This window comes from Halomonas sp. LMYGS-3, assembly GCF_059509875.1.
Genome location: NZ_JCAKFQ010000012.1, coordinates 1 through 57147 on the forward strand (window position 1 = coordinate 1; position 57147 = coordinate 57147).

At 67.4% G+C, this 57147-nt stretch carries 48 protein-coding genes (1 of these 48 only partly in view); 21 read left to right on the plus strand and 27 right to left on the minus strand.

The genetic code is table 11. From position 1 onward, the window contains the following. Together AC5W54_RS12690 and tal are read right to left on the minus strand one after the other, a co-directional pair. A partial coding sequence (locus AC5W54_RS12690; RefSeq protein ID WP_495962560.1) for a thiamine pyrophosphate-binding protein occupies nt 1-141 on the minus strand: 141 nt, incomplete at its 3' end. Between the two features lie 47 nt (nt 142-188). After that, the gene (gene tal, locus AC5W54_RS12695) at nt 189-1148 is read right to left on the minus strand and encodes a transaldolase (protein WP_495962462.1); all 960 of its coding nucleotides are present in this window, start codon (nt 1146-1148) and stop codon (nt 189-191) included. Between the two features lie 344 nt (nt 1149-1492). Here tal and rpiB point away from each other — a divergent pair, with 344 nt between their 5' ends. Beyond that, on the plus strand, nt 1493-1972 hold the full coding sequence (gene rpiB, locus AC5W54_RS12700; RefSeq protein ID WP_495962463.1) for a ribose 5-phosphate isomerase B: 480 nt from the start codon (nt 1493-1495) through the stop codon (nt 1970-1972). 68 nt (nt 1973-2040) lie between these two features. Next, nucleotides 2041-3018, plus strand: a complete 978-nt coding sequence (locus AC5W54_RS12705) for a sugar-binding transcriptional regulator (protein ID WP_495962464.1) — start codon at nt 2041-2043, stop codon at nt 3016-3018. A 93-nt stretch (nt 3019-3111) separates the two neighbouring features. Here the strand turns inward: AC5W54_RS12705 and ugpC are convergent, their stop codons facing one another. From ugpC to malT, 3 genes are all read right to left on the minus strand, one after another. Beyond that, the gene (gene ugpC / locus AC5W54_RS12710; protein WP_495962465.1) at nt 3112-4227 is read right to left on the minus strand and encodes a sn-glycerol-3-phosphate ABC transporter ATP-binding protein UgpC; all 1116 of its coding nucleotides are present in this window, start codon (nt 4225-4227) and stop codon (nt 3112-3114) included. Continuing rightward, nucleotides 4215-5885 (minus strand): alpha-amylase family glycosyl hydrolase, encoded by a 1671-nt coding sequence (locus AC5W54_RS12715; RefSeq protein ID WP_495962466.1) that lies wholly within the window; start codon nt 5883-5885, stop codon nt 4215-4217. The genes ugpC and AC5W54_RS12715 overlap by 13 nt, the downstream gene beginning before the upstream one ends. 139 nt (nt 5886-6024) lie before the next feature. Next, nucleotides 6025-8748, minus strand: coding sequence for an HTH-type transcriptional regulator MalT (gene malT / locus AC5W54_RS12720; protein ID WP_495962467.1), 2724 nt, complete (start codon nt 8746-8748; stop codon nt 6025-6027). A gap of 144 nt (nt 8749-8892) precedes the next feature. On the opposite strand from malT, the gene AC5W54_RS12725 reads away from it, so the two are divergent. Together AC5W54_RS12725 and AC5W54_RS12730 are read left to right on the plus strand one after the other, a co-directional pair. After that, nucleotides 8893-9639, plus strand: a complete 747-nt coding sequence (locus tag AC5W54_RS12725) for a trimeric intracellular cation channel family protein (RefSeq protein WP_495962468.1) — start codon at nt 8893-8895, stop codon at nt 9637-9639. 2 nt (nt 9640-9641) lie between these two features. After that, nucleotides 9642-10715 (plus strand): DUF3541 domain-containing protein, encoded by a 1074-nt coding sequence (locus tag AC5W54_RS12730; RefSeq protein WP_495962469.1) that lies wholly within the window; start codon nt 9642-9644, stop codon nt 10713-10715. Here AC5W54_RS12730 and AC5W54_RS12735 read toward each other — a convergent pair. The 6 genes from AC5W54_RS12735 to AC5W54_RS12760 all read right to left on the minus strand — a co-directional run bounded on the left by AC5W54_RS12735 (nt 10710) and on the right by AC5W54_RS12760 (nt 21596). Further along, nucleotides 10710-11516, minus strand: a complete 807-nt coding sequence (locus AC5W54_RS12735; RefSeq protein ID WP_495962470.1) for a PEP-CTERM/exosortase system-associated acyltransferase — start codon at nt 11514-11516, stop codon at nt 10710-10712. The two genes, AC5W54_RS12730 and AC5W54_RS12735, sit on opposite strands and share 6 nt — an antisense overlap. Nucleotides 11517-11573: 57 nt before the next feature. Then, on the minus strand, nt 11574-14408 hold the full coding sequence (locus AC5W54_RS12740; protein ID WP_495962471.1) for a bifunctional diguanylate cyclase/phosphodiesterase: 2835 nt from the start codon (nt 14406-14408) through the stop codon (nt 11574-11576). Between the two features lie 50 nt (nt 14409-14458). Then, nucleotides 14459-15676 carry a hypothetical protein gene (locus AC5W54_RS12745; RefSeq protein ID WP_495962472.1) on the minus strand — a complete coding sequence of 406 codons (1218 nt, stop codon included), beginning with the start codon at nt 15674-15676 and terminating at the stop codon, nt 14459-14461. Further along, nucleotides 15645-16079: a hypothetical protein gene (locus tag AC5W54_RS12750; protein ID WP_495962473.1), complete on the minus strand. Its 435-nt coding sequence runs from the start codon at nt 16077-16079 to the stop codon at nt 15645-15647. The genes AC5W54_RS12745 and AC5W54_RS12750 overlap by 32 nt, the downstream gene beginning before the upstream one ends. Before the next feature lie 381 nt (nt 16080-16460). Continuing rightward, a complete protein-coding gene (nhaD, locus tag AC5W54_RS12755) occupies nt 16461-17942 on the minus strand; it encodes a sodium:proton antiporter NhaD (protein WP_495962474.1) in 1482 nt (493 codons plus the stop codon). Nucleotides 17943-18092: 150 nt separating this feature from the next. Next, complete coding sequence (locus AC5W54_RS12760; RefSeq protein WP_495962475.1) at nt 18093-21596, minus strand: translocation/assembly module TamB domain-containing protein; 3504 nt, start codon at nt 21594-21596, stop codon at nt 18093-18095. Nucleotides 21597-21736: 140 nt separating this feature from the next. On the opposite strand from AC5W54_RS12760, the gene AC5W54_RS12765 reads away from it, so the two are divergent. Both AC5W54_RS12765 and AC5W54_RS12770 read left to right on the plus strand, forming a co-directional pair. Continuing rightward, entirely contained in the window at nt 21737-22450 is a 714-nt protein-coding gene (locus tag AC5W54_RS12765; RefSeq protein WP_495962476.1) for a DUF3581 domain-containing protein, read from the plus strand. Nucleotides 22451-22496: 46 nt separating this feature from the next. Further along, nucleotides 22497-24212, plus strand: a complete 1716-nt coding sequence (locus AC5W54_RS12770; RefSeq protein ID WP_495962477.1) for a formate--tetrahydrofolate ligase — start codon at nt 22497-22499, stop codon at nt 24210-24212. A gap of 35 nt (nt 24213-24247) precedes the next feature. On the opposite strand, the gene AC5W54_RS12775 is transcribed toward AC5W54_RS12770, so the two are convergent. Then, nucleotides 24248-25144 (minus strand): universal stress protein, encoded by an 897-nt coding sequence (locus AC5W54_RS12775; RefSeq protein WP_495962478.1) that lies wholly within the window; start codon nt 25142-25144, stop codon nt 24248-24250. Nucleotides 25145-25326: 182 nt separating this feature from the next. Here AC5W54_RS12775 and AC5W54_RS12780 point away from each other — a divergent pair, with 182 nt between their 5' ends. Both AC5W54_RS12780 and AC5W54_RS12785 read left to right on the plus strand, forming a co-directional pair. After that, entirely contained in the window at nt 25327-26295 is a 969-nt protein-coding gene (locus tag AC5W54_RS12780) for a magnesium transporter CorA family protein (RefSeq protein WP_495962479.1), read from the plus strand. Between the two features lie 107 nt (nt 26296-26402). Beyond that, nucleotides 26403-27638 (plus strand): DUF3422 domain-containing protein, encoded by a 1236-nt coding sequence (locus AC5W54_RS12785; protein WP_495962480.1) that lies wholly within the window; start codon nt 26403-26405, stop codon nt 27636-27638. 107 nt (nt 27639-27745) lie between these two features. On the opposite strand, the gene AC5W54_RS12790 is transcribed toward AC5W54_RS12785, so the two are convergent. The 5 genes from AC5W54_RS12790 to AC5W54_RS12810 form a co-directional block, all read right to left on the minus strand. Further along, nucleotides 27746-31285, minus strand: a complete 3540-nt coding sequence (locus AC5W54_RS12790; protein ID WP_495962481.1) for a S41 family peptidase — start codon at nt 31283-31285, stop codon at nt 27746-27748. A gap of 148 nt (nt 31286-31433) precedes the next feature. After that, nucleotides 31434-32306: a DUF6999 family protein gene (locus tag AC5W54_RS12795; protein WP_495962482.1), complete on the minus strand. Its 873-nt coding sequence runs from the start codon at nt 32304-32306 to the stop codon at nt 31434-31436. Beyond that, nucleotides 32299-32994 (minus strand): hypothetical protein, encoded by a 696-nt coding sequence (locus AC5W54_RS12800; RefSeq protein WP_495962483.1) that lies wholly within the window; start codon nt 32992-32994, stop codon nt 32299-32301. The genes AC5W54_RS12795 and AC5W54_RS12800 overlap by 8 nt, the downstream gene beginning before the upstream one ends. Next, the gene (locus tag AC5W54_RS12805) at nt 32991-34097 is read right to left on the minus strand and encodes a beta-ketoacyl-ACP synthase III (protein WP_495962484.1); all 1107 of its coding nucleotides are present in this window, start codon (nt 34095-34097) and stop codon (nt 32991-32993) included. The genes AC5W54_RS12800 and AC5W54_RS12805 overlap by 4 nt, the downstream gene beginning before the upstream one ends. Beyond that, nucleotides 34094-34663, minus strand: coding sequence for a diguanylate cyclase (locus tag AC5W54_RS12810; protein WP_495962485.1), 570 nt, complete (start codon nt 34661-34663; stop codon nt 34094-34096). The genes AC5W54_RS12805 and AC5W54_RS12810 overlap by 4 nt, the downstream gene beginning before the upstream one ends. A 351-nt stretch (nt 34664-35014) precedes the next feature. On the opposite strand from AC5W54_RS12810, the gene AC5W54_RS12815 reads away from it, so the two are divergent. Together AC5W54_RS12815 and AC5W54_RS12820 are read left to right on the plus strand one after the other, a co-directional pair. After that, on the plus strand, nt 35015-36151 hold the full coding sequence (locus tag AC5W54_RS12815) for a zinc-binding dehydrogenase (protein ID WP_495962561.1): 1137 nt from the start codon (nt 35015-35017) through the stop codon (nt 36149-36151). Beyond that, nucleotides 36148-37197, plus strand: a complete 1050-nt coding sequence (locus tag AC5W54_RS12820; RefSeq protein WP_495962486.1) for a proline racemase family protein — start codon at nt 36148-36150, stop codon at nt 37195-37197. The genes AC5W54_RS12815 and AC5W54_RS12820 overlap by 4 nt, the downstream gene beginning before the upstream one ends. Before the next feature lie 53 nt (nt 37198-37250). On the opposite strand, the gene AC5W54_RS12825 is transcribed toward AC5W54_RS12820, so the two are convergent. The 3 genes from AC5W54_RS12825 to AC5W54_RS12835 all read right to left on the minus strand — a co-directional run bounded on the left by AC5W54_RS12825 (nt 37251) and on the right by AC5W54_RS12835 (nt 40827). Further along, nucleotides 37251-38258, minus strand: coding sequence for an ion transporter (locus AC5W54_RS12825; RefSeq protein ID WP_495962487.1), 1008 nt, complete (start codon nt 38256-38258; stop codon nt 37251-37253). Next, entirely contained in the window at nt 38255-38668 is a 414-nt protein-coding gene (arfB, locus tag AC5W54_RS12830) for an alternative ribosome rescue aminoacyl-tRNA hydrolase ArfB (RefSeq protein ID WP_495962488.1), read from the minus strand. Before arfB ends, AC5W54_RS12825 begins: the two co-directional genes overlap by 4 nt. Nucleotides 38669-38775: 107 nt before the next feature. Beyond that, nucleotides 38776-40827 carry a BTAD domain-containing putative transcriptional regulator gene (locus AC5W54_RS12835; protein WP_495962489.1) on the minus strand — a complete coding sequence of 684 codons (2052 nt, stop codon included), beginning with the start codon at nt 40825-40827 and terminating at the stop codon, nt 38776-38778. A gap of 148 nt (nt 40828-40975) precedes the next feature. Between AC5W54_RS12835 and AC5W54_RS12840 the strand changes: the two genes are divergently transcribed. Next, nucleotides 40976-42394, plus strand: coding sequence for an FAD-binding oxidoreductase (locus tag AC5W54_RS12840; RefSeq protein WP_495962490.1), 1419 nt, complete (start codon nt 40976-40978; stop codon nt 42392-42394). A gap of 35 nt (nt 42395-42429) precedes the next feature. On the opposite strand, the gene AC5W54_RS12845 is transcribed toward AC5W54_RS12840, so the two are convergent. Both AC5W54_RS12845 and AC5W54_RS12850 read right to left on the minus strand, forming a co-directional pair. Beyond that, nucleotides 42430-43584, minus strand: coding sequence for a ZIP family metal transporter (locus AC5W54_RS12845; RefSeq protein WP_495962491.1), 1155 nt, complete (start codon nt 43582-43584; stop codon nt 42430-42432). A gap of 31 nt (nt 43585-43615) precedes the next feature. Continuing rightward, complete coding sequence (locus AC5W54_RS12850; RefSeq protein WP_495962492.1) at nt 43616-44548, minus strand: multicopper oxidase domain-containing protein; 933 nt, start codon at nt 44546-44548, stop codon at nt 43616-43618. Nucleotides 44549-44909: 361 nt separating this feature from the next. Between AC5W54_RS12850 and mntR the strand changes: the two genes are divergently transcribed. Then, nucleotides 44910-45362, plus strand: a complete 453-nt coding sequence (gene mntR / locus AC5W54_RS12855; RefSeq protein ID WP_495962493.1) for a manganese-binding transcriptional regulator MntR — start codon at nt 44910-44912, stop codon at nt 45360-45362. Nucleotides 45363-45381: 19 nt separating this feature from the next. On the opposite strand, the gene AC5W54_RS12860 is transcribed toward mntR, so the two are convergent. Then, nucleotides 45382-46254 carry a diacylglycerol/lipid kinase family protein gene (locus AC5W54_RS12860; RefSeq protein ID WP_495962494.1) on the minus strand — a complete coding sequence of 291 codons (873 nt, stop codon included), beginning with the start codon at nt 46252-46254 and terminating at the stop codon, nt 45382-45384. Nucleotides 46255-46349: 95 nt separating this feature from the next. Beyond that, nucleotides 46350-47117, minus strand: coding sequence for a DUF1499 domain-containing protein (locus tag AC5W54_RS12865; RefSeq protein WP_495962495.1), 768 nt, complete (start codon nt 47115-47117; stop codon nt 46350-46352). Between the two features lie 99 nt (nt 47118-47216). Between AC5W54_RS12865 and AC5W54_RS12870 the strand changes: the two genes are divergently transcribed. Further along, on the plus strand, nt 47217-47567 hold the full coding sequence (locus AC5W54_RS12870; RefSeq protein ID WP_495962496.1) for a hypothetical protein: 351 nt from the start codon (nt 47217-47219) through the stop codon (nt 47565-47567). A gap of 6 nt (nt 47568-47573) precedes the next feature. On the opposite strand, the gene AC5W54_RS12875 is transcribed toward AC5W54_RS12870, so the two are convergent. Continuing rightward, nucleotides 47574-47795: a DUF3820 family protein gene (locus tag AC5W54_RS12875; protein WP_495962497.1), complete on the minus strand. Its 222-nt coding sequence runs from the start codon at nt 47793-47795 to the stop codon at nt 47574-47576. Between the two features lie 146 nt (nt 47796-47941). Next, nucleotides 47942-48559, minus strand: coding sequence for a LysE family translocator (locus AC5W54_RS12880; RefSeq protein WP_495962498.1), 618 nt, complete (start codon nt 48557-48559; stop codon nt 47942-47944). Between the two features lie 184 nt (nt 48560-48743). Between AC5W54_RS12880 and nfsA the strand changes: the two genes are divergently transcribed. The 7 genes from nfsA to AC5W54_RS12915 all read left to right on the plus strand — a co-directional run bounded on the left by nfsA (nt 48744) and on the right by AC5W54_RS12915 (nt 55553). Continuing rightward, on the plus strand, nt 48744-49475 hold the full coding sequence (gene nfsA / locus AC5W54_RS12885) for an oxygen-insensitive NADPH nitroreductase (RefSeq protein ID WP_495962499.1): 732 nt from the start codon (nt 48744-48746) through the stop codon (nt 49473-49475). 96 nt (nt 49476-49571) lie between these two features. Then, the gene (locus AC5W54_RS12890) at nt 49572-51200 is read left to right on the plus strand and encodes a BCCT family transporter (RefSeq protein ID WP_495962500.1); all 1629 of its coding nucleotides are present in this window, start codon (nt 49572-49574) and stop codon (nt 51198-51200) included. A 98-nt stretch (nt 51201-51298) separates the two neighbouring features. Next, entirely contained in the window at nt 51299-52210 is a 912-nt protein-coding gene (locus tag AC5W54_RS12895) for a DUF6920 family protein (protein ID WP_495962562.1), read from the plus strand. Then, on the plus strand, nt 52207-53238 hold the full coding sequence (locus tag AC5W54_RS12900; protein WP_495962501.1) for an Acg family FMN-binding oxidoreductase: 1032 nt from the start codon (nt 52207-52209) through the stop codon (nt 53236-53238). The genes AC5W54_RS12895 and AC5W54_RS12900 overlap by 4 nt, the downstream gene beginning before the upstream one ends. Nucleotides 53239-53295: 57 nt before the next feature. After that, a complete protein-coding gene (locus AC5W54_RS12905; RefSeq protein WP_495962502.1) occupies nt 53296-53871 on the plus strand; it encodes a nucleoside deaminase in 576 nt (191 codons plus the stop codon). A 162-nt stretch (nt 53872-54033) separates the two neighbouring features. Continuing rightward, complete coding sequence (locus AC5W54_RS12910) at nt 54034-55008, plus strand: methyltransferase (RefSeq protein WP_495962503.1); 975 nt, start codon at nt 54034-54036, stop codon at nt 55006-55008. 47 nt (nt 55009-55055) lie between these two features. Further along, entirely contained in the window at nt 55056-55553 is a 498-nt protein-coding gene (locus AC5W54_RS12915) for a metallophosphoesterase family protein (protein ID WP_495962504.1), read from the plus strand. 195 nt (nt 55554-55748) lie between these two features. On the opposite strand, the gene AC5W54_RS12920 is transcribed toward AC5W54_RS12915, so the two are convergent. Beyond that, the gene (locus AC5W54_RS12920; protein ID WP_495962505.1) at nt 55749-55919 is read right to left on the minus strand and encodes a hypothetical protein; all 171 of its coding nucleotides are present in this window, start codon (nt 55917-55919) and stop codon (nt 55749-55751) included. A 627-nt stretch (nt 55920-56546) separates the two neighbouring features. Here AC5W54_RS12920 and AC5W54_RS12925 point away from each other — a divergent pair. Further along, a protein-coding gene (locus AC5W54_RS12925; RefSeq protein ID WP_495962506.1) for an OmpA family protein crosses the window boundary here: on the plus strand, nt 56547-57147 show its 5' end (the start). The gene runs 1610 nt beyond the window's last position; the window shows 601 of its 2211 coding nt (coding positions 1-601); it begins with the start codon at nt 56547-56549; its stop codon lies off the right edge, out of view.

A 57147-nucleotide genomic window follows, 5' to 3' on the forward strand; every position in this document is an offset into this window, starting at 1 on the left:
GTGCTTGAGGTGATCATTCCACAGCACCTCGGCGATATCGGCCATGCCCATGGGCGCACCGGGATGGCCGGAGTTGGCCTTCTGGACGGCGTCCATGGAGAGGGCGCGGATGGCATTGGCCAGTTGAAAGCGAGTCGGCATGGGATTTCCCCATCGGTTGGTTGTTGTCGGGTCTGGTGAGTATCGGATCAGGGGGTCGCCAGACGCTCGGCGATCAGAGCCTCGAGGCGGGCCTGGTCCTCGGCGAAGCGGCGAATGCCCTCGGCCAGCTTGTCGTTGGCCATGGCGTCCTGGTTGTGGCCCCAGCGGAACGCGGGCTCGCTGAGCGGTGCTGGCCGTGAGCCGCTGGCGTCTTCCATCACCACCCGGCGCTCCACCTCGCCGTCGCTGGCGGCGAGCTCCTCGAGCAGCGCCGGCGAGATGGTCAGTCGCGGGCAACCGGCGAGCGCCAGCACCTGGCCGGTGGTGCGGAAGCTCGCGCCCATCACCACGGTGTCGTAGCCGCCCCGGCTCGCGCGGGCGCAGACGCCGTGCACGAACTGCACACCCGGGTCCTCGTCCGGCGCATAGTCGCGCCCGGTCGCCTGCTGGTACCAGTCGGTGACCCGGCCGACGAAGGGCGAGACCAGGTAGACACCAGCGTCGAAGCAGGCCTGGGCCTGGGCGTCGCTGAACAGCAGGGTCAGGTTGCAGTTGATGCCTTCGCGTTCCAGTACCTCGGCGGCGCGGATGCCTTCCCAGGTCGAGGCCAGCTTGATCAGCACCCGATCGCGACCGACACCGCGCTTCTCGTACAGCGCGATCAGCTCGTGGGCCTTGCGGATGCTGGCCTGGGTGTCGAAGGACAGCTTGGCGGCCACCTCGGTGGAGACGCGGCCGGGCACCACCTTGGCGATCTCGCTGCCCATGGCCACGGCGAGGGCATCGACGGCCTGCTCCGCCTGGACCTGGCGATCGCCGGTCTCTGCCCGGATCGCCACCAGTTCCGTATCGATCAGGGGCTGATAGGTGGGGAGTTCGAAGGCCTTGAGGATCAGCGAGGGATTGGTGGTGGCGTCCTGGGGTCGGTAGCGCTGGATGGCGCTCAGGTCGCCGGTGTCGGCGACCACCAGGGAGTGCTGCTTGAGAGCGTCGAGTCGAGTCGTCATGGCATGGGCTCCTGTTGGAGTGGTGATGTTCTTATGATCTTGTATCGATCATATGTTTGAGGAGAGCTTCGCAAAAGTCAAGGCGTGATGAAGTGGGCTTCTGAGCTGCAAGAGGTGATTTTGTGGGAGATGCATGGCAATTTCTTGTATATAATCATGAAATAAAAAGGTTTTTATTATGGATTGCGTATGGTGTGGAGGGCCTGTCGGGAGACTGGGGTGGTGTCTCATTTGAACACTAGCTTTACAAATGAACAGATGATGATATTTTGAGAGGGGAGAGCCGAGCGAAGGGGGTCCTCATCGCTCACTTCCCGTCCTCCTGTTCATAGAGGTGTTCAGACATGTCCAGCAACCCCAAGACCCTCCGCGTGGCCATCGGTGGGGATGAGGCCGCCTTCCAGCTCAAGGAGGTGCTGATCGAGCACCTGCGCTCCCTGGGGCAGGAGGTCGATGATTTCGGTACCTACGATGCCGAGCCGATCCTGTACCCCGATGTGGCGGTCGCGGTGGCGCAGGCGATTGCCGAGGGGCGCTTCGATCGCGGCATCCTGGTCTGTGGCACCGGGATCGGGGTGGCGATTGCGGCGAACAAGGTGCCGGGGATTCGTGCGGCCCAGGCCCACGACACCTATTCCGCGGGCAAGGCCAGGACCAGCAACGATGCCCAGATCGTGACCCTCGGTGCGCGGGTGGTCGGCCCGGAGCTCGCCAAGAGCATCGTCACGACCTTCCTGGACAACGATTTCCCGGGTGGCGCCTCGGTCGCCAAGCTGGCGCGTATCCAGGAATACGAGCGGAGGCTGCCCCATTCGCGTGTCTGATCACGATGCCTGGGGGTGTGCTATCGTGTCCCGCTTGTCGAGAACCCGAGGCTGGTGGGACCCATGTCATGAATGAGCGTGTCGAGAGTGCCGATATCGATCTGATGACCGAAATCGCCACCCTCTACTATGTGGAGGGTGAGACCCAGGAGGTCATCGCCAAGCGGCTGGGGATCTCGCGCGTGCGGGTCGGGCGCCTGCTCAAGCGGGCCCAGGCGGAGGGGATCGTCGATGTGCGGGTGCGCCAGCACCCCGCCGTCAGTGCCGAGATCGAGCGCGAGCTGAAGCGGCGCTTCGGCATCAAGCGTGCGCTGATCGCGCTGGATCAAGGCGACGCCGACGCCCAGCGCTCGGCGGTGGCCAGCCTGGTGGCGGATCATCTGTCGCGCAGCCTGGTGGAGGGCGGCATCGTCACCGTGGGCATGGGGCGTAATGTCGGCGCGGTCGCCGACAATGTGTTCACCCAGGGCGAACGGCAGTGCTCCTTCGTCTGCGCCATCGGCGGGTCCCAGCGGGCCGGCGAGTACATGAACCCCGACCATATCTGCCGCCGCCTGGCGATGAAATTCGGCGGCGACAGCGAGACGCTCTACGCCCCCGCCCTGGTGCAGAGCACGGCGCTGCGCGACGAACTCTACGAGAACCACACGGTCAGGCAGACCCTGGACCGCGCTCGTCGCGCCGACTTCGCGCTGGTCGGTGTCGGCGACCTCAGCGAGGACAGCAACATGGTGCGCATGGGCTGGTTTTCCCCCCAGGAGATTTCCGAGGCACGCCTCTCCGGCACGGTGGGCGACATCATGGGGTGTCACTTCATCGATATCCATGGTCGACCTTCCGCCACGCCCATGCAGGGGCGCGTCATCGGACTCGGCCTTACCGATCTGGCGCGCATCCCCGATGTCATCGCCATCGCCAGCGAAAATACCAAGGCGGCGGGCATTCTCGGCGCACTGCGCACCGGGGTAGTGGATACCCTGGCCACCAGTGCCACCAATGCGCACACCATACTGCGCCTCGATGAGGCGACGCTGGTGGAGCCTTGACGCCCCGTTCGACGTTGCAGCGGCTCACTCTCTCACGACGAAGCGCCCCGGGCTCCATGAGCCCGGGGCGCTTCGTCGTGAGGACGGGGTGGCTCAGTGGGTCACGCCGGGGATCCGCACCTGGCGCGGGCAGGCGGCGCCGTCGGGCCCGAACAGGTGGCAGCGCTCACCCGCCAGCCCGAGTTCGACGGTCTGGTCGTCCTCGAGGTGGGTCAGGCCGTCGAGGCGCTGGGTGAGGGTCGTCTCGACGCCGTCGAGGCGCAGGTGGGCGAGGGTCTCGTAGCCGAGCTTCTCGGCGACCATCAGCCGGGCCGCCAGCTGGACCTCGGCCTGGTCGGGGGCGACGAAGTCCTCGGCGCGCACCCCCAGGGTGGCGCTGTCGCCGGCCCGGAGGCGGGCGCCGTCCACCGCCACGGCCAGGGTGTCGCCGTTGGGCAGGCGCACGGCGGTGCGCTGGCGGCCGGGGTCGACCACCTGCACCGGCAGGGTGTTGATGCGCGGTGAGCCGATGAACTCCGCCACCTCGAGGGTCCGGGGGAAGTGGTAGAGCGACAGCGGGGCGCCGACCTGGGCGATGCGCCCGCGCGCGAGCAGCACGATGCGGTCGGCGAGCGTCATGGCTTCGACCTGGTCGTGGGTCACGTAGATCATGGTGGCGCGCAGGCGCCGGTGCAGCTCGGCGATCTGCACCCGCATGTCGACCCGCAGGGCGGCATCGAGGTTGGAGAGCGGCTCGTCGAACAGGAACACCGCCGGCTCCTTGACCAGGGTGCGGCCGATGGCCACCCGCTGGCGCTGGCCGCCGGAGAGGTCCTTGGGTCGACGCTCGAGCAGCTCGCTGAGGTGCAGCATCCCGGCGGCATGGTCGACGCGCCGGCGAATCTCGGCCTTGTCGGTGCGGGCCAGCTTCAGGCCAAAGGCCATGTTCTCGGCCACGCTCATGTGCGGATAGAGGGCGTAGGACTGGAACACCATGCCGATGTCCCGCTCCTGGGGCGGGATCTCGTTGATGCGCTCGCCGTCCAGGCACATCTCGCCGCGGGTGATCTCCTCGAGCCCGGCGATCATGCGCAGCAGGGTCGACTTGCCGCAGCCCGAGGGGCCGACGAAGACCACGAATTCGCCGTCCTCGATGGTCAGGTCGATGTCCCGCGAGACCTCGACGCCGTCGTAGTCCTTGCCGATCCCGGTCAGTGTCAGACGTCCCATGACAGTCCCTCCTCAGCAGGGCAGCGCGCGATGGCGATGCCGTAGGCAGGCAGCCGAAGCTTGCCGTCATTCCAGGTGCCGTTGATCAGCGCCGGAGCGTCGTCCAGGGCTCGCGCCTGAACGGGCGCGCACAGCTCGCGAGGCTCTCCCGAGAAGTTGAGCGCCACCAGCAGGCGCTGGTCGCCATGGGCGCGCTCGAGACACAGCACCTCGTCGCGTACCGGGTGGTAGCGGACCGCGCCCTTGACCAGGGCCGGCTCGCCGCGGCGGAAGGCCAGGAAGGTGCGGTAGGCGTTGAGCAGCGACGCGGGATCGTCGTCCTGGCGGTCCGCCGCCAGGCCCAGGTGCGCGTCGGGTACCGGCAGCCAGGGCGCCACACAGGAGAAGCCGCCGTGGCGGGCGTCGGCCACCCAGGGGTGCGGCGTGCGACAGCCATCGCGGCCCTTGTAGGCGGGCCAGAAGGCGATCCCGGCCGGGTCGACGAGCTGCTCGAAGGTCAGGTCGGCCTCGGTCAGGCCCAGCTCCTCGCCCTGGTAGAGGCAGACGCTGCCGCGCTGGGTGAGCAGGAAGGCCAGATAGAGGCGCAGCTTCGCCGGCTCACCTTCGGCCTGCCAGCGCGTGGCGAGACGGGTGACGTCGTGGTTGCCGAGCGCCCAGCAGGGCCAGCCGTCGCCGATGCGCGCCTCCATCTCCGCGAGGGTATCGTGCAGGTAGCGGGGGTCGGCCTTGTCGGTCAGCAGATCGAAGGAGTAACACATGTGCAGGCGATTGCCGCCCCGGGAGTACTCGGCCATCACCCCCAGGGAGTCGTCGTCGCCCACCTCGCCGACGCTGGTGGTGCCGGGGTACTCGTCGAGCAGCGCGCGCAGTTTCTCGAGGAAGGCGAGGTTCTCCGGCTGGGTCTTGTCGTGCAGGTGGCGCTGGTAGCCGTAGGGGTTATCGGGCCGCACGCCGATGAAGCCCTCACTGATATCTTCCCGGGGGGGATTGTCCTTGAGCTCGCCGTGGGTGCAGAAGTTGATCGCGTCGAGGCGGAAGCCGTCGACGCCGCGCTCGAGCCAGAAGCGCACCTCGCCGAGGATCGCCTCGACCACCTCGGGGTTGCGGAAGTTGAGGTCCGGCTGCTCGGCCAGGAAGTTGTGCAGGTAGTACTGGCAGCGGCGGGTGTCCCACTGCCAGGCGGGCCCGCCGAAGATCGCCTGCCAGTTGGTGGGTGGTGAGCCGTCGGGCTTGGCGTCGGCCCACACGTACCAGTCGGCGCGGGGGGTGTCGCGACTCGCCCGGCTCTCGGCGAACCAGGGGTGCTGGTCCGAGGTGTGGGAGAGTACCTGGTCGATGGTCACCTTGAGGCCGCGGGCGTGGGCGGCCTCCACCAGGCGGTCGAAGTCCTCCAGGGTGCCGAACATCGGGTCGACGCCCCGGTAGTCGCTGACGTCGTAGCCGAAGTCCTTCATCGGCGAGGTGAAGAAGGGCGACAGCCAGATGGCATCGACGTTCAGCGAGGCGATGTAGTCGAGCCGGTCGATGACGCCCTGCAGGTCGCCGATGCCGTCGCCATTGGCATCCATGAAGCTGCGCGGGTAGATCTGGTAGATCACCGCGCCGCGCCACCAGTCGGCGCCCTGCTTGCCGAAATAGGGGGAAGTCTCTGTGGTCATGCACCTTGTCCTTGTCGTGGGTTCCGCGCGGGCGTGAGCCGCAGGAAAAGCGTCCAGGAGCATGGTGGCGGCAGTGTCGGGCTGGGACATCCTCCCGAAGGGGGGGTAGGCGGCGTAGATGGGGGGAGGAGGCGGGCCGTTACTCCCCCTGGATGTGCGCGAGCAGCTCACCGGCGAGCGCGATGGCTTCCTCGCGGCGGCGGATGTTCTGCTTCTGGTAGAGGCTCCTGATATGGGTCTTGATGGTGGTCGGGGCCACTGCGAGCTGCTCGGCGATCTGCTCGTTGGAGAGCCCGGCATGGATCAGCCCCAGGATCTGCCACTCGCGGCGGGTCAGCGGTGAGGTGCGGATCAGTTCGGGGACGTCGGGGCGCGAGACGATGTCGGCGATCACCGATTCGTCGAGCATCAGCCTGACGCCGCGGCCGAAGTCGCGCTGGCGGCCGGCCAGATCGAGGAGCCGCCGCGCCCGGCCTCGGGCCAGGTCGTCGAGCCGCTCGGTCGCCAGCAGGGCCGGCAGCATCTCGCCGAGGGGTCGGCCGAGGCGCAGGAAGCTGCCGATCAGGGCCGTGCGGGAGGCGAGTTCCAGGGCCTGGGCGAGATGCTCCAGCGCCGATTCGTGCCGGCCGCGTTGCCACTCCAGGGTGGCCAGGCAGAGCCGGTTGCGGTTGGCGTCGGTGACCAGGCCGAGGCGTTCGGTCTGTGCTTCGAGCGCCGTCAGCAGGGTGTGGGCCTCGGCGTGTCGGCCGAGCAGGGTCAGGGCACGGGCATGGTTGCGCAGGTTGCACTGGGCGAAGTGGTTGCTGGCCGTCGCCGGGTCGCCCGGCGGGGCCTCCTGCAGCCAGCGGGCCACGGCATCGAGGTCCTCGGTGGACTGCCACCAGGCGAGCAGGGTGGCGTGGGCATTGGCCAGCCAGTCGATATGGTAGTCGCCCTCGGCGAGGATCTTGCGCAGGCGACGGATGTGATCGGCGCACTGGGCCTGGTCACCACGGGCCTGGGCCACCTTGGCCAGGCTGATGTGGCACTGCAGGCCCCAGCGCTCGCCCCGGTCGTCGAGCACGGCGATGCCCTTCAGCGCCGCCTGCTCGGATTCGTCCAGCCGGTGCCATTCCCACAGCAGCTGGCTGCGGATGCGATAGAGGAACTCCGAGATGGGCAGGCGATCCAGCCCGCTGCGCTCCACATGGGCGATGGCCCGCTCCTGGATATCGAAGGCGGCCTGCAACCGCCCCTGGGCAACCAGGGTCTCCGACTGGTGGCAGAGCGACCAGAGCCGAAGCTGGTCGTCGCCGATGCGCCCCGCCTCGCGCTCGACCTCGCACACCCGGCTCAGGGATTCGCCCAGGTACCCCTGCACGAAACGCGACTCGCCGAGCAGTGCCGTCGCCGTGACCGGTGTCGCCGCGAGATAGCGGGCCGGCCGGGTCAGAGCGAACTCGGCCAGGGGGGCGGCACGCTCGGCATCGCCCTGGTTGATGGCGAGCTGGGCGCGCAGGGTGGCGAACTCGGCGGCGAGTTCCTGCCACGCGGGCGTCTCGAGCTGGGCCTCGATCCAGTCGATGGCCTGGCGGGTGCGCGAGAACCGGTATTGGGCGTGGGTGACCCAGCCGTGCAGCAGCGTCAGGTGGGGCGAGGCGGCGATGCGGGTGTCGCCCAGGCGTTCCAGTGCTCGGGCCATCAGCGAGAAGTGGCCGTTGGCGAGCAGGTGGGGGCCGTGCTCCTCGAGCAGCGCCGTCAGCGCCTCGGGGGCGTCCGCCTCGATGGCCTGGCCCAGGGCCATGGCGGGATCGTTCAACGCCAGCCAGCCCTGGCTGGCGCGCTGGTGCAGCTGGCGTTGGGTGGCCAGGCTCAGCTCGTCGCGACGGTATCTCAGGTAGCCGGCAAACAGCCGATGGAAGCGGAACCACTGGTCATTCGGATCGAGCCGCTGCAGGAAGAGGCCCTGCCGCTCCAGCGCCTCGAGGCGCTGGAAGACCCGGTCGCCCTCGACCAGGCGGGCCACCAGGGCCGGCGAGAAGCGCTCGAGCACGCCGAGCTGGAGCAGCAACCGGCGATCCGGCTCGTCGAGCGTCTGGTGCAGCAGGTCGTCGAACCAGGCCACGAAGTCGGGATGGGCGCCGCCGAGGCGGTCGACGAGGCGGTCGAAACCGGCCCGGGTGGTGGTGCGCTCGATCAGCCAGGCCAGCGCCATGACCCAGCCCTCGGTGCGACGCAGGGCACGCTCGAGGCTGACCCGCGTGGGCGGGAAGCTGAGTTGCTCGGCGCACAGGGTCTGGGCCTCCTCCCGGTCGAAGGCCAGGTCCGTCAGGCCGATCTCCTCGAGCTCGCCGCGCAGGCGCAGTGCCGGCAGGCCGAGTGACGGGCGGGTGCGCGAGATCAGCGTCAGCGTCAGCCAGGCCGGCTGGTGGCGCAGCCAGTGGCCGAGCCCGGCGAGGATAGCGGGGTGAGAGAGGTGCTCGAACTCGTCGATCACCAGGCGGCAGGGCCCGGCGGTAGCCGGCAGGGCGGTGAGCCACGCCTCCACGGCATCACTGAAGCCCCGGCCGTCGTTCGGCACGAAGGCACTGGCCAATGGCTCGCTGGCCGGTGAGTCGGCACAGAGCGCCGCCAGGGCGGCATGAAAGTAGCCGGCAAAGCGTGCTGGATCGTCGTCGCGCTCGTCCAGCCGCAGCCAGGCGGCCCGCTGCTCCAGGGCCGGCAGGCGTTCCGCCACCAGGGTGCTCTTGCCGTAGCCGGGCGGGGCCTGCACCACCAGCACGCGGATGCGCTCGTCGAGCACGAAGCGGTCGTTGAGGCGCGGGCGTGCCACCAGTGACAGTGGCAGGGGCGGCGGCGCGAGCTTTTCCTGGATCAGCGGCATCGGGCTCGGGGTCGGGTCACGGGGGAACGGGACATGTCAGTATGCCCGAGAGGCACCGGCCTGAGGGCCGGATACGACGAAGGTCAAAGGCATGGACGCGACAATGCGTTATGCTGCCGCCCATGTCGGAAGGGAGGACGTGATGTGACAGGGTGGGTCTACTGGCTGGACATGGCGGGCGTGGTCGTCTTCGCACTGTCGGGGGTGATCCTCGCGTGCCGCTCGCGGATGGATCCCTTCGGCATGCTGGTGCTGGCGGCGGTGACCGGCATCGGCGGTGGCACCCTGCGGGACCTGGTGCTGGGGGTCCGCCCGGTGTTCTGGGTCAGTGACCCGACCTATCTGTGGGTGATCCTGGCCACGGTGGGGTTGTCGATGCTGGGGTTCCACTATATCCACCGTCTGTCGCGGGTCTTCCTGCCGGTGGCGGATGCCTTCGGCCTGGCACTGTTCACCGTGATCGGCACCCACAAGGCGTTGATGCTCGAGGCGCCCGGTGTGGTGGCGGTGCTGATGGGGCTGTTGACCGGGGTCGCCGGCGGCATGGTGCGCGACGTGCTGGCGCGCCGCGTGCCGATGGTGCTGCGCCAGGAGGTCTATGCCACGGCGTCCATCGCCGGTGGCATGAGCTATGTGTTGCTCGAAGCGCTGGGGAGCCCCTCTGCGGCGGCGATCGCCCTGGCCATCGGGGTGACGCTCGGCCTGCGCCTGGCGGCCATCCACTGGCGGCTGACCCTGCCGGTCTTCGCCTGGGTGGTGATCCCGCTGGCGCCCGAACGTGAGGCCGCGAAGGGAGATGCGGCCGAAGGGGGTGCCCCTTCCGCTGCCAGGCCCAAGGTGAGGGTTCGGCTGATTCGTCCGGGGCAGTCGAAACGCAGGCCGAGGTCGTGATCATGAGGGTTCAGGCGACGCCTCGCCGCTTTCCGTTGTTTCACTGGGCCTGGCTCGGGTTACTGGTGCTGCTGGCCGGCTGTGCCGCCCTCGCACCGGAACTGGAACGCGAGCGCCATCGTCAGGCGGGGCTCGCCATTCAGGCCGTCTACGAGGCGGCGCTGCCCGAGCTGCCGCCGAACAAGCAGCGTCACTATGCCCAGCGGCTCTATCGCATCACCGGCGATGACCGCTACCTCGGGCTCAACCGCGAGTATGCTCGGCGCCTGCTGCAGCAGATCGACGACGAGATCGCCGGGCTGGCGGAGCCCGGCCACGCCGCCGAACGCAGTCGCGAGATCGTCGAGGGCTATTCGCAGCGCACCGCCAAGCGTCGGGCCAGGCGGGCGATGCTGGCCGAGTGGGGGGAGATCCCCTTCGCCAGGCAGCTGCTCTTCCGCCTGGTCCAGGCCGATTACTACGGCCTGCTGCCGGAGGTGGAGAACCTGGAGCGGGCGTTGGCGTATCTCGCCGGAGTCGATTGGGAGCCCTTCCTGGTCGATCCGGCGGTCATGCGCATCTACGCGGCCCAGGTGGCCAACCAGGTGATGTTCCTGCATCAGCTCGGCATCGTCGACCTGCGTGGCGAGGTGGTCGACGCCTTCCGGCGCCAGTATCCGGCAAGCGGCGCCGGGCGGTTGAGCGACGAGGAGTACCACAACAAGCTCTACGGCATGACCCACTTCGTGATCGCCGCGAGTCGCTACTACCAGCAGCGTGTGGAGGCCGAGGCGTTCGCCTGGGTGCTGGCCGCGTTCGAGCGGGATATCGGTACTATCCTGGCGCGGGCCACCGAGGATATCCAGGCCGAGGTCGCCCTGAGCTTCCTGCTGGCCGGACGCGAGGACCATCCCGTCGTGAATCGGATCCGTGAGGCGCTGGTGGCGGCCGTGGACCCGGAAGCGGGGATGATTCCCTCCCCCGCGGGCGGTACCGACCTGGCCAGGGGGGAGCATCGCAACGTGCTGGCCATCATGGTGCTGCGCTGGCCGGGCGTGCTCTACCCGGGGCCGACGCTGTCTGCGGCGGGCTCATGACGTCGTCATCGAGAACCTTCGGGAGGGCATGGCGGCCGCCAGTTGAGGGGAAAGCTGCTGCTTGATGTGTCGATAAAGCGGCTTGATCTCTTCGTGCATCTCCACCTCGGCCTGGTGCTGGTCGATGTAGAATGCTGCCCTCGGGCCATGGTACTCGATCAGCTCCCCGACTTGCTGGAATTTCAGCCCTGATATCTTGAGGAGCCTCGCAAAGCGAGGCTCCATCATGGCGAAGACATGTTGTCTTTTCGCCATGCCCACGATGGCCGTTGCGGCGAAGAACAGGCTCAGGCCTACCGGTAGCGACTGGTGCTTGACCTCCAGGTCGTGAATGTCCTTCTCCTTGACTCCCGCGATATTGCTTCTGGCCTTTCTGAATGAGGGGTGCACGGCGAGCCTGGACACTTCACAGATTCTCTCCTCGGGGAAGTGGTCGGGATGCAGGGAGGGGTGCGTCAGGCTCTGGCCACCATAGGTGGTAAGCGGAAGCTTTCGGCCCGAAAGTTGGCCATCGAACTGTGGCAGGACAACACGCATGCAGCCTACCGTCAGGCCCGTCTGATTGTGTTCGACTACACAATGAATGGCATTGTCGTCGAAGACGTCATATTCCAGCTGACGTTCGGCATCCGTGGGTGGCTCGTAGTGCAATTCCGCGCAGTAGACATCGTGGCGCAAGTGGAAGGCACGGCGTTTTTCCTGCTCGTTGCAAGGTAGCTTGAAGCTGAACTCGGCTCTAAAGCATTCGAATAGCTCTGTTATCGACCGACCTTTCCGGGGTGGTGGGGATGTGGAGGCCATGTGATGGTTCCCTTGCGCGATAGAGATCTCAGAAGCGAGAGTTCTGAAAGTTCTATATTAGTTTCTTTTTGTAAGCATACTGAAAACTTCGTCGATAGCAATGGGTCTGCCGAGATGAAAGCCCTGTGCATAGGAGATGCCGTACGACTGCAGAATCGGTAACAGGGCCTCCTGGTCGACGAATTCGGCAATGGCCTGCTTGCCGAAACCGCTGGCGATATCGGCAATCGCCTTGACGATGACCCGGCTGTCGGCACTCACCGCCAGGTTGCGGATGAAACTGCCGTCGATCTTGATGTAGTCCACCGGCAACTGCCCCAGATAGTGGAAGCTGCTGAAGCCCACGCCGAAGTCGTCGAGTGCCGTGCGACATCCGAGGTCGCGCATGGTCTGCAACACCCCGCGGGCGGTGGAAAAGTCGGTGACGGCGGCGGTCTCGGTGACCTCGAGGATCAGATAGTTCGGGTCGGCGCCGCTGGCGGAGAGTTCGTCGGCAAGGAACTGCTTCAAGCCGTCGTCATGGAGGGACTGGCCGGAGAGATTGACCGCCAGGCTGATGCCTCGCTCCTGCAGTTGCCTCAGGGCCTGCAGGCTGTGGCGCAGTACCCAGCGGTCGATCTGGACGATCTGGCCGCTGCGCTCCGCCAGCGGGATGAAGCGCCCGGGCGCGACCAGGTTGCCGTCGGCATCGCGCATCCGCAGCAGCACCTCGTAGTGGCGAACGTCCCGGTCCTCCAGGCGCACGATCGGCTGCACCACCAGATCGAACTCGTCGTCCTGGAGGGCCTTGCGGACTCGTTCGACCCAGTACACCCGTTCCTGCAGCTCGTCCTTGGCATTCTCGAGGGGAGAGAGCAGGTGCCAACGCTGGACACTGTCCTCCTTGGCCTTGTACATGGCCACGTCGGCATTGGCCATCAGGTCGGTGGGATTGTCGCCGAGGGCCGGGAACAGGGCGATGCCGGTGCTGGCAATGACCCGGTGGCGCCTTCCTCCCGTATCGAAGCCGATGGACTCGAGCAGGTGGGTGACTTGCTGGGCGACACGAACCGCTTGCTCGGCATCGGCCTCTTCCAGCAGCAACGCGAACTCGTCCCCTCCCAGGCGGGCAATCACGCCGCGATGCCCGAGCTCCTGGAAGAGCGTATCGGCGACCTTGCGCAGCAACCGGTCGCCCGCCTGGTGGCCGCTCAGTTCGTTGACGTCCTTGAACTGGTCGAGATCCATCAACAGCACGGCACCATTGCTGCCCCGTCTCAGGGCGCTGCCGAGGGCTTCCTGGAAATAGCGCCGGTTATAGAGCTCGGTCAGGGCATCGCGCTCGGCCAGCCAGGTGAGCCGTGCTTCCGCTGCCTTGCGCTCGGTAATATCGAGCCCCACCGAGATGCGCGCCACGGTCTCATCGTTGCCGGTGGGCAGAGGAGCATGATACCAGGCGATGGTGCGATGCCGGCCTGCTGCCGTCAGCAGGGTGCGCTCTTCCTGATGCGGGACGGCAAGACCCGTGGTGCTCGAGGCCGGGATCGAGAAGACATCGTCGAAGTGGCGGCCCAGCAGCTTCTCTTCCTGCATGGCCATCACGGACAGGGCGTAGTCGTTGACCAGGGTGAGCCGGCCATGCTCGTCCTGGGTGACGATGAAGACGCGAGCGGTATCCAGCAGGCTGCCGACGAAATCCCGCTCGCGGGCCAGCTCCTCGACCCGCTCGGCGAGCTGTTCGCCACGGGCGCTGACCTCCTGCTCCAGGGTCTCCAGCTGGCTGGAGAGCGCGAGGGTAGTCCCTTCCAGCACATCGATCTCGTCGGTGAGTCGGCGCCTGGGCTGCGGAATGGCGGCGCGTGCCTCGGCGAAGCCGCCATGGGCGAGTACCGGCAGGACGCCGGTGAGGCGACGCAGGCGCGCCATGGGGCTCAGCAGGATGGCCAGCAGCAGCAATTCGGCGGCCAGCCAGCCGCTCAGGCCGACGAGCATCAGCGTGCGGGTATCCTGGTTGATGGCGCGAATCTGGGGAGTGATGTCCGATGCCATCAGGAAGTAACCCGTACTGCGGCGGTCGCTATCCTCCTCCATACGCACCGCACTCAGCTCGATATCACGCCCCCGGTGTCGGAACTGCAGCGGCGTCTGCAGCAGTCCCCGGATCGACACCTGTTGCGAGGCGCTTCTCAGCAGGGCGAGATTTTCCTCCTGCCGGGTGAGAGCCACCAGATGGCCGTTCCAACCTTCGAGATGGCGCTCGGTGTTCAACCTGTCGTCCGACAGGGCGCCGGTAACCAACAGGGCGACGTCACTGCCGGAGACCTGCTGGGCCTGGCGTGTCACATCGGCCAGCGAGCGTGACAGGATCACCGTACCGACGCTCTGGCCCTCGACCAGCACCGGCACCGCGGCATACTGTCGGCAATCGGTGGAGCAGCGCAGGGCAGTCAGCGGCATTTCGGTGTCCATGACCCGGCGGACCCAGGTCTGGACCGGGCGTGCATTGTGTGCCTGGCCCTCTCCCCAGGTGGCCAGGGGGTCTCCCCGCACATCGAAGACGAGAATCTCGTCGATGCCCGCCTCGAGCTGCAGGGTCGGCCACTGGGAACTGAGGGAATCGAGGATGGTCTCCTGATTGCCGATTTCCAGGGCGGGGCCGAGGCGTGGGGAGGCGGCAACCAGGGAAGCCAGTTGCTGAAGGGCGCCTTCGGAGCGCTGCAGGGCGAGCCGGATCTCGCGCATCTGGCGTTCGTTGTGCTGCTCCCGGCTTTCCTGGAACTGTCGGGTCAGGTTGGCATGGCCGAGCCACGAGAACAGTACCACCAGGCCCAGCAGCAGCAGGCTGCTGAGCGCAATGACGCGCCAGGTCAGGCTCAGGCGAAGGTGCGTTCCAGGGGCTTTCGTGGCATTCATTCCAGCAAGGTTCCCGGTCCGAAGGAAGGTGAAGCCGCGAGCTCGAGTCGTCAGAAACGTAGCGAAAGCTGGAACAGCAGCATGTTCCAGCGGCGACTGGTTTCGCTTGAATCGGTGTTGTCCTGAATGGGCAGCCAGCCGGTACCATCGACATGATGATATTCGGCTGCCAGCAGTACCCGGGGACTGACATTCCACTGCAGCCCCAGGGTGATGTCCTCGGCATACTGGGAGTGAGCGGGGCCGGCGCCGCTGGCTTCAAAGGCACGGCCTGAGCGGTCATCACGGTTATTGGTCAGGCTGTCGTAGCGCACCAGCCACTGCCAGTCGTCATGGAAGCGACGGGTATACTGGACATACCAGCTCTCTCCCGTGACATCGAAGTTGAACCTGGGGTCGTCGAAGTGCTTCAGGCCCGAGTTTCTCAGCGCAAATTCGCCGGTGAGGCTCCAGAGCTCCTCATTGTATTGCAGTGACAGGATCCAGGGGCGGAAATAGAAATCTCCGTCACTGAGATTCGGAGTGCTGGAGTCAAAGTGAGCATTGGCGCTGGCGGTGGTGAGCGCGGCGACGAAACGACCACCGTCATGTTCGTAACGGACTTGGGCTATCGCGGATGTCTTGGGTTCAAGCTCGCCAGGAACCGCATCCAGGCGAAGGGTTTGTCGCAGGTCATCACCCGTCTGGATGTCACCAACGCCGATGTGTGCCCGAATGTTTCCCGACTGTAGGCGTTCTTCCATATAGGCGGATACGCCATCTGCAGCGAGCCCAAGCGATCTTGTCCTGTCGAAGTAGATCGACTGAGGCAGCAGGATACTAGGGCGGGTGAAGGCCACGTCCCGGGTCTGGTTGTAGAAGCCGAAGGGGTTCTTGAAGCGGCCGACCTGAACGCCGAGCGTGCGCTGCTGGTCGGAGAGCATCTGGTAGTCGACGATGCCATAATCCAGTACGGGCTCGGCATCGCTGCCGTCACCCCCGGCACGCCGACTCAGCACCTGGGCGGCGATCAGCACATCCTGATGGGGGCGTATCGAGGCGTTGGCACCGATCTCGGTGTACTTGAGACTACCGCCGCCACTGCTGCTGGGGCCGAAGAAGTCATTGCGGTCGGTGATCACCAGGGCCTGGCTGAGGAAGCCATGCATCTGCAGGGTGTCGAGGACGGGGGATTCGGCCCGGGCCTGGGTGCTGGCGCCCAGCAGCAGCCCCGTCAGCAGCGTGGCGGCACAGGCCTCAGTCCATCGAAATGACTTGGACACGATCATCCAGGTACTCCCTTTCCAGATAGCCCAGGGCGCCGGGGGTGCTGGCAATGCGCTCGCGCATCTCGGCCTGGGTGGTAACGCGGTTGGGCGCCTGGCCGGTGCCCGAGAAGACCATGCGATCCCACGCCAACTGTAGCTGGTGGGGATAGACGGCGAGGCGCTCCTTGGCGAAGCGGGCATGTACAGGATGGTCGTTGGGCAGCACGAAGACCCGCACGGCCTGGCCATCGGGCCAGGTGCGCTGGCGCATGGCGAAGATGGCCCGGGTGGTATCGCGAGTCAGCTGCCGGGTATCGACCTCGGCATGGGCAACGAGCAGCACGGGAGCCTCCTCGGCCGAAGCCGTGGAGAGACCTGCCAGCATCAGCAGGGCCAACAGCAGGCTCTGCGTCAGCCTTGCCATGGGCCGGTCTCGTTGTCTACCGAGACAGGTGAGGCCGCCGCTGCAGCAGAGCGGTTCAGGACGAGCAGCTGCATCGCGTGAAGCGTTCCCTTTGTCTGATGAACGTCAGGATCATGCACGGTGCAGTGATGACCCGCACTCCAAGCGTGGATGAGTCGATGACGCTTTCTCCCTGCGATCCGTTTACCGGCTTGTCGCCTCGCTCTTGTGGGCTGCCGGAGGAGACCGCCAAGTAGATCAGGAGCCTATCCCGGATCCGGCTGTGCCTTTTCGAGCCACCTTAACCCGATACGCTACATCACGGGAAGGCAATGTAGGGTTTTTTGCTTCAACGCCGGCTGTGAGGGAAGCCCCGGCGGCTGGGCGCCGCCGGGTGAGAGGTCAGCCATGGAGGGCGAAACTGCTGGCATTCAGCCATAGGTGGGTGGCCACGCTGGCGGCGTAGCCGAGTAGGATCACCGGGGCCCAGCGAAGGTGGCCCATGAAGGTGTAGTTGCCGCGGGCCTGGCCCATCAGTGCCACGCCGGCGGCCGAGCCGATCGACAGCAGACTGCCCCCGACTCCGGCGGTCAACGTGATCAGCAGCCAGTGGCCGTGGGACATCTCCGGTTGCATGGTGAGCACGGCGAACATCACCGGAATGTTATCGACCACCGCCGAGATCACCCCCAGGGCGATATTGGCCCAGGTCGCATTCCAGCCGGTGTAGAGGGCCTCGGAGAGCAGGCCCAGGTAGCCCATGAAACCGAGGCCACCGACGCACATCACCACACCATAGAAGAACAGCAGGGTATCCCACTCAGCGCGTGCCACGCGGTTGAACACATCGAAGGGCACCACGCTGCCGAGCTGCTCGAGCTTCTTCTGGTCGCCGCGCTGGCTGTAGCGGGTGCGCTTGCGTTCCAGGGAGCGGGGCAGGCTGCGACGCAGGAAGTAGCCGAAGAACTGCAGGTAGCCCAGGCCGGTCATCATGCCCAGCACCGGCGGCAGGTGCAGCAGGGTGTGGCAGGCCACGGCGGTGGCCACGGTGAGCAGGAACAGGGCGATGATGCGACGGGCGCCGCGCTTGAGCCAGACGTCATCCTGGACCGAGTCGGGTTTGCGGTTCTTGATGAAGGCGCTCATCACCACGGCCGGGATCAGGAAGTTGACCAGCGAGGGGATCAGCAGCACGAAGAACTCGTTGAAGGCGATCATGCCGGCCTGCCACACCATCAGGGTGGTGATGTCGCCGAAGGGGCTGAAGGCACCGCCGGCATTGGCTGCCACCACGATGTTGACGCAGGCCAGGTTGATGAAGCGCTTGTCGCCCTCGGCTACCTTGGTCACCACGGCACACATCAAGAGGGCGGTGGTCAGGTTGTCGGCGATCGGCGAGATGAAGAAGGCCAGTATGCCGGTGATCCAGAACAGCTGGCGGTAGCTGAAGCCCTTGCGGACCATCCACGAACGCAGGGCGTCGAACACCCGGCGCTCATCCATGGCGTTGATGTAGGTCATCGCCACCAACAGGAAGAGCATCAGTTCGGTGAATTCCAGCAGGGTCTCGCGGAAGGCATGTTCTGCCTCATCGGGCATGCCGGCGCTGACATAGACCCAGCCGATCAGGCCCCAGATGAGACCGGCCGCCACCAGCACCGGTTTGGATTTGCGCATGTGGAGCTTTTCCTCACCCATGACCAGGGCATAGGCGAGGATGAAGATGGCGACGGCAAGGAAACCGACCATCGAGCTCGTCATGTCCAGTTCGCCAGTGACCGCGTGGGCGGCGGGACTGAACAGGGCCAGAACAGCGAGCACGAGAGTGCCCGACCACCAGGCGGGGCGCCGGGGCCGTTGGAATGAACTACAGGGTGTCAGCATGGCTGAAGTGTCCTGAGAGAAGAGGAGGGGAGGGGTCAGAAAGTCGCGCGGATTCTATCACATCGTGGTGCGATGCAACATGAACGAAAGTCGGTAATCTTCCGGTAGGTCATGCCGTTATTGCATACTCCGAGCCCGGGCCGAGAACGGTCAGGGGACGTCTGCCGGCCAGGTCTCGAGCGCGTCATGCCACGCTCGTGGTGAGTCTTCGGGCGAGTCCCCATCGCCTCGTTGCCGGTTCTCCTCGTACCAGCGCCGGGGGGCCGGCAGGCGCAGTCGGGTCTCGCCGTTCTCCAGGGCGAGGCCCAGGCCCAGGGCGCCCAGTCGTGCATAGAGGGCGCCCGTCAGGGTCTCGCCCCGCATCACCAGGTCGGCCAGCAGGGTCAGGTTGCCGCCTGCCAGTCGCACATCACGCAGTTGCAGGCTGTCATCGTCCAGCCGGATCCGGGCGTGTCCCCGGATGCCCGAAACGGTCAGCAGGCGGTCGAGCCAGCCGCGCTCCCGGGCCCCGGCGATGAACAACCTCGCCAGCAGGCCGCTGTCGCGCATGGCCAGATTCAATCGGGAGTCCAGGGCCAGGGGGCGGGACCAGGTGAGGTGGCCTTCCTCGAGGTCGAGCCGGGCCCACCAGCCGGTATCCCTGCGCCTGTCGGTGCCTTCCCGGGAAATGTTGTCCAGCCGCAGCTGCGAGCCCGAGACATCGAAGCGCCGCTCGGCCAGGTCACCGTCTCGCAGTCGTGCCTCCAGCCGTAAGTCGCCGGCAAGCCGCTGGTCGGCCAGGCGCAGTGCCGCGCCGAAGGCCTGCAGGGTCAGGTCGCCGCGGGCATGCATGCCGTCCAGGAGGAGCTCCGCTTCCAGGCTGGCCCGGCCCGAGAGCAGCTCGAGGCCGGCGGCTTCGGGAAGATAGGCGTTGTAGAGGCCGAGGTCCGCGACGTCGGCGATGGGCAGGCGGATGCGGGTGCTGAATGCCTCGGCAGAGGGTTTCCCGGTATGCGGCCGGAAGTCCGGCGTGGTGGTCTCCAGGGTGAAGTGGCGACCCTCCAGATGCGCCTGGTCCTCGCCCTGACGTGTCAGGGTGAAGCGGGGAAGCCCCAGCGTCAGGCGAGCCCCCGGGGTTGCCGTCTCACCCTCGATCCTGGCGTCCAGGGTGCCCCGGCCGTCGGCGACATAGTCGAGAAAGCGGACTCGCAGACCATCGGCATCGACGCCTAGCCGGCTGCCCGGCAACAGCGCCTCTCCCTGGAGTCGCAGGTCGGCCTCGAGGCGGCCATTGCCCCGGATTTCCAGGCCATGGGCCTCGGGCAGGAAGGCGTCGAGGAAGCCGAGTCGGTGGATCATCCCCTCGAGCATCAGCCGACCACTGCGTGGACCGCCTGGTCCGGTCGACGGCAGCAGATGGGTGAAGCGAGCCTGGCGAGCGACCAGCACGGTGCGCAGTCGCTGGTCCCGAGCCGCGTTCTCGGCCTCGGCCAGCAGCTCCAGGCGCGAGCCCGACAGGTCGAGCCGGCTGCCGTCGAGGCGAGCCTCGCGCAGGGCCATGTCGAGCGTCAGCTCACCCGTAACGGCCTCGTCGAACAGGGTGCCGGTGATGGTACGCCCGGCCAGCCGCAGCGTTCCGCGGGCGCTTTCGCCCTCGAGCCGCAGGCGACCTCGGGTAGTGGCGCTGCCGCCGTGCAGCGCGAAGGGGGCGGCGGGAGGCAGGTAGCGGCCGAGGACGGCCACGTCGGGCAGGGTGGCATCCCGCCAGGCGATGTCGAGCCAGTCGGCGGTCGGGGGGTCGCCGGCCGACGCGGGACGGCCTTCGGCCTCCAGGGTCAGGCGGGCGCCCTGGAGCAGCCGGGCGTCGTCGGAACGGCGGCGCATGCCGGCCTCCTCCAGGGTGACCCGCAGTCTCGCGTCGGCGCCGACGGGCCACTCGGCCTCGAGACGGCCGCGTCCGCTGGCATGGAAGTCGAGCAGCCGCGCCGCCAGGGCGTCACTCTCCACCTGCAACTGGCTGCCCGGCGCGAGCCGCCCGCGTGCCAGTGTCAACCGGGCGGCCAGGTCGCCGCCCCCCTCCAGGGCGATTTCCCGGCCCTCGAGGGCCGCCGACAGGAAGGGGGCGAGGAACCCCAACTGGTCCACCCGGCCGCTCATGACCAGGCGGCCATCGAGTGGCAGCGGCTCGATGCCCACCGCCAGCGTTGCCAGGGGTGTACTCGCTACCAGTCGGGCCTCGTGCAGGGTGAGGTCGCTGGTCAGAGGGGCGTCGTCTGCGCCGGTCGCGGCGCGTACCCGCAGACGGGTGCCGGACAGGTCGAGCCGTGGCGCGCTCGGGTCGAGCTCGGGCAGGCGCAGTGCCAGGTGCAGTTCGCCGTCGACCCGCTGGCCGAGCAGGCTCAGCGCGACACCGCTGCCGACCAGGTCGAACTCGCCGCGGATCACGCCGTCGCGGTAGTCGAGGCGGCCGTCGAGTCCGGCCCGGCCGCCGTGCAGGGCGAAGGGCACCGTGTCCGGCAGGTAGCGGGAGAAGACGCTCACGTCCGGCACCTCGGCGTCCTCCCAGCGCAGGCTGGCCGTCTCGGGTTCCCGGGGCGGGATCGCCAGGTCGGCACGGGGCAGGGTGGTCGCGAGCTGGAAGTGTCGGCTGGTCAGAAAGGGGGACGGCCTCTCGCCCTGGTGCATGTCGAGGTCATCGAGGACCACGTCGAGACGGGCCGGGGCTCGCCCCCCCTCTTCCCCCACGACTGCCGTGATCCGGCCGGTGCCGGCGAGACGAAAGCGTTCGCCGAGCCGGGATGGCCGTGTCTCGTGGGGCAGGGTCCAGCTCAGGGACGAGGCACCGCCTTCGTCGGCCGGCACCTCGTGGGTCGGGCCGGACGCGAACATGGCCGCCTCGTCCAGTTCCACCACCAGCGCCGGGGAGTCCAGGATCAGCTCGCTGCCTGGCGCCAGGACTCCCTCGTCAAGCGAGAGGCGCCCGCTCAGGCTGCCGTGGCCGGCCAGGGTCAGCCAGTCGAGCTCCCTCAGGTAGGGGTTGAAGAGGCCCCAGGCATCGGCCCTGGCGGACAGGGCGAGGTCGCCGGAGACGAAGCGGGCTGCGGCGGTGCCGGGGTGGTCGCCGGGGACGAAGGGCGCCACATCGAGGGTCGCCTCCAGGTCGATGTCGACGGCCAGCGGCTCGTGGCCACGGCGCAGGGTCGCCGCATCCAGCGCCAGGGTCAGGCGCTCCACCCCGACCCGGCGCGCCTCGAGTGTCAGGCCGGCCAGGCTCAAACGTCCCTCTCCCTCGAGCTCGTGTGCGCCAACCGTCAGGGAGCGCAGGCCGTGGGCCTCGAGCGCGAGGATCTCGAGGCGTCGCGAGAGCAGGGCCGTCAGCGAGAGGTCGAGGGTGGCCGCCTCGACCTCGAGACGCAGCGGCAAGTCGTCGTCCTCGCGCTCCAGCCGCAGCGACTCGACACGCAGCCGCCCGGGCCACCAGCCGCGACTGCCGGTCCAGCTCACCGAGAGACCGGGCTGTGGCGTCAGGCGCGCCTGCATCCAGGCGGTGTCGAGCAGCCAGTTGACCCCGGCCAGGTAGCCGACGACGAGAACCAGCGGTGGGATCGCCAGCCACCACCAGCGGGGGCTCCGGCGGAGCCTGCCGTGCGGGGCATCCGGCTTCTCTCCATGCATGGGTGCCGCTCCTGAGGTTGTCCCGTATCATGGTAACGTTCGGTGACGGCTTCGTTGCCGAGGGTTTTATGGCATCATCTGCCCTCCGGCAGTGGCCGGTAGAAGATGGATCGCCAACGACGCAGGGCAGGCACAGCAGCATGTTTCTCGATGAATTCCATACGCTCACGGGGGAGCGGGTACGCATCTCCGCGGAGCAGGCCAGCCGATTCGCCAAGCGGATCGCCGGCGATTACAACCCCATTCACAACCCGGATGCTCGCCGTTTCTGCGTCCCCGGTGACCTGCTGTTCGCCCTGGTGCTGGCCCGCTTCGGCCTCTCCCAGCACATGAGCTTCCGGTTCCTGAACATGGTGGGCGATGGCACGCCATTGTGCTTCCTGGAACTCGACGACGGCCGGATCCGCGTGGGCGACGAGGACGGCAAGTCGTACCTCGAGGTGGAGCGCAGCGGCGAGACGACCCGCGACGAAACGGTGGTCGAGGCCTTCACCCGCTGCTATGTGGCCTTCTCGGGCAAGAACTTTCCCCACTATCTCAAGCCGCTGATGGAGGAGAAAGGGGTGATGTTCAACCCGCGTCGTCCGCTGGTGATCTACGACAGCATGGGCTTCTCGCTGGAGCGGCTGGATGGCCTGGCGCCCGGGCTGGAGCTGACCCGCTCGTCGCTCGAGGTCGCCGGCAAGCGTGGCGATGTCCTGCTGGAATTCCGCATCGCGGCCGGCGGCGAGTGGATCGGTACCGGTTCCAAGAAGCTGGTGGTCAGCGGCCTGTGCGACTACGACGCCGCCGCCATGGACGATATCGTTGCCGAGTTCTATCGTCTCAAGGCGGCCTACGAAACCAGCGCTTGAGGGGATGCGACAGTCGCCGACGATGGCGTCGGCAAGCAGGTGATGCATGGCCAAGACCCCCGGCGGGGGTGAGGGAGCCGGCGCAGGCGCCCCCCTTCCCGACATCGAGATCGCCCGTCGGGCTCGGCTCGAGCCGATCCTGCCGCTGGCCGAGGCGCGTCTCGGTCTTGCTCCGGGGCAACTGGTTCCCTTTGGCCACCACCGCGCCAAGCTATCCCTGTCGCTGCTCGAGGAGTTGAAGACCCGGCCCCGCGGCCGGCTGCTGCTGGTCTCGGCGATCACTCCCACGCCCGTCGGCGAAGGCAAGACCACCGCCTGCGTGGGCCTGGTGGATGCCTTCAACCGGCTGGGCGTGCCGGCGCTGGCCTGCCTGCGCGAACCCTCCCAGGGGCCGGTGTTCGGCATGAAGGGCGGGGCCACCGGTGGCGGTCATGCCCAGGTGGTGCCGATGGAAGCCATCAACCTGCACTTCAACGGCGATTTCCATGCGGTGACTGCGGCCCATGACCTGTTGGCCGCGCTGATCGACAATCACCTGCACTGGGGCAATGCGCTGGGCATCGACCCCGAGCGGGTGGTGTGGCGGCGTGTGCTCGATCTCAACGACCGTTCGCTGCGACGGGTCACGACCGGCCTGGGCAACGCTCTCGAGCACGAGACGGGGTTCGACATCACCGCCGCCTCCGAGGTCATGGCGATCCTCTGCCTGGCGGAGGATCTGGGCGATCTGCAGCGGCGGCTCGGGCGCATCGTGGTGGCCTGGCGCGCCGACGATACCCCGGTCACCGTGGCGGAGCTGCAGGCCGCCGGCGCCATGGCGGTGCTGCTGCGTGACGCCCTGGCCCCCAACCTGGTGCAGACCCTGGAGCACAACCCGGTGCTGATCCATGGCGGGCCCTTTGCCAATCTCGCCCACGGTTGCAGTTCCCTGATGGCTACACGCGCGGCCCTGGCGCTGGGCGAGGTGGTGGTGACCGAGGCCGGCTTCGGCGCCGACCAGGGACTGGAGAAGTTCATCGACATCAAGTCGCGGCAGTCTAGGGTCTATCCCGACGCGGTGGTGATCGTCTGTACCCTGCGCGCACTGCGCTTCCATGGCGGTGCGAGTCGTGAGGCCATGCACACGCCCGATCGCGAGGCACTCACGCGGGGACTCGGCAACCTGATGCGCCAGGTCGAGGTGGCACGGGCCTTCGGCCTCGAGCCGGTGGTGGCCCTCAATGCCTTGGCCTCGGACAGCGCCGACGAGCGAGACCGGGTGGCGGCCTGCTGCAGCGACCTGGGAGTGAGCATGACGGTGTGTGACCACTGGGCCCGCGGTGGCGAGGGGGCGCAGGCATTGGCCTGCCTGGTGCGCGAGCGGCTGGAGGCGGAGTCGCCGTCGGCCGGAGTGGTGCCTCTCTATCCCGATGACACCCCCCTCGAGCAGGCCCTGCGCGTCATCGCGACCCGGCTCTATGGCGCCCGGGACATCGAGCTTTCGCCGCGGGCACAGGCACAGCTCGAGCACCTGACCCGCCAGGGTTTCGGCACCTTGCCGGTGTGCATCGCCCGTACCCAGTTCAGTTTCTCGGACGATCCGGCCGACGGCGGCCTGGTGCAGGGCCATCTGCTGCGGGTGCATGAACTGAGGCCGTCGGCGGGAGCCGGCTTCGTGGTCGCCATCTGCGGTGGAGTCATGACGCTGCCCGGCCTGCCGAAGGAACCCGCGGCGCTGGCGATGGGGCTCGATGCCGCGGGCAATGTGGTCGGGCTCTCCTGAGCGGCGCCGTGAATCGGAGCACGGGGCCGGCCGTGTCAGACCACCACGGTCACTGGGCAGGGGGCGAGGTCGATCACCCGGTGGCTGACGCTGCCCAGCAGCGACTCCCGCCACTTGCCGAGTCCCCGCCTCCCCATGACGATCATCGGCATGCCGTCGGCGTGATGCCGGGCCCGGGCGACGATCGATTCGGGAATGCGCTCGGCATGGCTCAAGTGCTCGTCGATGCCGGCCGGCACCTCGCCCACGGCCTCTCTCGCCAGTCGGAAGACCCGTCGGGCCTGGCTCTCTTCGCCGTCCTCGATGTCCGACGGCCCGCCTCCCGGCTGGCAGAAGATCAGCTCGACCGGCACGTCGGCGCTGCGCGCCAGGTCGCCGGCCAGGGCGGCCGCCTTGTGGCAGGGGGCGGCCCCGTCCACCGGCACCAGCACCTGGCCGATGCGCGAGGCCTCGAGCAGGCTGGCATCGGCATGCACGATGGTCACCGGGCAACGGGCCCTGTGCACCACCTCGTTGCTGACGCTACCCTGCATGAACTTGCCCATGTCGCTCAGGTGTCGGGCACCCAGTACCAGCAGGCAGCCGGCATGCTGGCTGGCATGCTTGACGATGGCGCGCTCGGGGTGACGGATGAAGGTCGCATCCTCGAGCGTCACCTCGGTGGGACTGAGCGCCAGATCGGGGTCGATGGCCTCGCGTGCCAGGGCGAAGGCGGAGGAGGCCTGCTCGCGACGCAGCGCCCGGTCACGGTCGGTGTCGACCTGACGATTGGCGGGAATGTCGCTGAGCTCGGCTGGATTGAGCGGCATCACATGCAGGAATTGCAAGGGGGCATCCAGCAGCCGGGCCAGCAGGCTGGCATGGCGTGCCGCCGCCGCCGCAGTCGGCGAGCCATCCACGGGCACGATTACCTGCGAGACGTACTCACTCATCGACATTCTCCCTGTTGTCTGAATCGGTCGCTCGAAAGCGCGATAGTGGACGTCGGTCCCTACCGATAGATTAGCGCAGCCTGTACTGCGGCGTCTCCTCGACCCCATCGACGGCGTATGGGGTTACAGCCATCACCGGCTTGGCTTATGGTCGTGACAGGCCCTCAATGGACGGAGACCCCATGATACGCACCCTGCTCGCGACCGCCGATGGTCGGCTCCTCTCGGGCGACGAGGTCCTGATCGAACACTGGCACCAGGAAGCCGGTGGCCGGCTGTGGATCGACGTGCAGGGCGAGTCCCGCGAGACGGAACGACAGCTGCTGGAGCGGTTCGCCTGTCACCCGCTGGCCATCGACGATGCCCATCGCGACCGCCATCCGCCCAAGATCGAGGAGTTCGAGAACCACACCCTGATCATCTACCGCGGTATTTCCTCCTTCGACGACCGGCTCAACTACACGCCCCAGCAGATGGCCTTCTTCCTCGGCGAGGACTACCTGATCAGCCTGCACCCGAGCACCGCCGACAGCATCGAACGGCTCTTCACCCACGAGGCCGGGCCCTTGCTGACAGAGTCGCCCGAGCATGTGGCGCTGCGGATCATGTACTACTCCGCCGGCTTCTATCTCGACAGCCTGCTGGAGTTCGAGAACGAGATCAGCGACCTGGAGGACGAACTGCAGCTGGCCGGCAACGATACCCTGATGCGCCGGATCGTCGCCTACAAGTCGCGCCTGGTGAAGATGCGCCGGCTGTTCAGCTACCACAAGGGCATCGCCCAGGAGCTGATTGCCTACGACTACCGCCACCTGCCCCGTGAAAACCCGGCGACGCTGCACGCCATCAATGATGTCTTCGAGCGCTTCGAACGGCTCCACAGCCTGACCCAGATGTACTACGACATCTGCGGCGACCTGGTGGACGGCTATCTCTCTATCTCGACGCACCAGCTCAACACCACCATGCGCGTTCTCACGGTGATCATGGCCATCTTCGTGCCATTGACCTTCCTGGCCGGCGTCTACGGGATGAATTTCGAGTACATGCCGGAGCTTGCCCATCGCTACGCCTACTTCGTGGTGCTGGCCGTGATGCTGGGCATCGGTCTCGGGTTGCTCTGGGGGTTCCGGCGCAAGCAGTGGCTGTAGCCATGGCCGAGACGGAATGCGAGAGCGAGGCGAGTTGACGCAGGGAGGTTGGCCTGAACGCCGCGAGCCCTTAGGCTCGGGGCTCTGTCCCCTTGCCAGGCCCGATCATGCACCCCCAACGAGAACTCCTGCACAACGAGCTGCATGCCCGCCCGTCGATCTACTTCGTGGAGCCGGCCCATCTCTACCACTACGCCTTTCTCGATACCGACGGTGTCTGTGACGGCATCGTCGAGCGGCTCCACGAGCTGGCCGGGACGCAGCTGACGCCGGGCGCCGTCCAGGACATCCTGACCCTCGGCGATGGCCAGGTGCTGAAATGGGAGCGGCATACCGAGTTCTTCACCCTGACGCTGATGGTACCCAAGGCGCCAGACAGCGAAGCCTGGCCGGGGCCGCCGGGGTGGCTGGCCGCCATCGTCGCGGCGCACCCGGCGGCGCTGATCAATGCCACCCTGATCCTGGCCGAATCGGCAGCCGGCTGGAGCGGGGACACCGCGGCCTACGGCTTCCGTGATCCTGCCGGATCGCGCGTCGGCGGTGGCGACGCCACCGTCTGGAGCGACTTCAGGCTCGACGCGAACGGCGTCAATCGCCTGTTGATCGTCAATCGCGGGCTCAACGACTTCCGCCTGGGGCGCATGACACGGCGGCTGCTGGAGATCGAGACCTACCGCATGATGGCCTCGCTGGCGCTGCCGCTGGCCAAGGAGCTCGGTGCCGAGCTGCGGGAGTACGAGACGAAGCTCGGTGAGCTTTCCGACCACAATGCCGAACGGCAGGAGGCGAGCCCCCGCCCCCTGCTGGCGGCCATCGCTCTGCTCTCGGCGCATCTCGAGCGCAGCGGTGCCCGCACCCGGCAACGCTTCAGCGCCACCGAGGCCTATGCGCGTATCGTCTATGCGCGCATCGAAGAGCTGCGCGAGACACGGGAAGGCGACTGCCAGCGCCTGGGCATCTTCCTGATGCGACGCTTCCTGCCCACGGTGCGTTACTGTGCGGCGGTGAACCGGCGTCAGGAGAGCCTGGCCCGGAGCGTGGCCCGGCTCAACGACCTGCTGCGGACCCGCGCCCAGGTCGAGATCGAGGAGCAGAACTCGGAGATGCTGCAGAGCCTCAACGAGCGCTCCAGCAGCCAGCTGAAGATCCAGAAGGCGGTCGAGGGGCTGTCGATCATCGTCATCAGCTACTACATCTTCAGCCTGTTCAAGCTCTCCCTCGAAGGGCTCGATGCGCTCGGCTTGCCGATCGAGCCGCGCCTCGCCGCCACCGTGCTGGGGCCGCTGGGCGTCCTGATCGTCGGCCTGCTGGCCTGGCGGATCTGGCGGGTCAAGCGCCACTGAGCGAGGGGGGGCGCCTCATGCCGTACCACGCGTCACCCTGACCTGCAGGGCGATGAGCCCCCCAGGGGAGGATATCGGCCAATAGGGGGAGGATTCGGGGAACGGCGTTACTCTCCGGCGTCGAGCCGCGCGAGCAGGTCCCCGACGGCGCGTTCGAGCTGGCGGTCGCGGTCCGCTACCTCGTCTTCGGGGCGCTGCTCTACCATCAGGTCCGGCATCGCGCCATTGTGCTCCATGTCGGTGCCGTCGGGCAGGTACCAGCCGCGGAACGGCCGCCGTACCGTGGCACCGTCGATCAGGGTCTCGCTGTTGGTGGAGATCACCCCGCCGTAGGTCTGCTCGCCGACCAGGGTGCCGCGCTCGAGGGTGGAGAAGGCGTGCGCCAGGATCTCGGCGTTGGAGTAGCTCTTCTCGTTGGCCAGCATGTTGATCGGCAGGGTATAGCGCGGCGCGTCGAGCCGGCCCTGCGGGTAGTGGCCGGTAGCGTCCGGATCGGCGCCGGACGGAACGGTGTAGGCGTGCTCGTCGGCCATGATCGAGGTCAGGATGCGGTCCGTGGTGTGCCCCCCGCCGTTGTTGCGCACGTCGATGATCAGGCCCTCCTTGCCGATGGTGGCGGCGTAGAGGTCGGCCTGGAAGCCTTCCAGCGAGGTCTGGTTCATCGCCTGGATATGCAGGTAACCGAGCCGGCCGTCGGAGAGTGCCTCGACCCGGCGCCGGCGCTCCTCGCGGAAGGCATCGTACTTGAGGTGGGCCAGCTCGCCGAGGCTCACCGGGGTGAGCAGGGTCCGGTATTCGGCGTGGCCGTCGCGCGGGCGTTCGAAGGTGACGATCACCTCCTGGTCGACGCTGCCGCGCAGCCGGTATAGCAGGCTGTCGTCCTCCGCGAAGGGCTGCAGGTCGATCTCGGTGATGACGTCGCCGGGCGCGAGCGGCATGGGGCCGCGATCCGCCGGCCCTTCGGGGATCACCTGGGTGATGCGGTAACCGGCCCTGCCGCCGACGGGGTGGACGAGGCGTTCGTGTTCGATGCCGAGCCTCCCCGAGGGCTCGCGCAAGGCCGATTCCGGACCGGGATTGGTCACCCCCGTGTGCGAGGCCGCCAGCTCGCCCATCAGGCGGTTGGCGATGTCGCTGAACTCACTGGGCGTGCGGGCCCGGGCGATCAGTGCCTCGTAGTCCTCCACCACTGCCGGCCAGTCGAGTCCCTTCATGTCCGGCCGGTAGAAGTGCTCGCCGATCACCCGGGCCGCCTCGTGGAACTTCTGCAGCGCTTGCCGGCGCAGGTCGATGCGGATGCGGTCGGCGATATCCGGGTGCCGGTGCGCCCCGCCGGCCAGGCTGGCCACGCCGACCCGGCCGCCGGAAATGTAGATGACCTGCTCGCCGGTCAGGCTCAGGTGCTGCACGTCGGCGATGATGCCCAGGCGCTTGCGCTCGCTGCCGTCCCAGTTCATGACCATCAGCCCCTCGCTGCCGGCATTGAACACATAGCGGTCGCCGCCCGGCGTCATCTCGTTGGCCAGCTGGTGGGCGGGCGAGGCGGTGACGCGCTCGACGCGGCGCCAGGCGGTCTCCAGGTCGAGGCCCGGTGCGTCGTCCGCCGACGCGGCGGCCTCCTCCGGCGTCACCGGCAAGGGCGTACGCTGCGAGGCCGCCGTCCGGGCATCGCGGTAGTAGGCCGTCAGCTCGCGCGGCGTGTAGGTCTCGAGGGCGCGGTCCAGATAGACGCGATACAGGTCGTAGCTGTCTCCGGTACGGTTGGAGACGAAGCTCAGCTTGCGCCCGTCGGCCGACCAGCGGGGATTGAGGTCGTTGCGCGGATGCCGGGTGATGTTGACGGGGTCCCGGGAGCCGTCGGCGGGGACGATGAAGATGTTGGCACTGTAGTCGAGGTCGTTCTGTGCATAGGCGAGGTAGCGGCCGTCGGGCGACCAGCGCCAGTGGAGCTGGCTGTCCCAGCCCTCCACCAGCGTCCGTTCATCGCCGCTCGCCAGGTCCATCACCACCAGGTCGCCACGCCCACGGCGGAAGGCAATGGAGCGGCCGTCGGGCGATGGCGACACCTGACGATCGTTGTGCCCGCTCTCGACCAGCGGCCTTACCTCGAAGCGCACCGCATCGTGCCAGCGGGTCGGGTCGCGCTCGGGCGGCACGTCCCCCTCCGGCGCCGGGTCGAGGTCGGTCTCCGGAATGCTCTCCGGCTGGGCGGGCTGTTCCTGGGTGGGTGCCGGCAGGTCGATCGGGGCGCTCGGCTCCAGCAGGGGGAGGGGGGCGAGCAGCAGCCCCGGGTCCTGTGGGGCGAACGGGTCCTCCGGTTCCTCTTCCGGCAGGGCGACCTCCGGTTCGCCGTTCCCGTCGGGTTCCTCCTGGGTGGGGGGGAGCGGTTCGTCGGCCGCCGGTTCGGCCGGTGTCCCGGGCTCCCGGTCCGCCTGCTCGCCCTCGACGGGCGTCGATCGGTCGTGGGTGCGGCGGATGTCGTCGCGCGTCAGGGTCACGCGCGCCTCGCGGATCGACTCGGTGCCATCGGCGTCGTTGATGAAATAGAGCCGCACGCCGTCCGGCGACCAGGCGAGGTCCCGGTGCCGGGCGTGGGTGCCGGGGGTCACCGCCTGGGTCGGGCTGTGTTCGTCCAGGTGGCGGACATAGACCCGCCCGTAGGCGATGTAGGCCATCGTCTTGCCGTCGGGGCTGAGCGCCGCCTCGCTGACGTCTCGGTTGATGCGCCGCAGCTCCTGGGCGTCGCGGCCGTCCCCGGGGGCACGCAGTGTCACCGGCTCGGGCGTGGCACCCGGGTCGTCGAGGTCCAGGGAGAACAGGGTGTCCCACACCTGCAGGACCGCGGTGCTGCCGTCGCGGGAGACGTCGAAGTGTTGCAGGTCGCGCTCGTCGAAGTCGGTGAGGCGCTCGAAGGCACGGGGCTCGGCATCGAGGTCGGCCCGGTAGAGATTGACCGTCGCGTCCTCGCGGTCGGACATGAAGAGCAGCGTGCCGTCATCGACCCAGCGCGCGTGACCGTCGTCGCCGTCGCGTTCGGTGAGCGGTTCGAAACGCTGCGCCTCGCGATCGTGGAGCCAGACGTCCATGGCATCGGGGCCGCGATAGTGGCGGCGGTTCCAGCCATGGTAGGTCCCGCCCCGGGTGAAGACGAGGCGCCGGCCGTCGGGCGAGAGCTGCGGGTCGGAGCCGAAGGCGTCATGCAGCCGGCGGTGTTCGCCGCCCTGCGGCGAGACCGCATAGGGCCGATGGTCACGATGGACATCGGCCTCGAGTCGGCCGGAAAAGGTGATCACCGGTTCGCCGTCCGCGTCGGCGGCATAGGCCGGGTGATACAGGTGCTGGTCGGCATGGGTGATCTGGCTCAGGCGGCTGCCGTCGCGGTGGATGCGCCACAGGTTCATGTAGCCGTCGCGCATCGAGGCGAACACGATCCATTGGCCGTCCGGGCTCCAGCTCGAGTAGAGGTCGTCGAGCGGGTGCCGGGTCAAGCGCGTCGCCCGGCCGCCGTCGATCGATGCCCGCCACAGGTCGCCGGCCCAGCTGAAGACGAGCTCCGAGCCATCCGGGCTGAGGGAGGGGAAACGCGGCAGCCCGACCTCGGTCGCGGCACTCGCCGGTGTGCCCGCCAGCAGCCCTGCCGTGAGCATCAGGAGCGCAAGCTTCCCCCCGGCCGCACCGAGGGGCGTTCGCGTGTCGCGCGGTACATCCATGCGTCGAGCCTTGACGTCAACACCACCAGCCCCCTCAAGGTAGCAGCCCGCCGGTGACCCTTCGAGGCGCCGGCAGACACGGCGATCACGCTCCTCGCTCTCGAGCCGCCGTTTCGTGGCCGTCTCGTCTCAATCGCTCCAGCCGGGCGTAGAGGTGCTCGGTGAAGAAGCCGTGCATCAGGAAGCGCTGGCTCAGGTTCCACGGCCCGACCAGGTAGTGCGGGTATTTGTTGTAGGCCAGCTCGGGGAGCGTCGGGTCGCCGATCAGCTGGCCGATGCGGATGGCGATGGAGTGGTCGAGGTTGAAGCCGTTGATGGCGTCGCGATACTCCTCGCGGGTCAGCAGCAGGCAGAACAGGCACATGAAGAGCGCATGGGCGCTCTCGAAGTCGAGCACCTGGGTGCGTCGGCGCGGCACCGCGAACTCGGCCATGTCGAGGGGCCGCCAGTGCGCCCAGCACCGCTCGTCGGGTCTCAGGGGCGCCTGGGGTGGGCGCCAGGGGCCGAGGTCGCGGAAGGCGCGGAACAGCGCCTGGTCGTGTTCGACGAAGCTCGCCTCGAGCATCTCGGGCAGGCGCCGAGGATAGAGGGTCACCGGGGCGACCCCGTCGGCGCCGCCGTTGTCCACCAGGAAGTTGAGCACATTGGACTCGGTGGCGAAGTGGCGCAGGATCAGCAGGTTGGCCTCGGGGCGCACGAAGCGGGCGCAGAAGGCACAGATCAGCCGCTGCAGCAGGCCGTGGGCGCGGAACTGGGGCAGCGGCAGCCGCTTCACGAACCAGATCAGGTGCAGCAGCACCGCCAGCAGGGCCTGCAGCGGCGGGCGCAGCCACCAGCGGGTGGGGTTCTCCAGGTCGGCGAGCCACAGGCGCACCGCCGCCGGGTCGAGGGGCAGGGAGCCGTCGACCGCCAGGGCCTGGAGAAAGGGGCTGCGTCTCTCGTGCCGGGGATCAGCCATGCTCCACCTCCTCCAGCTGCAGGGCGTAGAGCCGTGCCACCACCCGGGCGGTGCGGGCGATCGCCTGGCGCTCCGTGTCGCTCGTGCAGACCCGGTCGATCAGCGCATAGAGCGTCTCCAGGTGGGCGTCGTCGTGCTCGCCGTGGTAGCGCATGAAGCGGGTGTAGCGCCCGTCGCCGCCGGTGGCCGCGTCGATGCGTTGCGCCCAGTCGCCGGCCATCTTCTCGCCCAGCCCCTCGATGATCCACATGGCGCCGATCAGGTCCACGGGGTTGGGCTGGCCGGCACGGTGCATCATGAAACCGTGCAGCGCCTCGCTGCCGACGTTGCGTCGGCCTTCGCGGATGGTGGTGAGCTCGCCGCCGGCGGCCACATAGTCCGCCTCCAGCATCTCGTAGTCGCGGTGCTCCTCCCGGGCGTGGCCGATCACCAGCGAGCGCACGTCGGCGAAGTCGCGGTCGAAGCTCGAGGCGCCGCGGCTGATCCAGCGGGCCCCTTCGATCACCTGCTGGCGCAGGTGCAGCAGCAGGCGGCGGTAGTCCGCCAGGGTGAAGCGGCCCTGGGCCAGGCGACGGAGCAGCGGCACGCGCCCCAGCTGGCGCTCGAAGTCGAACCAGATGCGCATCAGCTCCTGCAGGCAGGCCTGGCCGAGCGGGGTGGTGATCCGGGGATTGAGCGGGCTGTTCATTCTGATTCCTCCACGACGGTGAGCTGCATGTACAGGGTGTTGAAGCGGCCGCTCTCGGGGACCACGCAGAGCAGCCGGTCGCCCGCCCGGCAGGGGCGGGTGCGGCGGAATTCGTCGAGCATGATGAACAGCGAGGCGCAGCCGGTATTCCCGCGCTCGTAGAGGTTGGTGTACCACCTCTCCTCGGGAATGGCCGCGCCGGCCTGGGTCAGCAGGTCGTAGATCTTGCCGCGGAAGTGGTGGGACGAGTAGTGGCAGAGCAGGTGGTCGATGCGCGCCACCTCGAGCCAGCCCTGGTCGACGAGGCGCAGCAGGCCGTCGACGCCCAGCTTGACGATGTTGTCCAGCAGGCGCACGTCCTGGCGCATCAGCAGGGCGCCGGCGGCCTCTGCCTCGGCGTAGGTCGGGTAGTCCTGCCAGCTCTTCGTCTCGCCGCCGGCCCGGCCGACGCTCATGCACACCGGGTAGGCGTCGGCATGGGAGAAGCCGCGGATCCAGTCGATGCGGAAGCTGCGACCGCGGGGCCGGCGCTCCAGCAGCAGGGCGCCGGCGCCGTCGGAGAGCATCCAGCGCAGGAACTCGGCGTCGAAGTCGAGCCCGCCGCCGGCGGCCTCGTAGCGGCTCGCCTTGAACAGCCGCGAGGCCAGCTCGCTGGCGATCACCAGGGCGCTGCCGTGCTCGTCGGCCTTCAGCGCGGTGAAGGCCGCCTTGAGCGCCATCAGGCTGCTCGAGCAGATGCCGTGGCTGGTGTGCAGCTCCACGTCGGCCAGGCCCAGCTCGGCCTGGACCATGCTGCCGAAGCCGGGCAGCACCAGGTCGCCCTGGCTGGTGGCCACGCTCAGCATGTCGATCCGCGACGGTGCCAGGTAGCCCTGGGCCAGGCAGTCGCGGCCGGCCAGGGCGGCCATCTCGCCGTTGCTGACGGTGGTGCGGTGTTCGGCATCGATGGCGTAGTGGCGGGTGCGGATACCGTTGGCGGCGAGGATCCGCTTCTTCAGCCGGCTCGGCTTGCCGTGGACCCGGCCGAGCACGGCCTCGATGCGCTCGTTGTCCACGGGCTCCCCGGGCAGGTGGTGGCCGGTGCTGGTGATATAGACGCTCATGATCGCTGACTCCGTGATTGCAGGGCCTGACGCAGGCAGCGCAGGTTCTCCTCGAGGTAGGGAAAGACGCACAGCACCGTCATGAAGGTCAGGTAGAGGGGCAGGTAGCGCTCGCCGCCGTGGGGCTCGGCCAGGCGCTCCAGGCGCAGCTGGCCGGCCCAGTCCAGGCGCACCAGGTCGAGCGTCACCGGCCAGTTGATCACCAGGATCATCGCCAGCATGTAGAGGGGCAGGCTGGCCAGGTAGCTGTGGGCATGCATCTCCCAGAGGCTGATGCGTCGCCGCGGTGCCGTGTAGTGGACGTCCCAGTGGGCCACCAGCTCGTGCAGTACCCAGGCCAGCAGGCAGATCAGCAGCACCAGCACGTTGATGCGAAACAGCAGGCAGAGCAGGATGGGGATGCCCACCTGGAGGCCCATCAGGGTGTGCATCAGCGACTCCTTGAGGCCCGAGGTGGTCTCGATACGGGTGGCGCGGTGGCAGCACCAGTCGGCGAAGCCGGCGATGCCCCACAGCGGGAGGAAGACATAGAGCAGCGCCTGGATCAGCAGCGTCTGGGTCTCCATGGAAGTCTCCTGCGTCGTCGTTGGCTAGTTTTCGAACGATGTTTGAAAACACTGTTCGGAAATGAGTCTAGCCAGCCGCCGCGGCATTGCAAAGGAAAATGTTTCATACGTTCGTTTTATTTCATGAGCGGCGTTGCTGAAGGGATTGCAGCGCGGCGGAGGCCATACACGGGGCAGACGCACCGAGAAGGAAGAAAGCACATAAACGCGATGAAATTCAGAAAAAATCGTTCTTATTCACCATGTTCAGCGCGGCAGTGGTCATGTTTCAATTTGGCTTTGACTGAGGGGCACAGGCCAGGAGAGTGAAACGTGGCACCCGAGACGCTTCCGGAGAAGGTTCCCGCCACCATGGCGGCCATGCTGCTGACCGGGCATGGCGGTATCGACAAGCTGGTCTACCGCCAGGACGTGCCCACCCCCCGCCCGGGGCCTGGGCAGGTGCTGGTGCGGGTCACGGCGACGGCGAAGAACAACACCGACCGCAAGGCTCGCGAGGGGCTCTACCCGACCAGGGACAAGGGCGAGGTGACCTCCTTCGCCATGGGCGGCTCGCCGACCCTGACCTTCCCGCGTATCCAGGGCGCCGACGTGGCCGGGCGCGTGGTCGCGGTGGGCGACGGGGTGGACGCCTCGCGCATCGGCGAGCGCGGCCTGCTGGACTTCAACCTCTACCCGGACGCCCGCCGTGACCTCAACCTGATGCCAGACTACTACGGCCACGGAGCCGACGGCGGCTTCGCCGAGTACCTCGCCGTGCCGTCGGATCAGTTCCACGCCGTGCCCAATCCCGAGCTCGCCGACGCCGAACTCGCCGCCATGGGCATGTGCTCCTACCAGACCGCCTACCACATGATGACCTCCGCCAAGGTCGCTGCAGGCGAGCGAGTGCTGGTCACCGGCGCCAGCGGCGGTGTGGGCACGGCGCTGATCCAGCTGTGCCGCATCGTCGGCGCGATTCCCTATGCGGTGAGCCAGCGGGACAAGGCGGATGCCCTGCTGGCGCTTGGCGCCGAGGCGGTGATCGACCGCGGCGACCTGCCGACCTTCGTCGAGCGGGTGCTCGAGGCCACCGGCGGCGAGCCCATCGACGCGGTGATGGACCTGGTCGGCGGCGAGATGACCGACCGCTTCATCGATACCATGATCGTCGACATGAAGCGCCGCGCGAGCTACCCGCGGCTCTCCATCGCCGGGGCCAGCGGCGGCAATCTCAGCGAGATCATGTGGACTCGCATCTACCTGTATCAGGTGCAGATCTTCGGCGTCTCCCACGGTACCCGGGAAGAGGCCGAGCAGCTGGTCGAATGGATCCGTGCCGGCCGGTTGAAGCCGGTGCTGCATGCGGCGTTCAGGCTCTCCGACCTGCACGCGGCCGAGACCTACTTCGTCAATCGCGGCAGCAACTACCTGGGCAAGATCGTGATCGTTCCCGATGCGCAGTGGGCCGAGCATGGCGCCCCCTTCGCGCTGGAGAGCGCCGGATGAGCGCCGAGCTGACCCTGAAACTGATCGACACCCATGCCGGCGGCGACGTCAGCCGCATCGTGCTCGGCGGCATCGACGCCCTGCCCGGCGCCTCCGTCAGACAGCAGATGGAGTACCTGCGCGACGACGCCGACGGCCTGCGCCATCTGCTGTTGAACGAACCCTACGGCGTACCCGAGATGTCGGTGGACCTGATCGTGCCCGCCACCGACCCCGAGGCGTCGGTGGGCTACATCATCATGGAGGTGATGGGCTACCCGATCTATTCCGGCTCCAACACCATCTGCACCGCCACGGCGGTGCTGGAGAGCGGGCTGGTGCCCAAGCGGGAGGGTCGCCAGCGCTTCGTGCTGGAGTCCCCGGCGGGGCTGGTGCATATCGAGGCGCTGGTCGAGAACGGCGTGGTGGAGGCGATCACCTGCGAGGGGCTGCCCAGCTACATCGACACCTATCGGGCCAGCATCCATGTGCCCTCGATCGGTGGCGTGACCTACAGCGTGGCCTACAGCGGCGGCTTCTACGCCCTGGTGGATGCCACCGAGCTGGGCTTTCACCTGACCCGGGACGAGGAGCGAGCGCTGGCCGACTGTGCGCACAGGATCGTCGAGGCCATCCAGGCCGAGCGCGGTTTCTCCCACTACACCCTGGGGGACGTGGGGCCGCTACCCTTCCTGCACTTCATGGGACCGGTCGAGCAGGTGGCCGACGACTTCTACCGCTCGCGCTCGACCACCTATGTGCACCCCGGCGTGATCTGTCGCAGCACCACCGGCACCGGCACCTCGGCACGGCTGGCGCTGATGCACCACGAGGGAACCGTCAAGCCGGGCGACAAGCTGGAGACCGTCTCGCTGCGCGAGACGGGCTTCATCGGCGAAGTCACCGGCACGCGACGGGAGGGGACGCATCGGGTGGTGGAGAACACCATCACCGGCAAGGGTTATGTGCTGGCCCGTTCGGAGCTCGTCGTCAACTGCAACGACCCCATGGTGGAGTGCGGTAGCCTGCACCATATCCTCAGCAGCCGGCATCCCGTGCCGGCCTAGTGGGTTTACACACCTAGTGACGCGGCCGGCCTCGCCTGGCGAGGCCGGCGGTCTCACTGGTACTTGTCGCGCCACTGCTTGACCGCGACCTGCTCCTTGAGCAGCTCGAGCATGTCGACCAGCACCTGCTCGGTCACCTGGTCGGTATGCTTGTCCACCGCGAGCCAGGCATCGAACCCGCTTTCGGTCAGGCGCTCCACCAGGGCATTGAACTGCGGCGTGCGCATCCCCTCCACGGCCTCGTGAATCAGCCGACGGGCGAGGTCACCGAGTGCCTCGTCCAGTCCTTTGGCCACCTGGCTGCCCAGAGGCAGCCGTTTCAGGCGGCGTATCTCCGGGCTCTCGGCCAGGGTGCGGCTGACCAGGGCGCCGACATAGTGCATCAGGTCGTCACGGTTGTGGGCATAGGCGCTGCCGGCCATGTCCTCCAGGCGGCGGGTCACCTCGCGGATCAGCTGCTGCTTGCGCGGCATGACCACGTCGCCGATGACCTGCCGTGAGAGCGACTCGCTGGAGCGTACCTGGTCCTGGACGCCGTCGAGCAACCGGATGGCGATGCGGTCGGAGAGCTCCTCCATCAGGATGTCGTAGTACTTGGCGTAGACGGTATACAGCCGCCAGCGGCGGATATCGATCAGCCCCACGCGTTGCAGGCGGTGCAGCAGCGAGACGACGCGCAGGACGCGCAGCAGCCGGAAGCCACCCACCGGGATACAGCCGAGCACGTCATACCAGTGCACGAAGGGGTAGAAGAACCAGCGATGGTAGCGGCGTTCGGCAATGGCCACCGCCCAGCCCAGCAGCACGTCGAGCAGGAAGACGCCGACGAAGGCCAGGTCGATGGCGATGAAGTTGGCGTGCACGTGCCGGTCGTAGGCCCCGTGCAGGCCCGGGGCCACGGCCTCGAAGGCGCCGTTCAGCGGCGGCAGCAGGAACAGGCTGTCGAACAGCAGCAGCGCCAGGTTGGCCACCACCAGGGCGATGATCAGCAGGTCCCAGGCGATGTGCAGGCGCTCCAGTGTCGGGCTGAGAACCCGGGACGTGGCGCGCGGCCGGCTCACGGCGTCACCTTGCCGCGCAGCGCCTTGGTCCTGCCCTTGCGGGTCTTCTTGTCCATGCGGCGCTGCTGGGAGCCCTTGGTGGGCTTGGTGGGCTTGCGCACCTTGCGCTGCTTGACCGCCTCGCGGATGAGCTCCCTCAGACGCTGCAGGGCATCCTCCCGGTTCTGCTCCAGCGTGCGGAAGCTCTGCGCCTTGATCACCACCACGCCCTCCTTGCTGATACGCTGGTCGGATAGCGCCATCAGCCGCTCCTTGTAGAAGGGCGGCAGGCTGGAGTTCGGGATGTCGAAGCGCAGGTGCACCGCGGTGGCGACCTTGTTGACGTTCTGGCCGCCGGCCCCCTGGGCGCGGATCTGGCTGATCTCGATTTCCCAATCGGCCAGTTCCACCGTATTGGAGATGGTCAACATGGCATGCCTCGTGGTCAGGACGCGATGGCGTCAGGCTACCATATCGGCAGGCCTTGGCCTGCCGGCTGCCCTCAGGGGCAGGGGCCAGCGGGGTGCGTGACTCCCGGCTACTCGAACCCCGCCTTGCGCAAGCCCGCGAGATAGTGCTCGGCATCGGAGCGGCGCCGATAGGGGTCGAGCGCCGTCAGCCAGTCGAGGCAGCCGGTGTGCTCGGGGAAGGTGCCGCGCGCCAGCTGGTAGCGGTAGTGGCGGTAGACGGTGTCGCGGTGGCTGGCCCCCTGCTCCGGGTGGCCGAGGTGGGCATAGGCCGCGGCGAGGAAGGCCGGGGTGTTGCAGAACGCCTGGGGGGCGCACGCCATAGTGTCGATGGCCTCGTCGTAGAGACGCGCGCTGAAGAAGGCGATCCCGGCCATGCCGGCGTACCACTCCGGCCGGTAGGGGGCGAGGCGAAGCGCCTTGCGGGCCGCGTCCACTCCGCGCTCGGGCTCGCCGAGCAGTGCCAGGGCGAAGGAGGCGTGGGCGAGCACATCGGCATCGTTCGGGTTGAGGGCCAGCGCCAGCGACAGCTCGCGTTCGGCGGTCGCGTAATGCCCGCCGTAGAGCTCGGCCAGGCCCAGCATGCAGTGGGCACGGTGGTCGTGCTCGTCCAGGGCGACCGCCCGGCGGCCGAGCTCCAGCGCTTCCTGCTGCAGGAACACCCAGTAGTTCCAGGAGTAGCAGGCCCACTCGTTGAGGTGGGCGAGGGCGAGGCCGACATAGGCCCGGGCAAATTGCGGGTCTCTGGCCAGCGCCTGCTGGAAGTGGCGCCGTGCCTCGCGGATCGCCGGCAGGTCGGGGCGGCGCAGGGCATGCCAGCCGCGCAGCCACAGATCGTAGGCCTGCCAGTCCTGAGGCGGCTTGCGGCGGGCCAGCGCCAGCCGATCGTCCTCGATGCGCCCGACCAGGCTGCCGACGATGCGGCCGACCATCTCGTCCTGGACGTCGAAGAGCTCGTCGAGTCGGCAGTCATAGCGCTCGGCCCAGACCTGGCGCGCGCCCGAGGTCGCCAGCAGCCGGGCGGTGAGGCGGAGCCGTTCGCCCCGGCGCCGGACGTGTCCCGCCAGCAGGTAGTCGACGCCGAGCTCGCGGCCGACCCGCTCCGGGGTGGCATCGGTGTGGCGGTACGCCAGGGCGCTCGCCGGGGCGATCACCTCGAGCTCGCGGAAGCGCCCGAGTTCGGTCGCGATGTCCTCCGCCAGGCCGTCGCCCAGGTGGCGGTGGAGGGCGGCATCCTCGAGCGGCACGAAGGCCAGCACGGCCAGCGACGGCTGCTCGGTGGCCTCGGCGCGCCGGCGGGCACGGGCCTCGGCGGCGGCGTCGATCACCCGGGGCCGCTCGGGCAGGTCGTCGCTCTCGCGCGGCAAGACTCCCCCATCGCCGGTGCTCCCGGGCAGCAGTCCCAGCAGTTCGGCCTTCAGCCGTTCGGTTTCCGCGGCCGGGGCGACGCCGAGCTCGTCGGCGAGCCGTTCGCGGCAGCGCCGGTACTGCTCGAGGGCTGCCCCGATCCGGTCCTGGTAGAGGTAGAGGCGGATCAGGGTGCGCTGCACCCCCTCGTCCAGGGGGTCATGCTCCAGCAAGCGCAGGGCGAGCTGGATGCCGGCATCGATGGCGCCGGTCGCCACATAGTGGTCGAGCAGCCGGTGCATCAGCTGCTGCAGCTGCTCGTCCAGCCTGCGACGCTGCGCCATCAGCCACTCCTCGAACGCCTCACCGCAGTCGGCCATGCCTTCCAGGAAGGGCGCGCGGTACAGGGCGAGGGCCCGTTCCAGCGTCTCCGGGGTGCCGTCGGCGAGCAGCCGCTCGAAGGCGTCGAGGTCCACCGCGGTCGCGTTCGCCTTGAGCCCCACCTCCTGGGTGTCGATGGCCAGGCAGGACCGCGCCTCTGCCGGCAGGGCATGCTGCAGACGCGACAGCGCCTGACGCAGATTGGTACGTGCCCGGGACTCGGACATCTCGTCCCACAGCAACGCCGCCAGCTTGCCACGCGGATGCCGACGGGACGGGTTCGCCGACAGGTAGGCGAGCAGGGCCTCGACCTTGCGGGTCGGGAAGGCGAGGGGTTGTCCGGCGGCCGTCTGACAGGCGAACTCGCCGAGCAGCGAGACATGCAGGAGCGTCATGGCGGTGTCCTCCTGAATACAGCCTATGCAGTGATGTCATGTACCGCTAAATATCGGATGTCACGTCCTTGTCACGCCCCGGGGACGTCCGCCTGGTATCCCTGAAGGGCACACTCCGGAACCAACCATCGATGAGGGGGTGACCAAGATGGATTCAAGACACGCTATCGAGCAAAGCGCCGCTCGCGCCCTGTCGGCCGATGAACTCGGGTCGCTCGGGGAACAGTTGCACGGGGCGCTGATCCAGCCCGATGACGAACGCTACGACGCGGCACGCCGGGTCTACAACGCCCTTCACGATCGCCGCCCGGCCCTGATCGTCGAGGCAGCGAACGTGGCGGACGTGATGGCGGCCGTGACCTTCGCCAGGGAGCACGAGCTCCCCCTGGCCGTGCGCGGCGGCGGCCACAGCGTCCCCGGCTTCGGGACCTGCGACGGGGGGCTGGTGTTGTCGCTCGAGCGTCTGCGCGGGATTCGGGTCGACCCCGAGGGTCGCCGTGTCCGAGCCGAGGGCGGTTGCACCTGGGCCGATCTCAACCATGCCACCGCCGCCTTCGGCCTGGCGACGACCGGCGGGATCGTCTCCAGTACCGGCATCGCCGGCCTGACGCTGGGCGGTGGCCTCGGCTTCCTGGCGCGGCGCTGCGGGCTCACCTGCGACAACCTGCTGTCGGCCGACGTGGTCACGGCCGAGGGCCGTTTCCTGACCTGCCGCGACGGTCAGCACGAGGACCTGTTCTGGGCCCTCCGCGGCGGCGGTGGCAACTTCGGCGTGGTCACGTCGTTCGAGTACCGCCTGCATGACGTGGCCGACATCCTCGGTGGGCCGACCTTCTATCCGCTCGAGGCGGAGGTCATGCGCCACTACCGGGAGTGGATCGCCGAGGCCCCCGAGGCGCTGGGGGCGGTGCTCGGCATCACCCTCGGCCCGCCGCTGCCGTTCGTGCCCGAGGCGTGGCACGGTCGGCCGGTGATCGTGGTACTGACCTGCTGGAGCGGGCCGGCAACCGAGGACGACGCGATCCGCGAGCGGCTCGGTCGCCTCGGCCCCGTCGTGGGGCAGTCTGTCCAGCGCATGCCCTACCCGGTGATCAATACCCTGTTCGACGAGCTGCTGCCCGCCGGGCTCCATCACTACTGGAAGGGCTGTTTCACCCGAGAGCTGACCGACGAGGCGATCGACGTGCATCTCGACTTCGGCGCCCGGATGCCGTGCCTGCAGAGCGCGACGCTGCTGTTTCCCGTCGATGGCGCCTGCCGGCGTGTCGCGCCCGACGCCACGGCGTTCGCCTACCGGGACGCCACCTTCGCGACGGCGCTCGGCCCGAGCTGGCCGGACCCCGCCGACAGCGAGCACAACATCGCCTGGGGGCGTGCCTACTACCAGGCGCTGCGTCCCTATTCCGAGGAGGGAGGCTATGTGAACTTCATGTCCGCCGACGACGCCGATCGGGTGCGGGCCAACTACCGGCAGAACTACGACCGGCTGGTCGAGATCAAGACCCGATACGACCCGTCCAACCTGTTCCGCCTGAATCAGAACATCGCCCCGGCGCGGGTGGCTTGACCAACGGTGTGGGTCGGGGGCTCCCCCGACCCTGGTCAGACCTGAACCAACAGGGCCGTGGTGTACATTGCCATGCCCCCCGCGCCGACACCGAACAGGGCGATTCCCGAGAACCATGGCTGTCCCGCGCCGCGCGCGTCGCGGACCAACAGCGCGCCGACCTCAGTGATGACCTGGAGGATGGCCCCCGTCCCGACGGCGAACGCCATAGCGGCCCAGTAAGGCGAGAACGCATAGCTGCCGACCCATATCCCGACCACGGCGGGCAGACCGGCAAGGGCCGCCAGTGCGGCGAACACCCACAGCGGTGGCCGCTGCTTGAGCATGGGTGCCACGATGCCGATTCCTTCCGTCAGGTTATGCAAGGTGAAGCCGAGTACCAGAAACGAGCCGAGTGCAACCGAGCCGGTGGCAAACGCAGAGCCGATCGCCAGGCCTTCTCCCAGGTTGTGCAGGCCGATCCCGAGTGCGATCGCGGTCGCGAGACGCACACCGGCAAGCGTCTTTCCCTGACGCCGCCCCACTCCCATCAGCACCGCGAATGTCAAGGCGGCGACAAGCCATACCGAGATTTCCCCCTGGAAGCCAGGCGCGGCTTCTCCCGCCAATGCCAAGGCCTCGTCAAGGGTGTCGACCAGCAGGTAGGCCAGGAGACCGGTCGTCAGGGCGAGAGCGAACTGGAACGCCCGCGTCCCTCCCGCGCGCAGGGCCGGATAGAACAACATGCCAAGTGTCACCGGCACAACGCCGACGAATAATCCGACCATGCCGAAGGTGCGCAGCGTGCCGGCGTCGGGGGTGGGCGTGGCAACGGCAACCTCGATGGTGTGATCGAAGGTGACGCCGCTTGGGGTCAACAGAGTCAAGTGATGGGTCTCGCCCTCCACCCATGGATAGGGGATCCGTATCCAGGTCGTTTCCATGCGTTCCAGCGCCCCCGGCGGAGTTTGCGTGAAAGCCCAATAGGCGCCGTCGACCTGTACCTGGGCAATCTTCATCGGCTCCGATCCGCCGGCACGCACCCGAAGCGCGATACCGTGCTCGTCGAGCAAGGTACGCTCGATCGTGAGTTCCTCGATGGGGGGGACGGCGCCGGTCAAGGAGCGTAGGGGATCGCTGGCCAGGAAGGCCACCATGACGGCGACGATCAAGAGAATCGGTAGCACGATCCAGAGCACGATGCGTTTCATCGGGGTAGCCTCCCGAGGCCTGCTGCGGCCATCACGCCTCCCGGACATCGAACAGGCTCATCCAACCCAGCTCGGCGAATTCCGACTGATGGGCGTGGAACATGTAGAGTCCTGGCTCGTGATCGCCGAAGGAGAATTCCAGGATCCCGCGCTGGGCCTGGCACTGCATGATGGTGTCGACCGTCCGAAGCGTCGGGGTGAGCGTGGTGCCGTGGTCGTAATAGTCGAAGAAATTCGCATGCAGGTGTAGCGAATTGATCGGGTCGAACTCCGTGACGTTGATCAGATAGAGCCGCACTGGGCGAACCCGGTCTACCCTGATGGGCCGCTTGAAATAGGCGTGAGCGATCGAGTTGACCGCGTAAATCTCATTCTCCTCATCGAAGTTCGTGTCGAAGCCGTTCATCACCAGCACGAGTTCCTGCCAGCGCGCATTCTCCGACGAGCCAAGCAGGCGCGAACGCGCGGCCTCAGCCTGCTCCGGGTGACGATCCGGGTCCGGGTCGACGATGAAGGCACCGTACAGCCCCTTGTGGATGTGTCGCTTGAGTGGGACCGAGTGGCAGTGGTAGAGATGGCAACCGAACGGGAAGGCATCGAACTCATAGACGAACACGCCACCCGGAGGCACGTCTCCGGCCCCCGGCACGCCATCCATGCGGGCCGCATGGATCCCGTGGAAATGCATGGAGTGCGGGTGACTGCCGCCGTTGATAAAGCGGATGCGGATACGATCCCCCTCGGTGGCTCGCAGGGTCGGGCCCGGCACGCGGCCGTTGTAGGTCCAGGCGGGAAAGAAGATGCCCGGGGCGATTTCGATCTCCTTGTCCCTGGCGGTGATGTCGAATTCGCGGAGCACCTGTCCGTTCGGCAGGCGAGAGGCAGTCCCGGTTTCCCAATCGGTCAGGATCTCGTGGGGATCGAAGCCGTTGCGGGCATTGTCCACCTCTCCCACGGTGATCATGCCGTCATGAGTACCGTGCGCACCCGTCGGGGCGTCCTCGGCGGTACTCGGTGTGGTCGCTAGCGGCGCCTGGCCCACTGCCAGGCGTATTACCGATGATCCGCCGATCAGTGCCCCCGCCCTGAGCAGAAGCCGCCGTGTCATGGGGTACTTGAACCAAGATCGCATCTCCCGGCTCCGATGGTGCAAGACGAGCCTGCCAGGTGGATGTCCGATAGCAGGCTCGACAATGGGTATTTGGCTATACAATACAGCATAGGCTATATTTCGCGGTTCCGTGGCACCTTGCCCTGCAGACTCGCCAGCCGTTTGGCACTGTTATGTTATGGTGAGATACACGACATCTGAGGTAGGGACGGCGATGACCAAGTCGGAAGTGGGCGCCCGTACCGTGTTGCCGGATGCGGAGCAGCAAGCGGTCAATTTCAAGCGGGTTCGGGAAGCCCATCAGAGCGAGGTGGCTGAGGATTACGTTGAGCTCATCGCCGATCTGATCAATACCACGGGGGAGGCGCGTGCAGTCGACATTGCGCGACGGTTGGGGGTGGCGCATGCCACGGCAGTAAAGACCGTTGCTCGACTACAGCGGGAGGGGCTCGTTTCCAGTCAGCCCTACCGGTCGGTATTCCTGACGGAGAAGGGACAAGAACTCGCGGCACGTTCGAAACGCCGCCATGAAACCGTGGTGAACTTCCTGCGTGCCATCGGCATCAGCGAAAAGACCGCACAACGCGATGCCGAAGGCATTGAGCATCACGTCAGCGACGAGACACTGGCGGCCTTCGAACGCGTGATCCGAGCCAAGCAACGCTAAGCGTTGTCCGAAACGTCGCCTAGGCAGGCAGAAGGCGCTCGCAGACAACCCGCAGCGCCCCAGGGCGTGTCGAGGCCGTCGCCTCCATGATACGCCCCAGGTCTTCACCGTCCGCGGTCAGGGTCCTTGAGTGGCGTAGCTGGACCAGGCAACGGGTCGACTTGACGTGTACCAGGGTTGAGCCGTCCCTGGGCTGGTGCCCCCGTAGCCGTGAGACGAGAAAGGTCATCAGCAGGTTGACCCAGGAGCGCGGGCGTATGGCCAAGATATTCAGCTCGCCGTCGTCGATCATGGTCTCGGGAATGCGCTGGCCGCCGCCGAAGAAGGCCCCCGAGGATATCGCAATCGACAGCCAGTGGCCCTCGATGCTGCCGCCGTCATGGGTGATCCTCGCCTGGAAGCCCCAGCGTATGCCGATCTTCCCGGCGAGCACGGCCAGGTAGCTGAAGCGGCCCAGCGCTTTCTTGTGATTCGCGGATGCCTTCCTGGCAGGGACGGTCCCCAGGCCGATGTGGGCGACATTGAGGAACAGGGTGTCATTGATCCAGCCGACGTCGACATTGACCGTCCGGCCCGAGGCAATCAACCGACATATCTCGAGGGGATCCTCCGGCAAGCCGAGGTTGCGGGAGAAGTCGTTGGCGGTGCCCGAGGGCAGCACCGCCAGGGTGGCGTTGCGCTCGAGACACAGCGCCGCGCCCCGGCTGACGGACCCATCGCCGCCCGCGACCATCACCAGGTCGCCCTCCCGGACCTCCCGTGCCCATGTCGTGTCGGAAAAATCCTGCACCGAGACATCGCCAAGCCCTGCTCCCCGCAGGTGCTCCAGCCAGAAGGCCCGCCCACGGCTACCATCACCCGCATCGGCACTCGCGACCAACCAATGGCGCATCCCGGCGTCTCCCTGACCTGGCGTGATCCCGTGAGAATAGCGTATGGGCGCTGCCCAAAAACCGTCTGACACTGGCGGGAGCCGCCGGGTTCGGCTCAGCGGCGTACCCGCCGCTCCAGGGACGCCAGATAGGCCCGGATCCTCGCCGCATTGGCCCCCATGTCGCCGCGCCCCATCCGCGAGGCGGAGCGCACGTCGACGCGTACGCCGTCGTCGGTCTCGCGCAGGCGGATGACCACGTCGTCCCTGAAGCCGAACCAGGTGGTGGTGGCGGTGGCCTCGATCCTGCCGGCGGAGACGTCGGCGAGCGTCCAGCCCTGGTCCAGGGCCGCGGCCTCGGCGGCGGAGAGGGCGATAGAGGGTGGCACGTTCAGGTAGAGCGGCTGGATGTCCGGGTAGGCCTCGCGCTGCTGATGGGCGGTCTGCTCGCCGGGGTAGTCCACGGCGTTGGGTGCCGCCTCGCGGGCGGCGGCCAGCACCTCGAAGGCGGGCGGGTCGTCGGTGTCGGTGGTGATGTCGTGAATCGGGGGGGCCTGCTGGGCGCGTTGCCAGTGTACCCAGGGCACGGTCATCATGCCGGCGACGGCGACGATCACCAGACCGCCGGCCAGAGCGGGACGCCACTGCCGACAGAGGGTGGCGACGACGAGGGCGATCAGCCCCAGCCCGGCGGCACCGGCGGCCAGGTAGGCGCCGCGGCGCAGAGTCCCGAAGGCATTACCCAGAGTGATCAGCTCCAGCCGGAAGGCCGGGCCGGCCGCGGCCATCAGCAGCGCGGCGATGGCCAGCGGGGCCACGCTCAGCCAGGCCAGTATCATCGGCCAGTGCCCGCCGCGTGGGCGGCTGGGACGCAACAGGGACATGACGGCTCCTTATCGCCGGGTATCGATAATGTCAGCATAATCGTCGCAGGCGCCCGGCGCCCGCATGCTGCCTGTTCCGAACCACCAGAGGGACGAATCGTGCCAGTACAGAAGCCCGACGACATCCTGGCGGCCGAGGTGCGCCGCCTCCTCGAGACGGTGCCCGAGGCCGGGCTGCCGATGACCTACCAGCAGCTCGCCGAAGCGCTGGCGCTCGAGCCGCCTCGCACCATCCAGCGCGTCGCCCGGGCGCTGGAAGCCCTGATGCGCGAGGACGCCGAGGCGGGGCGGCCCTTCGTCGCCGCTCTGGTGATCAGCCGGCGCGGTGACCTGCCCGGCAAGGGGTTCTTCGACCTGGCCGTCGAGCTGGGGCGATTCCCCGCCGACCCGGCAAGGCATGTCGAGGCGTATCGGAAGGAGTATCGGCGGGCGATGGCGGCACGTGGATAGGCGGCGCTAGCCGCGCTGCTGCTGCCGCAGTGGGTCGAGCAGCGGGCTCAGGCCGTTGTGGTCGATCTCGTGCATCAGGTGCAGCAGCTCGCCGATCTCGCCGCTCGGGAAACCCTGGCGGGCGAACCAGTTGAGATAGGGCCCGGGCAGATCGGCGATCAGCCGGCCTTCGTACTTGCCGTACGGCATCCTGCGGGTGACCAGCTTTTCCAGATCCTCGGGCTTCACGCATCGTGCTCCTCTGCAAACGCTTGGATCATTCCATGCTGCGCTTGTGGCTCGATGAGGTGTCCACCGAGCGCTGGGTGGGGTACGGGTTCCGGCAGGTAAGCCAGTCCCCCCATGCCCACATCGGACACTCGACCAGCTTGGGATCACTCCCGCCGCGCCACCAGCAGGCCAACGCCGGTGCTCGCCAGCAGGCTCGCGCAGGTGCGGTTGAACAGTCGGCGCATCGTGGGGCGCGAGAACCAGTGGCGCAGGAAGGCGCCGAAACAGGCATAGCCGGCAATGGCCACCCACTCGAGCACCAGGAAGAGCGCGCCCAGGATCAGGAACTGGACGGCGACATTGCCACCTGGCGCGACGAACTGCGGGAGAAACGCGGTGAAGATCAGGATGGCCTTGGGATTGCCGGCGGCAAGCAGGAACTCCTGCCTGGCGAGGCCCCACAGCCCCAGCGGGCCGGTGGCCATGGCCTCGTCCCCGCTCTCGGCGTTCCACAGCTGGAAGGCCAGCCAGAACAGATAGCCGGCACCGAGCACCTTGATGACCAGGAACAGCGTCTCGGAGGTGTGGAGCACGGTCGCCAGGCCCGAGGCGGCGAGTGTGATCATCACCACGAAGGCCGCCAGACGGCCGATACCGGCCAGGCAGGCCTTGCGCACGCCATAGCGCTTGGCGTTGCTCATGGACAGCAGGTTGTTGGGGCCCGGCGCCATGTTCAGGGCGAAGCAGGCCGGCACGAAGAACAGCAGGGTCATCGCGTCCATCTGGGCCACCTGGGTGGAGTGGTTCAGCGTTCGATTCTGCCGCAGCGGTCTCTGGCGGACAATCCATGCTTTCGTCCCGAGTACCGTCCCGCTGTCTGGCACCCCCTGTGGCCGGGATGCAATGCCCTCCGGGATGACAGATAATGAGCAGGTTAACGATTCGTTCCACGTCCCGCGAGGCCCCATGAATCCCACCATCGAACTGCTGAAGTCCCACCGCTCGATCCGCAAGTTCACCGACCGGAAGATCCCCCGCGAGCTGCTGCTGGAGCTGATCCGCGCCGGCCAGGCCGCGGCGACCTCCAGCCACGTCCAGGCCTACAGCGTCATTCACGTCAAGAACCCGGCCAACCGCGAGCGGATCGCCGAGCTGGCCGGTGGCCAGGGCTATGTGGCCAGCGCCTCTGACTTCCTGGTGTTCTGCGCCGACATGAAGCGCCCCACCGAGGCCTCCGAGCGCACCGGCGCCAACGTGGTGCGCGGCATGACCGAGCAACTGCTGGTGGCCAGCGTCGACACCGCCCTGATGGCCCAGAACGTGGCGATCGCCGCGGAATCCGAGGGGCTGGGCATCTGCTACATCGGCGGCATCCGCAACAACCCCCACGCCATCAGCGACCTGCTGCGCCTGCCGGAGCACGTCTACCCGGTGTTCGGCATGTGCCTCGGCTACCCGGCCCATGAACCGGACATCAAGCCGCGCCTGCCGGTGGAGGCGATCCTCAAGGAGGACCATTACACCGAGGACCGCGAGCAGGTGGCGGCCTTCGACGATTCCATGCGCACCTATTACCAGGCGCGCAAGGGCGGCAACAAGGACGCCAACTGGTCACAGAACCTCACGCCGCTATTCGACAGCAAGCTGCGCGCCCATATGCGTGACTTCCTGGTCGAGCGTGGCTTCCAGATGAAGTGAGGCTGCCCGGGGCCGTGAAGGGGCTGGCGCCTTCCCCTATGATGGAGCGCACCGCGTCGATGACCATCCACCAGCGCCAGGGAAGGAGACAGCGCCATGTACCAGCAGGCAACGCGAGGCCTTCTCAAGGGAATGAATCCAAGGGTCACGCTGGCGACCTTCGTCATCATCGCGGTCTCGCTGGTCTACGGCGCCTTCTACACCGAGCGGCTGGGGCGTGGCCTGGCCATGATGCGCCAGGTGCTCGACCCCTTCCTCGAGTGGTATTACGTGCTGCTGGTGGCCTTCCTGCTGCTGTTCATGGTGTGGCTCGGCGTGGGGCGCTACAAGAACGTGCGCCTCGGCGGCGACTTCGAGCAGCCGGAGTTCACCTTCTTCTCCTGGGTGTCGATGCTGTTCGCCGCCGGCACCGGGGTCGGCATCCTGTTCTGGGCGGTGGCCCAGCCGATCCTGCAGTTCCAGGCGAACCCCTTCATCGCCGAGGGCATGACCCCGGACGCGGCGCGGGTGGCGATGCGCCTGACCTACTTCCACTGGGGGCTCAACGGCTGGGCGATCTTCTCCTTCGTGGCCCTGGTGCTGGCCTATTTCCGCTACCGCTGGAAGTTTCCCCTGACCATCCGCTCGGCCCTGCGGCCGCTGCTGGGGGATCGGGTGGAGGGGCCGCTGGGCGATGCGGTGGACGTGCTGGCGGTGTTCGGCACCGTGTTCGGCATCGCCACCACCCTGGGGCTCGGCGTGCAGCAGATGAATGCCGGCCTGGGCGCGGTGTTCGACCTGCCGCCCTCGCTGACCCTGCAGCTGATCGTCACCGCGGTGATCATGAGCGTGGCGACCCTGTCGGTGGTCTCCGGCGTCAAGCGCGGGGTACGCCTGCTCTCCGAGGCCAACTTCTGGCTGAGCATCAGTGTGGTGGTGTTCCTGCTGCTGTTCGGGCCCACCCAGTATCTGATCGCCATCACCATCGAGTCCGCCGGCGACTACATCCAGAACCTGATGGGCATGACCTTCCACACCAACGCCACCCGCGGTGACGCCTGGCAGGCGGAGTGGACGGTCTTCTTCTGGGGCTGGTGGCTGGCCTGGTCGCCCTTCGTCGGCATGTTCATCGCCCGGGTGTCGCGGGGTCGCACCTTCCGCGAGTTCGTCATGGGCGTGCTGCTGGTGCCGACCCTGATCACCGTGGTGTGGATCGGTCTGTTCGGCGGCACTGCCCTCTACCACGAGCTGTTCGGCCAGGGCGGCATCATCGCCGCGGTGGACCGCGACGTGGCCACGGCACTGTTCGCCACCGTCGAGGCCATGGGGCTCGGCCCCCTGGGCGTGGGCGTCTCGGCGGCGCTGGTGCTGCTGATCGCCACCTACCTGATCACCTCGGCCAATGCCGGCACCCTGGTGATCAACACCATCCTCGCCGGCGGCGACCCGGAACCGCCCACCGCCCACCGGCTGCTGTGGGGTGCCCTGCTGGGGCTGCTCACCGCGGTGCTGCTGATGGCCGGCGGCCTGGAGACGCTCCAGGCCGCGGTGATCATGGCGGCCCTGCCGTTCTCGGTGGTGATCATGCTGATGGTGGTCGGCCTGCTCAAGGCGCTGCATCGCGAGCGCTATGCGGCGCGGACCGGCGAGCGCGCCGAGGCCCCGCGCGAACCCTGGGCCGACCTCGACGATGCCGGCGTGGCGCCGGTGCCGGTCTCCGATGACGAGGCGCAGAAGCTGCATTGATGAACGCGAGGGGCTCGACCCAGTGGGGCCGGGACCTCTCGCTGATCGTGGCGGGGCTGGTGGGAATCGTCTTGTGGTGGCGAGGAGGCTGACGAGTGATGCAGTGGCTGTGGATCGCTGGCGGCGGCTTCTTCGCAGCGGCTGCCATCGTGCTCCTGGTCGGACGGAGCCGCGACGCGGCACGGGCAAGGCGGATGGAAGCCACACTTCTCGAGAGCGCCTCCCGACCGGGCCCTGGGGCGGGCGATGGTTCCTCCTGCTCCGAGCTTCCTGCCCCCGTTGCCCGCTACTTCAGGCACGTGCTGATGGATCAGCGAAGGCATATCAGGACGGCGAGAATTCGACAGGCGGGAGTGCTGCGCACCAGTACGACAGCAGGCCGATGGTTGCCATTCACGGCAACCCAGCTCGTCGTGCCGCCTGCCGTCGGCTTTCTCTGGGATGCCCGGGTCGCGCTGCCGTTGGCGACCCACTTGCGTGTGCTGGATAGTTACCTCGATGGCAGTGGGGCGGGGCGTGTCAGCCTTCTGTCTGCCTTGTCAGTCGCCTCGGACGCCGGTAACCCGGCGCTGAATTCGGGCGCCTTGCACCGCTATCTGGCCGAGGCCGTCTGGTTCCCCACCGCACTGCTGCCGCGCTCCGGTGTGCTCTGGAGTCCCATCGATGAGCACACGGCAATGGCCACCTTGAGCGACCGGGGAACGACGGTGTCGTTGCAGTTTCGCTTCAATGACGCCGGCGAGGTGGTCGGGATCTATAGCCCCGGTCGCTTCGGAAGATTCGATGGTGAATACCGTCGAGTCCCCTGGGAAGGGCACTTTCGGGACTATCAGGTTCGAGAGGGGATGCGCGTCCCAGGCTATGGTGAAGTGGGCTGGCACGACGGCGGGACCCTGCAGCTGGTCTGGAAGGGACGTATCACGGAGGTGCAGTATGAGCTTGAGCCCATGCCGCGAGGGGATGATGGGCGACACCCGCGCTTTTCTCAGGCCAACCGGGGCAGCAGATGAACTATGAGCAGGCGGTGGAGAGCATCTGGCGGCATGCCGAAGGGGGCGTGCCCAATGATGCCGCCCGGCTGAAGGAACTCGTTCGCTATGCCACCCTGGCCCCCTCCGGGCACAACACCCAGTGCTGGCGGTTCCGGGTGGCAGACGGCGCCATCGGCATTCTGCCCGATCTCTCGCGGCGCACCCCGGTCGTCGACCCGGACGATCACCACCTCTACGTGTCGCTGGGATGCGCGGCCGAGAACCTGAGTCTGGCCGCCCGGGCGTTCGGCCTGACGGGCGAGGTCACGTTCAGGCCCCAGGGCGACGGGGAACTCCTCGTCACCCTGGAGTCCTGTCGGCCAGAGGCCTCCCCACTCTTCGAGGCCATCCCCGCGCGGCAGTGTACGCGCACCGACTACGACGGCTCATCGCTTGCCGGCGAGGAGCTGCGCCTGCTCGAGGCCGCGGGAACCGGGCGTGGGGTAGCCGTCACCCTGTTGACCGCGCGCGAGGCCCTCGAGATGGTGCTGGAGTATGTCATTAAGGGCAACAGCCTGCAGGTCACCAACCCGGCGTTCCGGCACGAACTCGAGGCCTGGATTCGCTTCGGTGATCGGGAAGCGATCGAGGCCGGGGATGGGCTTTCCGCCCGGGTGATGGGCAGCCCCCCGACCCCCCGCTGGTTGGGACGCTGGCTGTTTCGCGCCCTGTTTCGTGAAAACGCCGAGAATGCCAGGGTGGCCCGCCAGATTCGCAGCTCCGCCGGGATCGCCGTGTTCGTGTCGGAAACCGATGACAGGGCGCACTGGGTGGAAGCCGGGCGCTGCTATCAGCGCTTTGCCTTGCAGGCGACGGTGCTCGACATCCGCAATGCCTTCATCAACCAGCCGGTCGAGGAGGCGGGCGTCCGCCCGGCGTTCGCCGAGGCGTTGGGCCTGAGCGGCGGGCGCCCCGACCTGGTGGTGCGCTTCGGGCGGGGGAAGGCGATGCCGCGCTCGTTGCGACGGCCGACCGAGTCGGTCCTGATCCCGCCAGGCCCGTCATGACGCCGCCTGCGTCAAGGGTCTTGCTGGTACGATTTCCCCCCATCCATCGGAGGCACCATGGAAACGCTGTTGAGTTCACGGACGGAGGTGACGGAGTCCGCACTGGCCGCCATCGCGCACATGCCGACCGCCAGTCTGCCGGTGCTGATGGACGACGACTTCGCCCGGCGGCTGACCGATGCCGACCACATGCGCATCGCGGTGCTGCTGGCGCAGAAGAGTTACGACGAGGGCGGCTGCCCCATCGGTGCGGTGATCATCGACAACGCCACGCGGCGGATTCTCGGCAAGGGGCACAACACCCTGGTGCAGGAGAACCACCCCTACCACCATGGGGAGACCTCCGCCATTCGCGATGCAGGCCGCCTCGATTTCGGCCGCACCACCCTGTTCACCTCCCTGAGCCCCTGCGACATCTGCGCGACGCTGCTCCATATGCGGGGCTTTGCCCGCGTGGTGGTGGGCGACGTCACCAATGCCTCGGGCAACGAGGCCCTGCTGCGCGACAAGGGCATCGAGGTGGATATCCTGGAAGACCCGCGTGGCATCGAGCTGTATGCTCGCTTCCGCGCCGAGCGGCCCGAGCTGGACCTCGAAGACTGGAAAGGCGTGAGGGCCACGCGTGAGCCATGACAGCGGCTCGGGTGGCGTCGGGATGGCGGCCTGCGGTGGCCTTGAGTGCTAGTCTGAAGTGAGAGGCCACGCAAGCACAGGAAAAGGCTGATCGTCGGCGGGATGCGTTGCCTCCCTGGAGGACATGACATGAACACCCCGACACCCGACAGGATCCTGGAAGTGGGCCTGGGTTTCCAGGCCTCGAAGGTACTCCTCAGTGCCATCGAGATGCATCTGTTTACCGAGTTGGCCAGGGCCCCCGGTGACCATATCGACCTGCGTCATCGACTCAGGCTGCACCCTCGCGCGGCGCATGATTTCCTCGATGCCCTGGTCGCCTTGGGTTTTCTCCAGCGGGAGGATGGCATCTACCGGAATACACCCGAAACCGATCTGTTCCTGGATCAAGAGAAGTCATCGTACATTGGCGATACCCTGGAGATGGCCAATCTTCGTCTGTACCCGTTCTGGGCTCATCTGACCGAGGCCCTGCGGACCGGCAAGCCACAGAGCGAGGCCAAGCAGGGGGAAGATCGTTTCGCCGCGCTTTACGCCGACCCGGAGCGCTTGGCGGGCTTCATGCATGCCATGACCGGTATCAGCCATGCCGCCAACCTGGCAATTGCCCATCGGATTTCCTGGGCGGGATACCTCTCCTTCGTCGATGTCGGCACCGCCCAGGGTGACCTGGCGGTACAGATTGCCAAGGCGAACCCTCACCTGTCCGGGATCGGTTTCGACAGGGAACCGGTGGGGCCGATCTTTGCGGACTACGTCGACAAGCACGGCTTGTCGGACCGCTTGCGCTTCGTCGCCGGTAACTTCTTCGACGACGATCTACCGGGAGCGGATGTCGTGCTGATGGGACATGTCTTGCACAACTGGAGCCTGACCCAGAAGCAGATGCTGATTGAGAAAGCCTACGAGGTCCTCCCGGATGGCGGGACCCTGGTGGTCTACGACGCCATCATCGATAATCAGCGCTGCCAGAATGCCTTCGGCCTGCTGATGAGCCTGAACATGCTGATCGAGACCCCGGCCGGGTTCGATTACACCGGGAGGGACGCCCACACCTGGATGAAAGCGGCAGGCTTCCGCGACATCCGTGTCGAGCACCTGGCCGGGCCCGATTCGGTGGTGGTGGCGATCAAGTGACCCACCATGATCTGGCGACCTCGGTCGGTTAGTCTAGGGTCAGCACGATGCCTCTCTCAGCACCATCGATCATCACCACCGAGCAGCCGGTCGGCGTCCTCAGCGATACCCACGGGCTGCTGCGCCCCGAGGCACTGACGATGCTGGAGGGCTGCGGGCTCATCCTGCACCTGGGCGACGTGGGCAGCCGGGACGAGGACGCCGCCATCCTCGAACGGCTGGCCGACCTGGCCCCGGTGGCGGCGGTGCGCGGCAACATCGACACCGCGCCCTGGGCCGAGGCGCTGCCGATGACGCGGAACCTCGCCGTCAACGGCTGGCGCCTGCACCTGGTGCATATCCTGCACGAGTTCGACCCGGCGACGCCCTGCGATGCCGTGCTCCACGGCCACTCCCACAAGCCGCGAAACGAGTGGCAGGATGGCCGGCTGCTGTTCAACCCCGGCGCGGCCGGCAAGCGCCGCTTTCGTTTGCCCATCACCTTGGGCAAGCTCTGGCCCGACGACCAGCGCCTGCGCGGCGCCATCCTGCATCTGCCGCTGTGAGACCCCTGGATCCGCCGGGCGATGGATCACTTGAAGCGGGAACGGGCAGACTTTGGGCGCTTCCTGCTGACGCCTGACGCGCTTGGGCAGCAACGTCGGGCGTTCCAACTCGCGGCGCAGGGTGTCGAGGTCATCGGCGAAAAGCGAGCCGCCGATCAGGGGCCCGCTTCGAAGTAAGGGCCGATGGCCTCGTTCTCATTCATCTACTTCACGTTCCTGCAGGTCGGCCGCGGCGGCATTGGCTTCTTCGCGAGTCTTGTGCACCGACACGATGTCATTCCGATGCAGGTCCACGACTTCCCAATCCTGCGGGTGGGACTTGTCCGGATGCGTGTAGACGGCGCGTACTTCATATCGCTGTTCCATGGCACCCTCCTGACGTTGGATGGGTACCTACAGTTTAGCGCTACGACCCTATCAAAGGGCGCGCCAATCGGCAGCGCCTCGCTCGTTCAGTAACCACGCCCCCAGCCCGGCGACGGTGAGTCCCAGGCTGGCGATCGATGATGTGGGCCCCTGGCCTGCCTGACGAGGCCCCCTGGGAGCTTTCCGTGTCCGATCAGGAGGGAGTCCTTGGGTAGTACTCCACGTTCTCGGTAAATCGGCCTCTGCACTTCCGCTTTGCCCTCCAGCAGGCAGCCTGGCTCGAGCCAACGACTCTCCGAGGAAAGCGGCATGGTCCACAACGCGTGAACCGTGAACATAGGACGCCTATGTGTGCCGTCGTACAGATGGTCGGGATGTAATTACCCATAATGAATACATCTGACAAGAAGGCGGAAGCGCCCCATGTCGACCCTTTCAACGAGAAAGCGCTGCTCGACAAGGATCACTCCCCCTTCCTGGCCAGAACCATTCCCAATCACAACTAGCGCACTGGCTAGCCCGCCGGAAATTCCTCAATCACCAACATCGTGAAGAAAACCGCGCTGGCACCGTTGATTTCAGACAACCGTCATCATGCCCTGGCAGTGCTGATTCAGGAGAACCGATATGAAACATCGCATGCGCCTTTTCAGGAAGCCCGCGGTAATGTTGGCCTCGCTGTCATTGTTGAGCCCGGGCTTTGCTCAGACGACTCCGCCGTCGGCTACCGACACAGAGATCATTACACTCACTCAACTGACTGAATCTGCTGATAAAACAGAGGAAGAGCTCCTGGCCGAGCAGGAGGCCATCGAGCAGGCCGAGGCCGACGCCCTCACCGAGCAGCAGGCCACCGAGCAGGCCGAGGCCGACGCCCTCGCCGAGCAGCAGGCCATCGACCAGGCCGAAGCCGACGCCCTCGCCGAGCAGCAGGCCATCGACCAGGCCGAAGCCGACGCCCTCGCCGAGCAGCAGGCCATCGAGCAAGCCGAAGCCGACGCCCTCGCCGAGCAGCAGGCCATCGAGCAAGCCGAAGCCGACGCCCTCGCCGAGCAGCAGGCCATCGACCAGGCCGAGGCCGACGCCCTCGCCGAGCAGCAGGCCACCGAGCAGGCCGAGGCCGACGCCCTCGCCGAGCAGCAGGCCATCGAGCAGGCCGAGGCCGATGCCCTCGCCGAGCAGCAGGCCATCGAGCAGGCCGAGGCCGACGCCCTGGCCGAGCAGCAGG

Bases quoted from the DNA above. Each gene is read 5' to 3' on its own strand.
- nfsA (WP_495962499.1), top strand. From the start codon at position 48,744: ATGAATCCCACCATCGAACTGCTGAAGTCCCACCGCTCGATCCGCAAG.
- AC5W54_RS12840 (WP_495962490.1), top strand. From the start codon at position 40,976: ATGGATTCAAGACACGCTATCGAGCAAAGCGCCGCTCGCGCCCTGTCG.
- AC5W54_RS12820 (WP_495962486.1), top strand. From the start codon at position 36,148: ATGAGCGCCGAGCTGACCCTGAAACTGATCGACACCCATGCCGGCGGC.
- AC5W54_RS12795 (WP_495962482.1), bottom strand. From the start codon at position 32,306: ATGGCTGATCCCCGGCACGAGAGACGCAGCCCCTTTCTCCAGGCCCTG.
- AC5W54_RS12860 (WP_495962494.1), bottom strand. From the start codon at position 46,254: ATGCGCCATTGGTTGGTCGCGAGTGCCGATGCGGGTGATGGTAGCCGT.
- AC5W54_RS12905 (WP_495962502.1), top strand. From the start codon at position 53,296: ATGGAAACGCTGTTGAGTTCACGGACGGAGGTGACGGAGTCCGCACTG.
- AC5W54_RS12920 (WP_495962505.1), bottom strand. From the start codon at position 55,919: ATGGAACAGCGATATGAAGTACGCGCCGTCTACACGCATCCGGACAAG.
- AC5W54_RS12705 (WP_495962464.1), top strand. From the start codon at position 2,041: ATGAATGAGCGTGTCGAGAGTGCCGATATCGATCTGATGACCGAAATC.
- AC5W54_RS12895 (WP_495962562.1), top strand. From the start codon at position 51,299: ATGCAGTGGCTGTGGATCGCTGGCGGCGGCTTCTTCGCAGCGGCTGCC.
- AC5W54_RS12865 (WP_495962495.1), bottom strand. From the start codon at position 47,117: ATGTCCCTGTTGCGTCCCAGCCGCCCACGCGGCGGGCACTGGCCGATG.
- AC5W54_RS12915 (WP_495962504.1), top strand. From the start codon at position 55,056: ATGCCTCTCTCAGCACCATCGATCATCACCACCGAGCAGCCGGTCGGC.
- rpiB (WP_495962463.1), top strand. From the start codon at position 1,493: ATGTCCAGCAACCCCAAGACCCTCCGCGTGGCCATCGGTGGGGATGAG.
- AC5W54_RS12890 (WP_495962500.1), top strand. From the start codon at position 49,572: ATGTACCAGCAGGCAACGCGAGGCCTTCTCAAGGGAATGAATCCAAGG.
- AC5W54_RS12715 (WP_495962466.1), bottom strand. From the start codon at position 5,885: ATGACCACAGAGACTTCCCCCTATTTCGGCAAGCAGGGCGCCGACTGG.
- AC5W54_RS12785 (WP_495962480.1), top strand. From the start codon at position 26,403: ATGCACCCCCAACGAGAACTCCTGCACAACGAGCTGCATGCCCGCCCG.
- AC5W54_RS12880 (WP_495962498.1), bottom strand. From the start codon at position 48,559: ATGGACGCGATGACCCTGCTGTTCTTCGTGCCGGCCTGCTTCGCCCTG.
- AC5W54_RS12780 (WP_495962479.1), top strand. From the start codon at position 25,327: ATGATACGCACCCTGCTCGCGACCGCCGATGGTCGGCTCCTCTCGGGC.
- AC5W54_RS12850 (WP_495962492.1), bottom strand. From the start codon at position 44,548: ATGATCACCGTGGGAGAGGTGGACAATGCCCGCAACGGCTTCGATCCC.
- AC5W54_RS12730 (WP_495962469.1), top strand. From the start codon at position 9,642: ATGAGGGTTCAGGCGACGCCTCGCCGCTTTCCGTTGTTTCACTGGGCC.
- mntR (WP_495962493.1), top strand. From the start codon at position 44,910: ATGACCAAGTCGGAAGTGGGCGCCCGTACCGTGTTGCCGGATGCGGAG.
- AC5W54_RS12770 (WP_495962477.1), top strand. From the start codon at position 22,497: ATGGCCAAGACCCCCGGCGGGGGTGAGGGAGCCGGCGCAGGCGCCCCC.
- AC5W54_RS12750 (WP_495962473.1), bottom strand. From the start codon at position 16,079: ATGGCAAGGCTGACGCAGAGCCTGCTGTTGGCCCTGCTGATGCTGGCA.
- AC5W54_RS12815 (WP_495962561.1), top strand. From the start codon at position 35,015: ATGGCGGCCATGCTGCTGACCGGGCATGGCGGTATCGACAAGCTGGTC.
- AC5W54_RS12810 (WP_495962485.1), bottom strand. From the start codon at position 34,663: ATGGAGACCCAGACGCTGCTGATCCAGGCGCTGCTCTATGTCTTCCTC.
- AC5W54_RS12765 (WP_495962476.1), top strand. From the start codon at position 21,737: ATGTTTCTCGATGAATTCCATACGCTCACGGGGGAGCGGGTACGCATC.
- nhaD (WP_495962474.1), bottom strand. From the start codon at position 17,942: ATGCTGACACCCTGTAGTTCATTCCAACGGCCCCGGCGCCCCGCCTGG.
- arfB (WP_495962488.1), bottom strand. From the start codon at position 38,668: ATGTTGACCATCTCCAATACGGTGGAACTGGCCGATTGGGAAATCGAG.
- AC5W54_RS12805 (WP_495962484.1), bottom strand. From the start codon at position 34,097: ATGAGCGTCTATATCACCAGCACCGGCCACCACCTGCCCGGGGAGCCC.
- AC5W54_RS12790 (WP_495962481.1), bottom strand. From the start codon at position 31,285: ATGCTCACGGCAGGGCTGCTGGCGGGCACACCGGCGAGTGCCGCGACC.
- AC5W54_RS12800 (WP_495962483.1), bottom strand. From the start codon at position 32,994: ATGAACAGCCCGCTCAATCCCCGGATCACCACCCCGCTCGGCCAGGCC.
- tal (WP_495962462.1), bottom strand. From the start codon at position 1,148: ATGACGACTCGACTCGACGCTCTCAAGCAGCACTCCCTGGTGGTCGCC.
- AC5W54_RS12760 (WP_495962475.1), bottom strand. From the start codon at position 21,596: ATGCATGGAGAGAAGCCGGATGCCCCGCACGGCAGGCTCCGCCGGAGC.
- AC5W54_RS12740 (WP_495962471.1), bottom strand. From the start codon at position 14,408: ATGAATGCCACGAAAGCCCCTGGAACGCACCTTCGCCTGAGCCTGACC.
- ugpC (WP_495962465.1), bottom strand. From the start codon at position 4,227: ATGGGACGTCTGACACTGACCGGGATCGGCAAGGACTACGACGGCGTC.
- AC5W54_RS12775 (WP_495962478.1), bottom strand. From the start codon at position 25,144: ATGAGTGAGTACGTCTCGCAGGTAATCGTGCCCGTGGATGGCTCGCCG.
- AC5W54_RS12900 (WP_495962501.1), top strand. From the start codon at position 52,207: ATGAACTATGAGCAGGCGGTGGAGAGCATCTGGCGGCATGCCGAAGGG.
- AC5W54_RS12835 (WP_495962489.1), bottom strand. From the start codon at position 40,827: ATGACGCTCCTGCATGTCTCGCTGCTCGGCGAGTTCGCCTGTCAGACG.
- AC5W54_RS12845 (WP_495962491.1), bottom strand. From the start codon at position 43,584: ATGAAACGCATCGTGCTCTGGATCGTGCTACCGATTCTCTTGATCGTC.
- AC5W54_RS12745 (WP_495962472.1), bottom strand. From the start codon at position 15,676: ATGATCGTGTCCAAGTCATTTCGATGGACTGAGGCCTGTGCCGCCACG.
- AC5W54_RS12735 (WP_495962470.1), bottom strand. From the start codon at position 11,516: ATGGCCTCCACATCCCCACCACCCCGGAAAGGTCGGTCGATAACAGAG.
- malT (WP_495962467.1), bottom strand. From the start codon at position 8,748: ATGCCGCTGATCCAGGAAAAGCTCGCGCCGCCGCCCCTGCCACTGTCA.